Annotated in this window: 57 protein-coding genes and 3 tRNA genes (2 of these 60 only partly in view); 39 read left to right on the top strand and 21 right to left on the bottom strand. The window is 32.8% G+C overall.

The window, feature by feature from the left end; all coding sequences use genetic code 11:
• Window positions 1–322, bottom strand: the beginning of a protein-coding gene (locus V6624_RS05990) for a L,D-transpeptidase family protein (RefSeq protein ID WP_338841276.1). The gene continues 1,262 nt to the left of window position 1, outside the view; only the first 322 of its 1,584 coding nucleotides appear in the window; its start codon is at window positions 320–322; its stop codon lies beyond the left edge, outside the window.
• A 1-nt stretch (window position 323) separates the two neighbouring features.
• On the bottom strand, window positions 324–761 hold the full coding sequence (locus V6624_RS05985) for a GNAT family N-acetyltransferase (protein ID WP_111284606.1): 438 nt from the start codon (window positions 759–761) through the stop codon (window positions 324–326).
• Between the two features lie 135 nt (window positions 762–896).
• Between V6624_RS05985 and V6624_RS05980 the strand changes: the two genes are divergently transcribed.
• Together V6624_RS05980 and V6624_RS05975 are read left to right on the top strand one after the other, a co-directional pair.
• Window positions 897–969, top strand: a tRNA-Gly gene (locus V6624_RS05980).
• A 98-nt stretch (window positions 970–1,067) separates the two neighbouring features.
• Window positions 1,068–1,140: transfer RNA gene (locus V6624_RS05975), tRNA-Gly, on the top strand.
• A gap of 168 nt (window positions 1,141–1,308) precedes the next feature.
• On the opposite strand, the gene pepE is transcribed toward V6624_RS05975, so the two are convergent.
• The gene (gene pepE / locus V6624_RS05970) at window positions 1,309–2,016 is read right to left on the bottom strand and encodes a dipeptidase PepE (RefSeq protein ID WP_338841275.1); all 708 of its coding nucleotides are present in this window, start codon (window positions 2,014–2,016) and stop codon (window positions 1,309–1,311) included.
• A 166-nt stretch (window positions 2,017–2,182) separates the two neighbouring features.
• Here pepE and V6624_RS05965 point away from each other — a divergent pair, with 166 nt between their 5' ends.
• The 8 genes from V6624_RS05965 to V6624_RS05930 all read left to right on the top strand — a co-directional run bounded on the left by V6624_RS05965 (window position 2,183) and on the right by V6624_RS05930 (window position 9,039).
• Window positions 2,183–2,950 carry a carboxypeptidase-like regulatory domain-containing protein gene (locus tag V6624_RS05965; RefSeq protein ID WP_111284610.1) on the top strand — a complete coding sequence of 256 codons (768 nt, stop codon included), beginning with the start codon at window positions 2,183–2,185 and terminating at the stop codon, window positions 2,948–2,950.
• Entirely contained in the window at window positions 2,937–3,704 is a 768-nt protein-coding gene (locus V6624_RS05960) for a carboxypeptidase-like regulatory domain-containing protein (protein WP_239455587.1), read from the top strand. Before V6624_RS05965 ends, V6624_RS05960 begins: the two co-directional genes overlap by 14 nt.
• An 85-nt stretch (window positions 3,705–3,789) precedes the next feature.
• Window positions 3,790–4,419, top strand: a complete 630-nt coding sequence (locus V6624_RS05955) for a carboxypeptidase-like regulatory domain-containing protein (RefSeq protein WP_239455589.1) — start codon at window positions 3,790–3,792, stop codon at window positions 4,417–4,419.
• Window positions 4,409–5,164, top strand: coding sequence for a hypothetical protein (locus V6624_RS05950; protein WP_111284614.1), 756 nt, complete (start codon window positions 4,409–4,411; stop codon window positions 5,162–5,164). Before V6624_RS05955 ends, V6624_RS05950 begins: the two co-directional genes overlap by 11 nt.
• Window positions 5,161–5,667: a DUF6702 family protein gene (locus V6624_RS05945; RefSeq protein WP_111284616.1), complete on the top strand. Its 507-nt coding sequence runs from the start codon at window positions 5,161–5,163 to the stop codon at window positions 5,665–5,667. Before V6624_RS05950 ends, V6624_RS05945 begins: the two co-directional genes overlap by 4 nt.
• A 65-nt stretch (window positions 5,668–5,732) precedes the next feature.
• Window positions 5,733–7,976, top strand: coding sequence for a M1 family metallopeptidase (locus tag V6624_RS05940; protein WP_338841274.1), 2,244 nt, complete (start codon window positions 5,733–5,735; stop codon window positions 7,974–7,976).
• A gap of 152 nt (window positions 7,977–8,128) precedes the next feature.
• Window positions 8,129–8,476, top strand: coding sequence for a Sec-independent protein translocase subunit TatA/TatB (locus V6624_RS05935; protein WP_338841273.1), 348 nt, complete (start codon window positions 8,129–8,131; stop codon window positions 8,474–8,476).
• The gene (locus tag V6624_RS05930) at window positions 8,476–9,039 is read left to right on the top strand and encodes a phosphatase PAP2 family protein (RefSeq protein ID WP_338841272.1); all 564 of its coding nucleotides are present in this window, start codon (window positions 8,476–8,478) and stop codon (window positions 9,037–9,039) included. The genes V6624_RS05935 and V6624_RS05930 overlap by 1 nt, the downstream gene beginning before the upstream one ends.
• A gap of 251 nt (window positions 9,040–9,290) precedes the next feature.
• On the opposite strand, the gene V6624_RS05925 is transcribed toward V6624_RS05930, so the two are convergent.
• The 6 genes from V6624_RS05925 to V6624_RS05900 all read right to left on the bottom strand — a co-directional run bounded on the left by V6624_RS05925 (window position 9,291) and on the right by V6624_RS05900 (window position 14,046).
• A complete protein-coding gene (locus V6624_RS05925; RefSeq protein WP_338841271.1) occupies window positions 9,291–9,932 on the bottom strand; it encodes an O-methyltransferase in 642 nt (213 codons plus the stop codon).
• Window positions 9,933–10,045: 113 nt separating this feature from the next.
• On the bottom strand, window positions 10,046–10,411 hold the full coding sequence (locus V6624_RS05920; protein ID WP_263524348.1) for a hypothetical protein: 366 nt from the start codon (window positions 10,409–10,411) through the stop codon (window positions 10,046–10,048).
• A 180-nt stretch (window positions 10,412–10,591) separates the two neighbouring features.
• Window positions 10,592–11,143, bottom strand: a complete 552-nt coding sequence (locus V6624_RS05915) for a hypothetical protein (protein WP_111284627.1) — start codon at window positions 11,141–11,143, stop codon at window positions 10,592–10,594.
• Between the two features lie 10 nt (window positions 11,144–11,153).
• A complete protein-coding gene (locus tag V6624_RS05910; RefSeq protein ID WP_338841270.1) occupies window positions 11,154–12,605 on the bottom strand; it encodes a hypothetical protein in 1,452 nt (483 codons plus the stop codon).
• A 5-nt stretch (window positions 12,606–12,610) separates the two neighbouring features.
• Window positions 12,611–13,180 (bottom strand): YceI family protein, encoded by a 570-nt coding sequence (locus V6624_RS05905; RefSeq protein ID WP_338841269.1) that lies wholly within the window; start codon window positions 13,178–13,180, stop codon window positions 12,611–12,613.
• A gap of 305 nt (window positions 13,181–13,485) precedes the next feature.
• Entirely contained in the window at window positions 13,486–14,046 is a 561-nt protein-coding gene (locus V6624_RS05900; protein WP_338841268.1) for a YceI family protein, read from the bottom strand.
• A gap of 373 nt (window positions 14,047–14,419) precedes the next feature.
• Between V6624_RS05900 and rlmN the strand changes: the two genes are divergently transcribed.
• Window positions 14,420–15,463, top strand: a complete 1,044-nt coding sequence (gene rlmN, locus V6624_RS05895) for a 23S rRNA (adenine(2503)-C(2))-methyltransferase RlmN (RefSeq protein ID WP_111377264.1) — start codon at window positions 14,420–14,422, stop codon at window positions 15,461–15,463.
• A gap of 159 nt (window positions 15,464–15,622) precedes the next feature.
• Here the strand turns inward: rlmN and V6624_RS05890 are convergent, their stop codons facing one another.
• The gene (locus tag V6624_RS05890) at window positions 15,623–16,483 is read right to left on the bottom strand and encodes a hypothetical protein (RefSeq protein ID WP_338841267.1); all 861 of its coding nucleotides are present in this window, start codon (window positions 16,481–16,483) and stop codon (window positions 15,623–15,625) included.
• Between the two features lie 163 nt (window positions 16,484–16,646).
• On the opposite strand from V6624_RS05890, the gene V6624_RS05885 reads away from it, so the two are divergent.
• A complete protein-coding gene (locus V6624_RS05885; protein ID WP_338841266.1) occupies window positions 16,647–17,624 on the top strand; it encodes a polyprenyl synthetase family protein in 978 nt (325 codons plus the stop codon).
• A gap of 4 nt (window positions 17,625–17,628) precedes the next feature.
• Here V6624_RS05885 and V6624_RS05880 read toward each other — a convergent pair whose 3' ends face one another.
• Window positions 17,629–18,186 (bottom strand): hypothetical protein, encoded by a 558-nt coding sequence (locus V6624_RS05880; protein ID WP_338841265.1) that lies wholly within the window; start codon window positions 18,184–18,186, stop codon window positions 17,629–17,631.
• A 331-nt stretch (window positions 18,187–18,517) separates the two neighbouring features.
• Here V6624_RS05880 and V6624_RS05875 point away from each other — a divergent pair, with 331 nt between their 5' ends.
• The 4 genes from V6624_RS05875 to dnaG all read left to right on the top strand — a co-directional run bounded on the left by V6624_RS05875 (window position 18,518) and on the right by dnaG (window position 23,072).
• Entirely contained in the window at window positions 18,518–19,078 is a 561-nt protein-coding gene (locus V6624_RS05875; RefSeq protein ID WP_338841263.1) for an RNA polymerase sigma factor, read from the top strand.
• Window positions 19,065–19,787, top strand: a complete 723-nt coding sequence (locus V6624_RS05870; protein WP_338841261.1) for a hypothetical protein — start codon at window positions 19,065–19,067, stop codon at window positions 19,785–19,787. Before V6624_RS05875 ends, V6624_RS05870 begins: the two co-directional genes overlap by 14 nt.
• 54 nt (window positions 19,788–19,841) lie before the next feature.
• The gene (locus V6624_RS05865) at window positions 19,842–20,870 is read left to right on the top strand and encodes a hypothetical protein (RefSeq protein ID WP_338841260.1); all 1,029 of its coding nucleotides are present in this window, start codon (window positions 19,842–19,844) and stop codon (window positions 20,868–20,870) included.
• Between the two features lie 129 nt (window positions 20,871–20,999).
• Window positions 21,000–23,072, top strand: coding sequence for a DNA primase (gene dnaG, locus V6624_RS05860; RefSeq protein ID WP_338841259.1), 2,073 nt, complete (start codon window positions 21,000–21,002; stop codon window positions 23,070–23,072).
• A gap of 96 nt (window positions 23,073–23,168) precedes the next feature.
• On the opposite strand, the gene V6624_RS05855 is transcribed toward dnaG, so the two are convergent.
• The gene (locus V6624_RS05855) at window positions 23,169–23,798 is read right to left on the bottom strand and encodes a response regulator transcription factor (RefSeq protein ID WP_008467169.1); all 630 of its coding nucleotides are present in this window, start codon (window positions 23,796–23,798) and stop codon (window positions 23,169–23,171) included.
• Window positions 23,799–23,890: 92 nt separating this feature from the next.
• Entirely contained in the window at window positions 23,891–24,697 is an 807-nt protein-coding gene (nadE, locus tag V6624_RS05850) for an NAD(+) synthase (protein WP_338841258.1), read from the bottom strand.
• A 99-nt stretch (window positions 24,698–24,796) separates the two neighbouring features.
• Between nadE and gldB the strand changes: the two genes are divergently transcribed.
• Window positions 24,797–25,753, top strand: coding sequence for a gliding motility lipoprotein GldB (gene gldB / locus V6624_RS05845; RefSeq protein ID WP_111284653.1), 957 nt, complete (start codon window positions 24,797–24,799; stop codon window positions 25,751–25,753).
• Complete coding sequence (gene gldC, locus V6624_RS05840) at window positions 25,753–26,085, top strand: gliding motility protein GldC (protein WP_162614920.1); 333 nt, start codon at window positions 25,753–25,755, stop codon at window positions 26,083–26,085. The genes gldB and gldC overlap by 1 nt, the downstream gene beginning before the upstream one ends.
• Window positions 26,086–26,994: 909 nt before the next feature.
• Here gldC and yihA read toward each other — a convergent pair.
• Both yihA and V6624_RS05830 read right to left on the bottom strand, forming a co-directional pair.
• Window positions 26,995–27,615, bottom strand: a complete 621-nt coding sequence (gene yihA / locus V6624_RS05835; RefSeq protein WP_111284658.1) for a ribosome biogenesis GTP-binding protein YihA/YsxC — start codon at window positions 27,613–27,615, stop codon at window positions 26,995–26,997.
• A gap of 43 nt (window positions 27,616–27,658) precedes the next feature.
• Window positions 27,659–28,423, bottom strand: a complete 765-nt coding sequence (locus V6624_RS05830) for an alpha/beta fold hydrolase (protein WP_111284660.1) — start codon at window positions 28,421–28,423, stop codon at window positions 27,659–27,661.
• A gap of 378 nt (window positions 28,424–28,801) precedes the next feature.
• On the opposite strand from V6624_RS05830, the gene V6624_RS05825 reads away from it, so the two are divergent.
• The 15 genes from V6624_RS05825 to V6624_RS05755 all read left to right on the top strand — a co-directional run bounded on the left by V6624_RS05825 (window position 28,802) and on the right by V6624_RS05755 (window position 45,701).
• Window positions 28,802–29,275, top strand: coding sequence for a division/cell wall cluster transcriptional repressor MraZ (locus V6624_RS05825; RefSeq protein ID WP_111284662.1), 474 nt, complete (start codon window positions 28,802–28,804; stop codon window positions 29,273–29,275).
• Window positions 29,250–30,158, top strand: a complete 909-nt coding sequence (gene rsmH / locus V6624_RS05820) for a 16S rRNA (cytosine(1402)-N(4))-methyltransferase RsmH (protein WP_204251663.1) — start codon at window positions 29,250–29,252, stop codon at window positions 30,156–30,158. Before V6624_RS05825 ends, rsmH begins: the two co-directional genes overlap by 26 nt.
• 21 nt (window positions 30,159–30,179) lie before the next feature.
• Entirely contained in the window at window positions 30,180–30,527 is a 348-nt protein-coding gene (locus V6624_RS05815; RefSeq protein WP_008467159.1) for an FtsL-like putative cell division protein, read from the top strand.
• Entirely contained in the window at window positions 30,518–32,524 is a 2,007-nt protein-coding gene (locus tag V6624_RS05810) for a penicillin-binding protein (protein WP_111284664.1), read from the top strand. The genes V6624_RS05815 and V6624_RS05810 overlap by 10 nt, the downstream gene beginning before the upstream one ends.
• Window positions 32,521–33,984, top strand: coding sequence for a UDP-N-acetylmuramoyl-L-alanyl-D-glutamate--2,6-diaminopimelate ligase (locus V6624_RS05805; RefSeq protein ID WP_111284666.1), 1,464 nt, complete (start codon window positions 32,521–32,523; stop codon window positions 33,982–33,984). The genes V6624_RS05810 and V6624_RS05805 overlap by 4 nt, the downstream gene beginning before the upstream one ends.
• Before the next feature lie 76 nt (window positions 33,985–34,060).
• Window positions 34,061–35,293, top strand: coding sequence for a phospho-N-acetylmuramoyl-pentapeptide-transferase (mraY, locus tag V6624_RS05800; RefSeq protein WP_111284668.1), 1,233 nt, complete (start codon window positions 34,061–34,063; stop codon window positions 35,291–35,293).
• Entirely contained in the window at window positions 35,294–36,625 is a 1,332-nt protein-coding gene (gene murD, locus V6624_RS05795; protein WP_111284670.1) for a UDP-N-acetylmuramoyl-L-alanine--D-glutamate ligase, read from the top strand.
• Window positions 36,626–36,700: 75 nt separating this feature from the next.
• Complete coding sequence (locus V6624_RS05790; RefSeq protein ID WP_338841253.1) at window positions 36,701–38,011, top strand: FtsW/RodA/SpoVE family cell cycle protein; 1,311 nt, start codon at window positions 36,701–36,703, stop codon at window positions 38,009–38,011.
• 37 nt (window positions 38,012–38,048) lie between these two features.
• Window positions 38,049–39,137, top strand: coding sequence for an undecaprenyldiphospho-muramoylpentapeptide beta-N-acetylglucosaminyltransferase (gene murG, locus V6624_RS05785; RefSeq protein ID WP_111284674.1), 1,089 nt, complete (start codon window positions 38,049–38,051; stop codon window positions 39,135–39,137).
• Window positions 39,138–39,281: 144 nt separating this feature from the next.
• Window positions 39,282–40,631, top strand: coding sequence for a UDP-N-acetylmuramate--L-alanine ligase (murC, locus tag V6624_RS05780; RefSeq protein ID WP_111284676.1), 1,350 nt, complete (start codon window positions 39,282–39,284; stop codon window positions 40,629–40,631).
• The gene (locus V6624_RS05775) at window positions 40,618–41,340 is read left to right on the top strand and encodes a cell division protein FtsQ/DivIB (RefSeq protein WP_111284678.1); all 723 of its coding nucleotides are present in this window, start codon (window positions 40,618–40,620) and stop codon (window positions 41,338–41,340) included. The genes murC and V6624_RS05775 overlap by 14 nt, the downstream gene beginning before the upstream one ends.
• A gap of 6 nt (window positions 41,341–41,346) precedes the next feature.
• Window positions 41,347–42,756 (top strand): cell division protein FtsA, encoded by a 1,410-nt coding sequence (gene ftsA / locus V6624_RS05770; protein WP_111284680.1) that lies wholly within the window; start codon window positions 41,347–41,349, stop codon window positions 42,754–42,756.
• Between the two features lie 90 nt (window positions 42,757–42,846).
• Window positions 42,847–44,823, top strand: a complete 1,977-nt coding sequence (gene ftsZ, locus V6624_RS05765) for a cell division protein FtsZ (RefSeq protein WP_338841252.1) — start codon at window positions 42,847–42,849, stop codon at window positions 44,821–44,823.
• 258 nt (window positions 44,824–45,081) lie between these two features.
• Window positions 45,082–45,531: a GatB/YqeY domain-containing protein gene (locus V6624_RS05760; protein WP_111284684.1), complete on the top strand. Its 450-nt coding sequence runs from the start codon at window positions 45,082–45,084 to the stop codon at window positions 45,529–45,531.
• A 96-nt stretch (window positions 45,532–45,627) separates the two neighbouring features.
• A tRNA-Arg gene (locus V6624_RS05755) sits at window positions 45,628–45,701 on the top strand.
• Here the strand turns inward: V6624_RS05755 and V6624_RS05750 are convergent.
• From V6624_RS05750 to V6624_RS05730, 5 genes are all read right to left on the bottom strand, one after another.
• Window positions 45,655–47,217 (bottom strand): recombinase family protein, encoded by a 1,563-nt coding sequence (locus V6624_RS05750; protein WP_338841908.1) that lies wholly within the window; start codon window positions 47,215–47,217, stop codon window positions 45,655–45,657. The two genes, V6624_RS05755 and V6624_RS05750, sit on opposite strands and share 47 nt — an antisense overlap.
• Complete coding sequence (locus V6624_RS05745; RefSeq protein WP_338841251.1) at window positions 47,114–47,386, bottom strand: hypothetical protein; 273 nt, start codon at window positions 47,384–47,386, stop codon at window positions 47,114–47,116. Before V6624_RS05745 ends, V6624_RS05750 begins: the two co-directional genes overlap by 104 nt.
• A 291-nt stretch (window positions 47,387–47,677) precedes the next feature.
• Complete coding sequence (locus V6624_RS05740; protein ID WP_338841249.1) at window positions 47,678–47,995, bottom strand: hypothetical protein; 318 nt, start codon at window positions 47,993–47,995, stop codon at window positions 47,678–47,680.
• 28 nt (window positions 47,996–48,023) lie between these two features.
• Window positions 48,024–48,362 carry a hypothetical protein gene (locus V6624_RS05735; RefSeq protein WP_338841247.1) on the bottom strand — a complete coding sequence of 113 codons (339 nt, stop codon included), beginning with the start codon at window positions 48,360–48,362 and terminating at the stop codon, window positions 48,024–48,026.
• A gap of 12 nt (window positions 48,363–48,374) precedes the next feature.
• Window positions 48,375–49,229: a hypothetical protein gene (locus tag V6624_RS05730; RefSeq protein ID WP_338841245.1), complete on the bottom strand. Its 855-nt coding sequence runs from the start codon at window positions 49,227–49,229 to the stop codon at window positions 48,375–48,377.
• A 173-nt stretch (window positions 49,230–49,402) separates the two neighbouring features.
• On the opposite strand from V6624_RS05730, the gene V6624_RS05725 reads away from it, so the two are divergent.
• Window positions 49,403–49,795, top strand: a complete 393-nt coding sequence (locus tag V6624_RS05725; protein WP_338841243.1) for a helix-turn-helix transcriptional regulator — start codon at window positions 49,403–49,405, stop codon at window positions 49,793–49,795.
• Between the two features lie 359 nt (window positions 49,796–50,154).
• On the opposite strand, the gene V6624_RS05720 is transcribed toward V6624_RS05725, so the two are convergent.
• On the bottom strand, window positions 50,155–51,714 hold the full coding sequence (locus tag V6624_RS05720; protein ID WP_338841242.1) for a hypothetical protein: 1,560 nt from the start codon (window positions 51,712–51,714) through the stop codon (window positions 50,155–50,157).
• Between the two features lie 508 nt (window positions 51,715–52,222).
• Here V6624_RS05720 and V6624_RS05715 point away from each other — a divergent pair.
• The 5 genes from V6624_RS05715 to V6624_RS05695 all read left to right on the top strand — a co-directional run.
• Complete coding sequence (locus V6624_RS05715; RefSeq protein ID WP_338841241.1) at window positions 52,223–52,615, top strand: plasmid mobilization protein; 393 nt, start codon at window positions 52,223–52,225, stop codon at window positions 52,613–52,615.
• Window positions 52,600–53,847 carry a relaxase/mobilization nuclease domain-containing protein gene (locus tag V6624_RS05710; protein WP_338841240.1) on the top strand — a complete coding sequence of 416 codons (1,248 nt, stop codon included), beginning with the start codon at window positions 52,600–52,602 and terminating at the stop codon, window positions 53,845–53,847. Before V6624_RS05715 ends, V6624_RS05710 begins: the two co-directional genes overlap by 16 nt.
• Before the next feature lie 222 nt (window positions 53,848–54,069).
• On the top strand, window positions 54,070–54,963 hold the full coding sequence (locus tag V6624_RS05705; protein ID WP_338841239.1) for a hypothetical protein: 894 nt from the start codon (window positions 54,070–54,072) through the stop codon (window positions 54,961–54,963).
• A gap of 178 nt (window positions 54,964–55,141) precedes the next feature.
• Window positions 55,142–55,927 (top strand): hypothetical protein, encoded by a 786-nt coding sequence (locus V6624_RS05700; protein WP_338841237.1) that lies wholly within the window; start codon window positions 55,142–55,144, stop codon window positions 55,925–55,927.
• Between the two features lie 387 nt (window positions 55,928–56,314).
• Window positions 56,315–57,671, top strand: partial view of a KAP family P-loop NTPase fold protein gene (locus V6624_RS05695; protein ID WP_338841236.1) — the 5' portion only. Its footprint extends 458 nt past the window's final position; the window shows 1,357 of its 1,815 coding nt (coding positions 1–1,357); the start codon lies at window positions 56,315–56,317; the stop codon falls past the right edge of the window.

The following is a 57,671-nucleotide window of genomic DNA, read 5'->3' as shown; positions in this document are numbered from 1 at the left end:
TTTTACTTTCAAATTTTTTCAGCTGAGAAGTTTTGTAATCTTCTGGTTCTAAGCCTAAGTTGCTTGAATTTTCTAATTGAGATAAAACGAATTTTCTTTTTTTAAGATTTCCCCAAACAGTTTGGTTTTCAGATGCGATATAAAATTCTTTTAATGTTTCGCTCTTAAAAGTGCTTATTGTGGCAGTGTCTATTTCAACTTTTCTTTCATCGGTAAGTATAATTTCTGGCACCTTCTTTTTGGCAACAGGAATAGGTTTGGGAATGTCTTTTTTACAGCCCACAAGAATGCATATTACTACTAAATAGTAGAGGTTTTTCATATTATAATTTTTTAAACATCAAATAATGTTCGCCAACATCTTTAATATCAAATGCTTCACCTTGGGGTTGGTAATTCATTTTTTGATAAAAGCCTACAGCGGCTGTTCTGGCGTTAAACCAAATCAAATCAACTTGATTATCATTGCAGTAGGTTTCGCAATGTCTAACTAAAGCTTCTCCAAATCCCTTTTTTTGATGCGTTTCTAAAACAGCCATCCCTCGAATTTGGGCTTGATTTTTTTCGGCAAATATAGTGTTGATTTTATCAAATAACGAAATAATTCCTATTAAATCTTCATTTTCAAATAACCCAAAATGATGAGTTGTTTCTAAATCATCGCCTTCAAAGATGCAGCTTTCTATAGGTTTTCCTTTTCTTAAAACCGGTTGGCGAACTGCATAAGTCTCTTTTGACGTAATTTCTTTAATTGTGATCATAATTTTTTTTAAAAATATTGCATTTATAACTTTTTAATTTTAAATCAGTTATAAATTATTGTTGTTTTTTATTAATTTTTTTTGCCGAAAAGCTTGTTTTTAACTGAACTTTCTTTCTATATTTGCACAACCAATGCGAAAGTAGCTCAGTTGGTAGAGCTCCAGCCTTCCAAGCTGGTTGTCGCGAGTTCGAGCCTCGTCTTTCGCTCTAGAAAACAAACTTTTTAGTTTTGTTTTTGTGAAAATAAAATTTTTAATTTTTATTTGTTTTTAAAATTAAAAATTTTAAATTTGCACCCGGTTAATGCGAAAGTAGCTCAGTTGGTAGAGCTCCAGCCTTCCAAGCTGGTTGTCGCGAGTTCGAGCCTCGTCTTTCGCTCTTCAAAAGCCTCAAACATTGTTTGAGGCTTTTTTGTTTTTTATTCTAAAATGTAATTTCCAATTTTTAAATTGCTTCGCCTTTTCACTATCGTTAGGGGCTAAATTCCAGTTCTGCATTCATTTATTGTTTTAATCTTGGAATTTGGAATTTAAAATATTGAATTTTTTATTTCAAATCGCTCAAATCGCTTTCTGTTTCTAATTCCATTGGATCTTGATTTTGTCTGAACAAACGAGCTTTCAAATCTCCTTTTAAGGTAATTTTTTCACCTTTAACTTCCAGCCAGCTTCCTTCTCTTAAGCCTAAAACCGGAATTGAATTGAATGCATGAAATTCTTTAATTCTAGTTTCGCGAGTTTCTCCCATGTGTTTAGATTGCAAATCAGCATCCAAATAGTGTGGATTTAAATTGAAAGGAATTAATCCTAAAGTTTGAAAGCTTGGAGGGTAAACAATAGGCATGTCGTTTGTAGTTTGCATTGACAAACCGCAAATATTACTTCCTGCGCTTGATCCAAAATAGGGAGTGCCGTTTTTTACAGTTTCAGAAAGCAACTGCATAACGTTGTTTTTATAAAGTTGGGTTACTAGCAAAAAGGTGTTTCCTCCGCCAGTAAATATTCCTTCTGCATTTTTTACAGCGTCTTGCGGATTTTCAAATTCATGAATTCCCTTAACATCAATATTAATCGTTGCAAATGCTTCTGCTGCCTTTTGTGTGTATTCATCGTGCGAAATTCCGCTTGGGCGTGCATAAGGAATAAATAGGATTGTTTTGCAGTTTTTAAAATGCGATTCTAAAGTAGGTAAAAGATATTCTAAATAGTTGCCTCCGTGTAATGTAGAAGTGCTTGCAATAATAACGCTTTTCATGATTTTTTTAACTCAAAATTTTGTTTGTTAAAGGTATTAAAAACTCTCTCTTTTGTCTAAAAATTTATCATTTTAATTAACATATTTTTACCAACTCGTTAATACTTAATTTGGATCATATTAGGATATTTTTACCCTTTTAAGAATATTTTTAATTTATTTCATTTTGTTTCAGAAAATTACTTGTTTTTTAATTGTTTTAGCGGGACAGACTTGTTTGTCTCAAACTCAGGATCGTGCTATTTTAAGTGGTAAAGTAGTTTCGAATACCTCAGATTTAGAAGGTGTTTATGTGATTAACGCACAAACGGAAGAAACAGTAACGACTGATGCTTCAGGATCTTTTTCGATTTTGGCAAAAGCAGATGATATCCTGGTTTTTTCTTCGATTAGTTTTAAGGAAAAAAGAATTTTGCTGAAATCTGAAGATTTTTCAAACCTTAATTTCATGGTAAATCTTAGTATGGTCATGTATCAATTGCAAGAAGTTGTGGTGAAAAAATATGATAATATTAATGCCGAAAAATTAGGGATAATTCCAGCTGGGCAAAAGAAATATAGTGCTGCAGAACGAAAATTGGAAACTGCAACGGCTCTTAATGCAACGGCTAATGGAGGTGGTATGGTTGGTGGTTCTATTTCTGCAGATCCTTTACTGAATTTCTTCTCAGGAAGAACGGCAATGCTTAAAAAAGAAGTTGCAGTCGAAAAGAAAGAGTTTTTTATGAGGCTGTTGGAGAATATGTTTAGTCTGGATCATTTTATTGACCGATTGAAAATTCCAGCAGAATATGTAAAAGGATTTGAGTATTATGCAATCGAAAATGAAAAATTTACTATTATTTTAAATTCAAAAAATAAAACTTCAACAGAATTTCTTTTAGGAGAACTGGCGGTGAAGTATAAAGAGATGCTTTCGGGTGAAAACAAGTAAAACCATATCAGCTGTTTTTTTTCTGTTTTTTGCTCAAAATAATTTTGGGCAAACAGAAGCTAAACGATTGTATGGTAGGGTGATGGAAATGTCTAATCCAGTTGAAGGTGTTAATATTGTTAACAGTATTACGGAAATTGCTGTAATTTCAGATGCAGAAGGTAATTTTGCTATTGATGTAAAAGAAGGTGAAGTTTTGCTTTTTTCTTCTGTAGGTTTGAATCCTGTTAAAAGAATAATTACATCTGATGATATGCATTCTGAGTCGCTGATGATTAAAATGAATGCAGAAGAAGTAGCGTTAAAAGAAGTCATTGTAAATGATAATACAGCTATCACTGCAGAAAATTTAGGAATTATTCCGCGAGGGCAAAAAAAATATACGCAGGCAGAAAGGCAATTGGCAACAGCTGGAGATTTCAAACCTGTCATGTTGCTTGGACTTTTGGGAGGTTCAATGCAACTTGATCCTCTGATAAATAAAATAAATGGGAGAACGAAGCGGTTAAAAGCAAATGTTGAAATCGAGAAAAAGGAAAAGAATTTTGAGAGATTAGGTTATTTGTTTGATGAGGTTTATTTTGTTGAGCGCTTAAGTATACCCAAAGAAAATATAAATGAATTTAAGTTTTATGCAGTTGAAAATGAAAGTTTCTGTGCAACTATGAATTCAAAAAATAAAACTTCAACAGAATTTCTTTTAGGGGAATTGGCTGTAAAGTATAAAGAAATAATTGCAGGTGAAAATAAGTAAAGTAATATCAATTATTGTTTTTTTGATTTTTGTTCAACTTAGTTTTGGACAAAAAAGCGACTACAAGCATTTAGTTGGAAAGGTTATGGAGCAATCCACTCCAATTGAAGGGGTGAATATTATTAATAACAACACTCAAGCAGCAACTGTTTCTGATTCTGATGGTGGCTTTTCAATTGCTGTAAAAGAAGGAGATGTTTTAGTTTTTTCTGCTGTAAACTTAGAACCAGTTAAACGAAGAATTGCTTTAGAAGATATTTCTCCAAATGTGCTGGTTGTTAAAATGACGGCAAAAGAAGTCGAATTAAAAGAAGTGGTTGTTAATGAAAATGCTAACATAACTGCAGAAAATTTAGGAATTATTCCGTACGGACAAAAAAAATATACGCCAGCAGAACGAAAAGTTTATACTGCAACTTCAACCTCTGTTGATAAGCTGTTAAATGCTATTTCGGGAAGAACTGCCATGTTGAAGAAAGAAGTAAATGTCGAGAAAAAGGAGGCTCTTTTTAGAAAGTTGGAATATCTTTTTGAAGAGAATTATTACACGCAAAGATTAAGAATTCCTGTTGATGATATAAAAGGATTTCAATTATTTTGTGTAGATGATGCTGATTTTGCTGTATCTTTGAATACTAAAAACAAAACAATGAGTATGTTTTTGATCACAGATTTAGCAAGAAAATATTTAACAATTCTCGAAAATGAAAAATAAATTAGGAGTACTCGTTGTCTGCTTATTTTGTCAAATTGTATTAGGACAAAACGGTTCAAGAAAGCCATTGCACGGTCAGGTTTTAAATGATTTTTTAGCCATAGAAAGTGGTTATGTAATGAATATTAATGCAAATGTCAGAACATTTATCGGTTCAGGCGGTTTATTTGATATCATGGCTCGGCCAAAAGATACTTTGCTGTTTTCTGGTTTAGCATTTCAATCAAAAAAAATTGTTTTAACGGAGAAAGACTGCGCTGAAATTTTGTTTAAAATAAAATTGGATTTAGTAAATAATCAGTTAAAAGAGGTTGTTGTTCAAAAAGAATTAAAAGTTAAGGCGCTGGGAGGCGGATCGCAAGGAATTGTAGATATGCAGTTTGAAGATGATAAACTGTCTTCTCCTGAAAATAAAGCAATGCTCTCAGATCAAACTATTAAATACGGAATGGACTTTGTTCGTATTTTTAAAGATGTCAAAAAACTGCTGAGCAAGAAAGAAGATGTGAAAGAAGAAGAAGTTACAGATATTGCTTTTGTAGAATATGCTAAAGACAATTTTACAAAAGATTTTTATACCAAAACATTGAATCTTAAAGACGATGAAATTGAATTGTTTTTAATGTACTGTTCAAATGATCCGCATTCAAAACTTTTGGTCGATCCTGATCAAAAATTTCAGTTAATAGATTTTATGGTTAACAAGAATAAAGAATTTAAGAAAGCTCCTGCTATTCAAAAATGAAAAATAAATTAATTTACTGTTTGCTGGCAGTTTTGTTTGTATTGTCTTCAGCATTTACTTTTCATAAATTTTATGTTGGGGTTTTTCAGGTCAATTATGCAGCGGAGAAAAAGATGCTACAAATTACTTCCCGCATTTTTATTGATGATTTGAATAATGCAATGGAGAAAAAGTATCACAAAAAAGCATTTGTGGGTACAAGCAAAGAAACTCCAGCAGATGTTGAATTATTGAAAAAATACTTGTCGGAACATTTTTTAATCAAAGTAAACGGACAGTCAAAAGCCATAACTTTTTTGTCTAAAGAAGTAGAGGCAGGTGACGTTTTGGTTTGTTACTCAAGAATTAAGGATATAGATAAATTTAAGACGCTTGAAATTTCGAATACTATTTTAGTGGATTGGAATGCAGAACAGCAAAACATTACACATATTTCAGCATTTGATACCAAAAGAAGCGTGCTTTTTACAGAATCTTCAAGGAAAGAATTGTTAAAGTATTAACGAATCCGCAAAATTAGTGTTTAAATTACTATTTTCACGCCCTGAGAAATTACCATTAGATTTTTATGAAAAAACTTTCATTATTATTACTTTTTCCTGCAATGTTAATCGCGCAGGAGAAAGCAGCAACCACGCCTACAAGACAGCAGGGAAAATACGATACCAATAAGTTTAGCCAGATGTATGATTTGCTGGCAACTCCAAATATGTTTCGTACAGCTTCTGGAGCACCAGGTCCAGCTTATTACCAACAACAAGCAGATTATAAAATTGATGTTGAATTGGATGATAAAAATTCAAAACTAAGCGGATCTGAAACGATTACTTATACGAATAATTCGCCAGATAGTTTAGAATATTTATGGGTACAATTGGATCAAAATCAGGCAAAAGCAAATACACAAACTTCATTAGCAGAAAGTGACAAGATTAGTCAGGTTTTGCCACTTGATGGGTTTTCTTCTAAATATTTGAAAAAAGACTTAGAGCGAGGTTTTAATATTGAACAAGTAAAAGATGCTAAAGGAAATGCATTGTCTTATACGATCAACGAAACAATGATGCGTATTAACTTGACTTCGCCATTAAAACCAAAAGAGAAAATTTCTTTTTCAATCAAATGGTGGTATAATATCAATAATTACAGAAAAGAAGGCGGTCGTTCTGGATATGAATTATTCGAGAAAGACGGCAATAAATTATATGTAATTGCGCAATTCTATCCAAGAATGGCGGTTTACAATGATGTTGAAGGATGGCAAAATATGCAGTTTTGGGGAAGCGGAGAGTTTGCTCTTCCTTTCGGAAACTTTGATGTAAATATTACAGTTCCTGCAGATCACGTAATTGATGCTACGGGAGAATTAATGAACAGAAGCGAAGTGTTTACAGCTGAACAAGTAAAAAGATATCAAGAGGCTCAAAAATCTTTTGATAAACCTGTTGTAATTGTAACACAAGCAGAAGCAGAAGCAGCGGAAAAAGGTTTCTCTGAAAAGAAAAAAACTTGGAAATTCAGTGCTAAAAATGTTCGTGACTTTGGAATTGCTTCTTCAAGAAAATTCATTTATGATGCAATGGCTGTGAAAATTGGAGACAGAACAGTTATGGCAGAATCTGTTTATCCAAAAGAATCAAATCCGCTTTGGGGTGAAACTTCTACAATGGTTGTAGCGCATACTTTAAAAAGTTATTCTGCTCATACTTTTGATTATCCTTATCCAAAAGCAGTTTCAGTTTCAGCTGAAGATCAAGGAATGGAATATCCAATGATTTGTTGGAATTATGGCCGTCCAGATGAAAATGGCGTAACAAGCAAAGAAGTTAAAAACGGAATGATCGGTGTAATTATCCACGAAGTTGGACATACTTTCTTCCCGATGATTGTAAACTCTGATGAGCGTCAATGGACTTGGATGGACGAAGGTTTAAATTCATTCTTAGAATATTTAGCTGAACAAGAATTAGATTCAAATTTCCCTTCAAGAAGAGGACCAGCAAAAAACATTGTTCCTTATATGAGCGGTGATCAAAAGTTTTTAGAGCCGATTATGTCGAATTCAGAAACGATTCACCAGTTTGGAAATAATGCTTACGGAAAACCAGCTACAGGTCTTAATATTTTGAGAGAAGTAGTTATGGGAAGAGAATTATTCGACCATGCATTCAGAACGTATGCAAACAGATGGAAGTTTAAGCATCCAACCCCAGAAGATTTCTTTAGAACAATGGAAGATGCTTCAGCAGTAGATTTGGATTGGTTCTGGAGAGGTTGGTTTTACTCAACAGATTTTGTTGATATCGGAATTAAAGATGTAAAACAATATTATGTTTCAGAAACTCCAACTGCAGATATTAAAGATGTAAAAGTAAGAAAAGGGCGTTTTGGGTATGAAAAAGGACCTTTTGTTTACTTGGTTTCTGGAGATAATGCAGAAGTAAGTGATTCTAAGAAAAAAGCCTTAAAAGTAGAAGACTTTAAAACTTTGGCAGATTATGTAGATCAGACTTTTACTGCTGATGAAAAAGCAAGTATCAAATCTCCTAAATATTTCTATGAAGTTGAGTTTAATAAACCAGGAGGTATGATTATGCCAATTTTAGTTGAGATTACTTATGAAGACGGTTCTAAAGACAGTTACAAATATCCAGCACAGATTTGGAGAAAAAGTAACGAAACGGCTAAAAAAGTTTACGCTACAACAAAAGCAATTAAGAGTATTCAAATAGATCCTCAATTGATGACGGCAGATATTGATGTAACCAATAACTCTTGGCCAAAAGTAGAAACAAAGTCAAAATTTGATTAAGAAAATAAAAAATGAATAAAAAGTTCATCAGGTTTACAAAAGCTTGATGAACTTTTTTCTTTTTATAAATGCATTTTAAAGGACTTTTTAAGTTAATTTTAAAACTCTAACCTGAAAAGTTTAATATCTTTGCGACAACAAAAATAAAAGTTATGTTTGGTATAGGAGGAGGAGAATTAGTTTTCATACTGTTTATAGTACTTATGCTTTTTGGTTCTGATAAAGTGCCAGAAATTGCTCGTACAATGGGGAAAGCTATGGCTCAATTAAAAAATGCAACTAATGATATTAAAAGTGAAATTCAGAAAGGAGCAGAGGCTAATGGTCTTGATGCGAAATCTTTGAATGATCTTACAGGAAATATCAATGCAGAAATTAATAATGCAAAATCTAATTTACTTGGAGATACAGGAAATCTTTTAGGAGATACAACTACTGAAATAGAAAAAGTAAAAGAAGATATTGACACACTCTCTGGACCTATTAAACGCCAAATGTAATGCTTGAAAAAATACAGGAATTAGATAAAGATCTTTTAATCTTTCTTAACGGATTAGGTTCTGAAACATACGATAAATTATGGCTTATTATTACCAATCAGTTGTATTGGACGCCATTTTTCTTACTTCTATTCTATCTTATTTATAAAAAAATAGGAGGAAAACAAACCCTGTATTTATTGCTTTTTATAGCGATTCTAATTGCTTTTACAGACCAGACTTGTAATTTATTCAAACATACTTTCCAGCGTTTACGTCCGTGTAATGATCCTGAAGTAAACTCAATTATCCGAGTGGTTCAGGTTAGGCAATCATATAGCTTTTTCTCAGGACATGCAGCCAATACAATGGCGGTTGCGACTTTCTTATTTTTAGTTTTAAAGCGCCACTTTAAATATTTCGGACTTTTATTCTTATGGCCTTTAGTTTTTGCTTACAGCCGTATTTATTTAGGATTACACTTTCCAGGTGATATTCTAGCAGGATATTTCTTTGGAGCTCTTTTCGGATCACTTATTTATTTAGTGTACAGAAAATTGAAACCACAGTATTTTCCAGGATAGTTCTTTTTAAGATGCTAAGGTTCTGAGATACTAAGATACTAAGGATTATATATCAATTGCCTCCAGCTTTAGCTGGAGGTTTTTTTATTGGCAAATAAAAAGGCTTTAGCCAAAACTCCTTCGAGTATTTGGCTAAAGCCCTTGATCTTAAATTATGTTCCTCCAGCTTTAGCTGGAGGAAACCCAATAGTATATTTTCAGTTTAAAAAAACTTAGAATCTTAGTATCTCAGAACCTTAGAGTCTTAAAGATTACAATACCCTCGAAACCGTCAATCCATCACGAATTGGCAATAAAACCGTCTCAACTCTAGGATCATCTTTTAAAAGTTGATTGTACTCTAAAAGCACTTTTGTACTAACATCATTTGGATGAACTGGTTCTAGAATTTTTCCACTCCAAAGGACATTATCAGATAAAATGATTCCGCCTTTATTCATTTTTGGAACAATCATTTCCCAGTAATTCAGATAGTTTTCTTTATCGGCATCAATAAAAACCAAATCAAATTTTACATCCAAATCTGGAATGATGTTTACTGCTTCGCCCAAATGCTGAAAAATTTGTTTTCCCCAAGGAGACATATCAAAATATTTTCGCTGAAAATCGACCAATTCTTCTTTGATATCTATTGTATGCAATTGTCCGTTTTCCTGCATTCCTTCGCATAAACACAAAGCAGCATAACCAGTATAAGTTCCGATTTCAAGAATATTTACTGGACGAATTAATTTAGATAACATACTTAAAACACGACCTTGAAAATGACCGCTAAGCATTCTTGGTAAAAGTATTTTTTGGTACGTTTCTTTATTGAGTTTTGCTAACAATTCTGGTTCGTTTTCAGAATGTTGTTCGATGTAATCTTCTAATTCTTGAGATATAAAATGCATGTTGTAGAATCTTGTAATTTGAATGCAAAAATACAAAAATAATTCGCTTACAATTTTGCATAAAAAAAACCATTCGTTTTGCGAATGGTTTCTGTTTCAGATTTAGATGAAATTTATTTTTTCAAAGCTTCATTTACTTCTTTGGCTGTTTTTACAGTTCCGTCTTTAGCAGCTTTAGCAGCATTTTCAACTTTTTCGGCACCTTTTTTAGTGGCATCTTTTACATCTTCAGCCGCTTTTTTAGTAGCTTCTTTTACATCATTTGCCGCTTTTTCTGTAGCATCTTTAGCTTTAGTGGCTGTAGTTTCGGCCTTGCTTACAGCACTGTCTTTTACCTCTTCGATATCAGATGTAAGAGAATCTACTTTGTTGCCAAGAGTTAATTCGTCTTCTGCAGGTTTTGGCTCTTTTTTCTCGCATGATTGAACAGCAAATGCTAATAAGGCAATAACAGCTAAACTTAAAATTTGTTTTTTCATAATTTCAATTTTTTTTAGGTTGATAAAACTTAAAGGTTAAATGGCTGAAAAATAAAATTACAACTTTTAAAATTACTGAGCTCTTTGTAAGATTATTTTTCTTTTGAGAGCAAGACAATTCTTGTGCCAAATTTTGATTTTTTTTACTTTGCTTTTTTAAATTTTTTAATGCGAAAAAAGTTAGTTTTTGTATAAGCTGAAATTGATCACAATATCATCTTTCACTTTAATTAATCCCGCCATTTTTACTGGAGCTTCCAATTCGATATCAGAAAACTTTAAATTAAGAGTTCCCTGAATTTTATCATCAGAATTATATAAGATGAAGTCTTTGTATTTCAGTGTTTTATCTGTGATGTAAAAATTTAATCTGCATTTGTAATTTTTTCCATCTTTTTTAATATCTGTAATACTTACAGTACTATTTGGAAATTGTTTCACTTTAACTGTTCCTTGTAAATCTTTCGTCATTATTTTGTTGCCACAATCAAAGTTTGACATTTTAATATCAGTATTAAAAGTGTTTTTCTTAGCTGAGTTTACATAAACAGTATCTTTTATATTAAAGGTATTAGAACAATTGTATTTACCAACAGTAGATAGTCCTGTGATTTCTATTTTAATTTTATTTATTGCCACAGCTGTATCTTCTGCAAAAAAAGTGGGTTTAGCACTTCCTAAGAAAAAGAAAATTGCTAAACCCATAATTAATATTGAAAATCTTGTTTTCATTTTTTTTATATTAGAATGCAATTGTTGCTTCGAATACTAAACCATTAAATTTACCACCATAAAAGTTGTTTAGATTTCCAGTAGCAGGATCTCCTGTAAATTGTGAGTAATTTTTATAGTTTTGATTAACGTAGTTTAATTTAGCTAAAATGTTTTTAGTCATAAACCAGCCAGCGCTTGCTTCAAATTTATCTACAGTAACCTCTTTAGCATCAGCATTAGATAATTTTCCAGATACGGTATTGTATTTTCCTCCGATATAGAATTGTTCTGTTTTTCCAAATCTGTAAATAAGCTCTGAAGCATATTGATTAGCAGTACGTTTGTCGTCAGTACCAGCTTTATCTCCTCCTGAAGCTAATTCGATAGTTCCAAAGAATTCAAGTCCTTTATATTTCACAAAAGGGTTAATCATGTACGTAGTAGCCCAATTTTTGAAATTAGGGTTGAACGTTGCCTCTGGCGTAGATGTTTTACTGAAACTAGTAGCAACATCAGTAGTATTTGTAGAAATAACGTTACCATCAGCATCGGCCTTCGTAATGGTGTTTTTATAAGCGTTATTATTCAATATACCCCAATAACCAAATCCTGATCTATTAGCAGAATAGATGTTTGCGTTGCCAAGATTTGCATTATGATAATAAGAACCAGTTAATCTTACTCTTAAATCGTCATTAAGCTGTTTGTCGTAACCAAATTTAGCTAAGATTGAAGGGCTATGTGTTGTGTTAGTGTTTGGTCCAGTAGTGTAAAAAACTTCTTCATTACTTTGATTTAAATTACCATTTGTAACACCTAACATACTTACCCATCCACTTCTGTTGTAGTAAACCTCCATACCCATTTCTGTAGTGAAAGAATACATGATGTTGTTTCCAACAAATGCATTTCTGATTGTATTACCATTATCAGAACCTCTGAAGTGAGCATCACCAAAATTGTTCTCCATTTGCCCAATTTTAATTGTAGCATATTTCATTACATCAGCCAAGAAGTCTTTTTTGATGAAATCTAACTTGTCAATTTGTAAGTATCCACCTTTTACATAAGAATCATTATGGTGTCTTGAAGCTAAATAAATATCTAAATTTACTCTTACTCCATCAAACAATTGAGCACCAATATACATATCAGCAGCAGGAAGCGTAAAATTGTTCTCAGTATTCATTAAGCGATATCCTGAAATTGTTCTAGTGGTAGTTCCAGTAGCAGTAGTAGTTGTAGTCGTAATGTTAGCAGGTTGGTCGTTAAATGAATTTGTTGCTTGGAAATCCATGTTGAAAGCAGCACCAAGATCAATACTAAGACCTTTAAATTCTCTAGTGTCTTTTTGTACGTCGAAAACGTTGATACCGTCTTTCCCTCTAGAGATTTGGTTTTGCATGTTTCCAAAGCTTACTTGTGCGTTTACAGCAAACGTACTTATTACTGTAATAAATAGGATATAAATCTTCTTCATGGCGGTTATAAATTAAAGTTTAAATTAAATTTTAGGGTTAGGTCTTGACCTGTTTTAATTGTGCCGAGCATTGCAGTTGGCGATTTCATTCCGAATTCTGTAAAAGTGATTTTGTTAGATCCTTGCAGATTTAAACCATCTTTTGTTACAGTTGTTTTTGCAGTTGTTTTGTATACTTTGCTAACTCCTGCGATGGTGTAAGTTCCAGTTAACTCCCAAGTAGTTTCGTTTACTTTTTCGGCAGATTTTAGAACGTATTTAATGTTTTTATTTTTATCTGTCTTTAAAGTCTCATAAGCTACTTTATCCATGCTTTTTTTCTCGCTTTTTATGGTTTCTGCTGGAAGGGTTATTGTTAATGCATCGATATCAGTTAATTTTCCGTTAGCAAGATTTAGTGATGCAGTTCCAGTTCCTGAAGCCGATTTCATTTCCCAATCGTGAAGTGTTGAAGTTCCCGCAACAGAGAATGTAGATTTGCTATCTAAATTGTATGATTTTTGTGCAGTAACAATTGTTGTAATTCCGAAGAAAGCGGTTACGAATGCTAAAAATTTCATTGTACTTGTTTTCATTTTTGTCATGTTTTTATTATAAAAAATAAGTTAATAAATCGGCCAGTTTCTATTTAGTACTAAGAATGTTGTTTTAACTTGTATCAAAGATCCTTCTATAAATCAGTGAAATACATGATAAAAATCATTGTTAAAATTTTATTAAATAAGTATTTAATAACTACAACGTTTTCATTTTCTGCAAAATCGATCACTAAAGCAAAAACGGGTATTGAATTTTGTTAAGTTGTCAATTTTTAACATTTAGTTAGAGGAAATAAAAACTTAAAAAGGGTATTTATTTTAACATTAGAAATTGATTTTCTTTAGCTTAAAATAATATTGAAGATCACAGTTAAATCTTTTCCAGCTTTAACAACTCCTAATGCAGCCTTTGGTGGAGTCATTTCAAAATCGCCAAAAGTAATTTGGTTAGAACCTTGCAGTGTGATTGTTCCTTTATTAGTAGTTACTTTTACTTGAGTTTGATATTCTTTACTTACTCCTGCAATAGTGTAAACTCCAGTTAGGTTCCAAGTTGTTTCATCTATTTTTTCAGCAGATTTCAAAACGTATTCAATGTTTTTATGCGTATCAGTATCTAAAGCTTCATAAGCCACCTTATCCATGCTTTCTTTGTAGCTTTTTAAACTTTCTGCTAATATTGAAATAGATAGGCTATGTATGCCAGCCAGTTTAGAATCTTTAACTGTTAGGTTTGCAGTTCCTGTTCCTTCTGTAGATTTCATTACCCAGTCATGCACGGTAGAAGTTCCTGCAACTTCGAAAGTAGAATTTGTATTTACTGTATAATTTCTTTGTGCATTTGCCTCTAATGAAAGTGTTGTAAAAATCACTGTCAGTAAAATTGATTGAATTGTTTTCATTTTGATAAAGTATAGGTTAATCATTTAAATAAGGAAGTTTCAAATTCTGTTAGTGGTTAAAGAATTAGTAGTTATCCTTATTTCTTAGACCAAAATTATCGCGCGCGCGAAGAAAACGAAATGATAAAAATCATGGCTAAAGTTTTATTAAATTGTTATAGTAAAGGGTGCGAATCCTTATTAGTGCTAGGATTTTAGCTTTTGAAGAGTAAAAAACAAAACATAAGTAATTGCTTATTAGTTTGTTGTGTTTTTAAGCGAAAGAGGAAGTATCGTTTTTTTCGATCCAATTCTTATTAGAGAAATAAAGAAAAAAAGGATGGAAAACGCTTTAAGTTGTAGAAAATACTGGAAATAAAATTAACTTTGCAGCATGCAAATGGAGAAAAAAGACATACGCGCCTTATCAAAAGACCAGCTTCGCGATTTTTTTGTTGAAAATGGAGATAAAGCTTTCCGCGGAAATCAGGTTTATGAATGGTTATGGAGTAAAGGGGCTCACAGTTTTGAGGATATGACAAATGTGGCAAAAGCTACAAGATCAATGCTTGAAAACAATTTTGTGATCAATCATATTAAGGTTGATACAATGCAGAGAAGTAGTGACGGAACAGTTAAAAATGCCGTTAGACTTCACGACGGACTTGTGGTAGAATCTGTTTTAATTCCGACAGAAACTAGAACTACTGCTTGTGTTTCTAGTCAAGTTGGGTGTAGTTTAGATTGTAATTTCTGCGCAACAGCGAGGTTAAAAAGAATGCGAAATCTAGAACCAGGCGAAATTTACGATCAAGTTCTAGCTATTGATAAAGAAAGCCGTTTATACTATAATCATCCGCTTTCAAATATTGTTTTCATGGGAATGGGAGAACCTTTAATGAATTATAATAATGTCATTAAAGCAATCGACATGATTACTTCTGAAGAAGGTTTAGGAATGTCTCCAAAACGAATTATGGTTTCTACTTCGGGAATTCCGAAAATGATCAAAAAAATGGCAGACGACGATGTGAAGTTTAAACTAGCAGTTTCATTGCATTCGGCTATAGACGAAACTCGTGCGCGCATTATGCCATTCAGTAAAAACTTCCCTTTAAAAGATTTGAGAGAAGCATTAGAATATTGGTATAGAAAAACCAAAAGTAAAATATCCTACGAATATGTAGTTTGGAAAGGAATTAACGATGATAAAGCTTCAGTTGATGCATTGGTTAAATTCTGTAAATATGTTCCATGCAAAGTCAATTTGATTGAATATAACCCAATTGATGATGGCGAATTCCAGCAAGCTTCAGAAGAATCGATTATGGCTTACATAAAAGCTTTAGAAAATATTGGAGTCGTAGTAAAAGTAAGAAGAAGCCGAGGAAAAGATATCGACGCCGCCTGCGGACAATTAGCAAACAAAGAAGCATAAAAATACTCCGTAGGAGTATATGATCGGTAGAAAAAAAATATTGACAATGATAATTATGTCCCATAGGGACATTTGATCGGTTTTAGATAATAAAAAAAGCATTAAAAACGAGAAAATAATTCTTGTTCTTAATGCTTCTTTTTTTGGGCAAAAAGGATGCTATTTTTTCAAATCTACTTCTTCTGTAACTCCGTCTTTTGTTACTGTTGCAATCGTATCGCATTCTCCGTTTCCATAATCAATAGTTGCAGCTGCACCATTTTTAGTTATAGAAACAATACCTTTTACCGCAAAACATTTTCTGCATTCTGCATTAAATTCTAAAGGTGTTGTAATTTCTGCTGAGAAAGTATCTCCGTTAGGGAAAGTTGTAGAACCGCTTCCTGTAACAACAAATACATTATCATCCCAATCGTACCAAGTATCATAGCCAGAAGTCATTTCTTTTACCAAAGTTCCTTTTCTGGTATAAACACCGCCGTCATCAAAAGTAATCGTTAAATCTATCGAAGCTGTCGAAACAGGGTGAGGTGTTACCAATAAATCAGTTTCTTTAATAGTTCTTACAATGCTTTTGCTTCCCTGAAGTTTTTTCCCATTATGATAAAATCCTTCAAAAGTGTAGCTGATAGTTTGTGTAGAAGTACTAAAATCGTTTGAAAAAGAAATAACCATTTTTCCTTTTACTGTATTTCCGTTATTTAGAGTACAGCCTTCAACGCCAAAATCTACTGTTTTTGTCCAAGTATTATTAGTTAAAACCGTAGTAATTGTGGCACAGCTAGGAAGATAATTTTTTATAGGTCCGCCTGGTTTTGCATTTACATTAATCTGAGAGCTAAATTGATCCTCGGCAATATTAGTAACATCTTCAACAGAAGCATCGATTTTAGAGTTGGTTATAATCTCTTCATTTGTAATCGCCGTTCCTGATCCATCATTTGTTTTTTCATCAGAATTACAGCTGACAAAAAAAGACATAGTAATACAAGTGCTAATTAATAAAAATTTTGTTTTCATAAATAAATAGTTTTGGGTTCTTCTTTTTTAATTAATGAATTCAAATCAGTATTAGTTAGAGCTATTTTTGGTAGTTGTTTTTAGATTAAGGCATAATTTTTTTTAAATCCTGCCTTAAAATACACAACGTATTTTTATTAAAAATAGTATATTTGAAGTCTAAATGAATATTACGTCTCAAATAAAACAGCCTATTTTTACCGAGATGGAACTTTTCGAAAAAAAGTTCCATGAGTCGATGACTTCGAAGGTTGCGTTACTAAACCGAATCACTTATTATATCGTAAACCGCAAGGGAAAACAAATGCGTCCGATGTTTGTTTTTCTTACTGCAAAAATGGTTTCTGGAGGCACTGTAAACGAAAGAACCTACCGCGGAGCTTCGGTAATTGAGTTAATTCACACCGCAACTTTGGTACACGATGATGTTGTAGATGACAGTAATCGCCGTCGCGGATTTTTCTCAATCAATGCCCTTTGGAAGAATAAAATTGCCGTTTTAGTTGGAGATTATTTATTGTCGAAAGGTCTGTTGCTTTCTATTGATAATGGCGATTTCGATTTATTGAGAATCATTTCTGTAGCCGTTCGCGAAATGAGCGAAGGAGAATTGCTTCAAATTGAAAAAGCAAGAAGACTAGATATTACTGAAGACGTTTACTACGAAATCATCAGAAAGAAAACCGCAACACTTATTGCTGCTTGTTGTGCGCTTGGCGCGAAAGCCGTAATCGAAGATGATATTCAGGTAGAAAACATGCGCAAATTCGGTGAATTGATCGGAATGGCATTTCAAATTAAAGACGATTTATTCGATTATAGCGAAGAAGCCATCGGAAAACCAACCGGAATAGATATTAAGGAGCAAAAAATGACTTTGCCTTTAATTCATGTTTTAAATACTTGTACTCCACAAGAAAAAAAGTGGCTGATAAACTCCATCAAAAACCACAACAAAGACAAAAAACGCGTAAAAGAAGTTATTGCTTTTGTAAAAGATAATAATGGTTTGGCTTACGCCGAAAACAAAATGGTCGAATTCCAACAGGAAGCACTTGCATTACTTCAAAACTTCAAAGATTCTGAGTATAAAGACGCTTTGACTTTGATGGTGAATTATGTGATTGAGAGGAAGAAGTAATCTTTTACCATCCCTCAAATTCATGAAATCGTAATCTATCATGAGAAACTGATAATTCAAATTTTTCTACATCTTCAAAAGCTTCCTTAACGATATTCTTATTCTCATACCAATAATCAGTGGCAGGATCATGTCTGACTCCGTTTGTAATTTCAGTAATTATTGCGCTGGTTAATAATACGAATCGTAATTCAAAAGTGATATCTAGATGCCAGTTAAAGTTTAAAACTTTAGTGCATTTTGATAATCTTTTCTCTGTTTCAGTTTGTTTATTGAATATTTTTTGAAACAGGTTTTTCTTAGACTGAAGATGTTTTTTCTCTTTTTGAAAATCATAATCATCAATATACAATTCAAAACCGCTCAGAAGCTCTTTGTCTTTCAAAATATCAAATTTGCTGTTTTCTAAAGTAAACTTGAATGGAAGAAAACCTGTCTGTGTTTGAAATGAAAAATCAGGATGAATTTCGACCTTCATATCAAAATCATTTAACCTTTTTAAAATTTCTGGAATTATGCTGTCTGATAAATCTTCGACAAAGACATTCATATCTAAACTCATTTTTCTTTCTTCTTTAATTGTAAATAAAAACGTACAAATAAACAAAATTAAATTTAGTTATTTTTCTTTTATTACTTTAAATCTAATTAAAGATTCTAAATTGGTAGAGTATGTTTTATTTTTATTTGAATTAACATATTAAAAAAAGGACTAAATGCTTTAGTTGTATTTTTCTATAAATCAATTGGCTGTTGTTGTCGTGTTGGGATTTGGAATTTTAAAATTGAAAAATTTTATTTATTTTTTTTCACCCTCATGCAACCATTTCAAATCGACAATCGTCTATGCTAATAGAAGTCTGTTTCTAAAACCAAAACCGAAAAGCTTATAAATGAAAATTATTCATTTACATCAAGAAGAAACCAAAATCATAAAGCTGGCTGCCGAGAACAATCGTCAGGCACAGCAGCAGATTTATAGTAAGTTTTCTTCGAAAATGTTAAGTGTATGTCGTCAATACATAAAAGACATACAATTAGCAGAAGATGTAATGATAACGGCTTTCATGAAAGTGTTTACCAATTTAAGCAAGTTTGAACACAAAGGAAGTTTTGAAGGCTGGATCCGCCGAATTATGGTTAACGAATGTATTTCGTATTTAAGAGTTCAGAAAAAGGTAAAATTTGCCGAAGATGAGTTTTTTGTTGAAGAAAGCTTTAATGAAATCGACAGTCAATTTACCGTAGAACAGATTCAGTATTTAATTGATGCTTTGCCCGACGGCTATAAAATGGTTTTCAATTTATATGCTATTGAAGGTTACAAACACAATGAAATTGCCAAGATGTTAGGAATTAATGAAGGAACATCGAAATCGCAATTATCGCACGCTAGAAAAATGCTGCAAACACAAATTACTATTTTAAAAAAACAAGATAATGGAACCGAATAATTTTGAAAAGGATTTCCGTGAAAAACTTAACGAACGCCGTATAGAACCAAGCAGCAAAGCCTGGGATCGATTGGATGCGATGTTGAGTGTAGTAGAAGAGAAAAAGCCAGAAAAAAAATCAAAAAGAAAATGGCTGTATATCGCAGCAAGTTTCATTGGGTTTTTATTGGTTGGAACGCCGTTTTTCAATCAAAATAAAAATGTGGTTAAAACGCCAGAAACGGTAGTTGTTGAAAAAGAAACTAAAAAAGAATCGGTAACAGAACCTGTTTTAAATACTGTTGATTCAGTAAAAACTGAAACTGCAATTGCCGAAAAAACTTCGAAAGAAACAGGAAACAAAAACAAAAAAAGCAATTCCGAAGCTTCGGAGCAAATTTCAAATAAAATCACTCAAAATGAATCAAATCAAATAGCGGAGTCTTCAATCATCAAAAACAATCAAGAAAAACAATCAACAAACAATCAAACCGTAATCCCAGAGAATCCTAAAAAAGAAAATGTTGATCAATTATTGCAAACAGCAGAAAATAAAGTTCTGGCAGAAAGCGGCGTTAAAAAAGCAAAAGTAAAAATCAATGCCAACGATTTATTGAATCAAGTCGACGGCGAATTAGAGCTTTCATTTAGAGAAAAAGTAATTACTAAAGTAAACAAAAACTTTCAGGAAGTAAAAGTTGCTTTGTCTAATAGAAATCAACAAGAGTAAAGCATTAATAAATAAAATCATCAATCACTAATCAATCATTTTAAAAAATCAATCATGAAAAATATTACCATTTATTTCATTCTTTTCTTTTTCCTTTTGGTAAATAAAGTAATTGGACAGGAAACCTTTGAATCTGAAACAAAAAGAATCGCTAATAAAATCGAGAAAATTACAAAAGAAGAAAAAGAAGCATTAAAAGAAGAAGTTGAAGCAGTAAACGTTCAGTTATCTGAAGGAAAAATTACTCAGGAACAGGCTGAAAAACGTAAAAAAGAATTGGCAGAGGCAAGAGCTGTAATTATGGAAGAAAAAATTACTCTGGCTCAAAATGAACTAAACGATTTAGTTCAGAAAAAAGTAGATGGGAAAATAAAAGAAGATTCTGCAAAAATCTACATGATTCGCTGGAAGTCATATAACCATCATAAAGATTCTATTCATGGTGAAAAGCGAACAACATCGCAGTTTGTATTTGCAATGGGATTAAATAATATGATGGTCGATGGAAAACTTCAGGATTCAAATTATAAATTTATGGGATCGCATTTTTACGAATGGGGTTTTACGTATAACTCAAGATTAATGAAAAATGACAATCTGCTTCATGCAAAATATGGACTTTCGTTAATGTATAATAATATACGTCCAACAAATAACAGAAGTTTTGTCGTAGATGGAGAACAGACTAATCTTGTAGAAAATCAAGTCCATTTAACTGAATCTCGTTTTAGAAATGTGTATTTGGTTGCGCCGGTACATTTAGAGTTTGATTTTACCAGACCTACAGAAAGTAACGGAAAAACGTATTTTAAAACTCATAAAAGTTTTCGTTTTGGAATTGGAGGTTATGCAGGAATTAACGTGAAATCAAAACAGATTTTAAAATTTGAAGAGGAAGATTTAAAATATAAAACCACAATAAAAGGCGATTACAATGTAAATAATTTTATTTATGGTCTGAGCTCATATATCGGATATAGAGAATTGAGTTTGTATTGTAAGTATGATTTAAATCCATTATTTCAGAATAATCTAGTAAAAGAGAATAACATATCGTTAGGACTTCGCGTAGATTTAAACTAAAAGTATTGGTCGTTTAGTTAGTGAAAAAAGCATCTCAACAGAGATGCTTTTTTTGATTTAAAAATGATTAAAATTCCAACAAGATTTACGTATTTTTGCTAGCTCTCAACTTTTAAAATTTAAAACACTTTGATTTCACAAAATACCATAGATTCTGTTTTTGAAACTGCTCGAGTAGAGGAGGTTATTGGTGATTTTGTCAATTTAAAACGCGCAGGAAGTAATTTTAAAGGGCTGAGTCCATTCTCAGATGAGCGTTCTCCTTCGTTCATGGTTTCTCCGGCAAAAGGAATCTGGAAAGATTTTAGTACAGGAAAAGGAGGAAACTCTGTTAAATTTTTAATGGAACATTCGCAATTTACCTATCCAGAAGCCATTCGTTATTTAGCCAAAAAATACAATATCGAAATTGAAGAAACGGAGCAGACTGAAGCAGAAAAAGCCAATACAGATCTTCGTGAAAGTATGTATTTGGTTTCTGAATTTGCAGCGAAATATTTTCAAGATGTTTTAATAAATTCTGAAGAAGGAAAGGCAATTGGTTTGTCTTATTTTAAAGAAAGAGGATTTACGAATGAAACTATTAAAAAATTCAATTTAGGATATTCTCCAGAAACTTGGGATGCTTTGACGAAAGAAGCCTTAGGGAAAGGTTATAAATTAGAATTTCTAGAAAGTACAGGTTTAACAATTGCGAGAGAGGACCGTCCTTTTGACCGATTTAAAGGACGCGTCATGTTCCCGATTCAAAGTATGTCGGGTCGTGTTTTAGGTTTTGGAGGACGTATTTTAACCAACGATAAAAAAGCCGCAAAATACCTGAATTCGCCAGAAAGCGATATTTACCATAAAAGTAAAGTCCTTTACGGAATTTATCATGCCAAACAATCTATTGCGAAGCAAAACAATTGTTATTTGGTTGAAGGTTATACCGATGTGATTCAGTTCAGTCAAGCTGGAATAGAAAATGTTGTGGCTTCTTCTGGAACAGCTTTAACGCCAGATCAGATTCGTTTAATAAATCGTCTGACGCGAAATATAACCGTTCTTTTTGATGGAGATGCGGCAGGTTTAAGAGCTTCTATTCGAGGAATCGATTTGATCTTGGAAGAAGGAATGAATGTAAGAGTTTGTTCTTTTCCTGACGGAGAAGATCCAGATAGTTTTGCACGAAAAAATTCGCATGACGATTTAGTTGCTTACCTAGAAAATAACAGCAAAGACTTTATACAGTTCAAGGCTTCGATTTTAATGGGCGAAGCTAAAAACGATCCAATAAAAAAAGCCGATTTGATTCGTGATATGGTTGCGAGTATTTCTAAAATACCAGACCGTATTCAGCGTGAAGTCTATATTCAGGAATGTGCTCGAATTATGGATATTTCGGAACAGGTCTTGACGAGTACTTTGGCGCAGTTGATTCAAAAAGATATAGCTGAAGCGAATAAAAAGCAGAAACAAGAGCAAAAACCTTTTGAAGTTCATAGAAACCAGCCTCCGCAAGCAGGAACTTTTTCGGGAGGAGATCCAGAAGATCCAAGAACAGGGCCGCCCGAAGGTTATGATTATCCAGGCGATCCAGGATATTATCCGCAAGAGCAAGCTCAAAAAGTAGATATTTTATATGGTTTTGAAAGGAAAATTATAGAAATTCTATTATTGTACGGAAGCGTAGTTGAAAATTTTGAAGATGTTTTCTTAAAAGCTGATGAAGAAGGAAATGTAAAAGAGGTTTCTGAGAAACGACAATATAAAGTATTTGAAAAAATTTATTTGAGTCTGCAGGAAGATGAGGTAGAACTCTCAAATGCTTTGTTTAAGAATATTTATAATAATATTATTGACTTCTATAACCAAAATGAAACTTTTAGTTTAGATAAATATTTAATGCATTTAGAGCCCGAATTTGCTCAGGAAGTAACCAATATTTTGATGGAAGACGAAAGGTTAACCATTCATAATTGGGAAGGACAGAATATTTATCCAAAACATAAAACGGAAACTATCGAGTTGAATGTTTCGGATACAATTTTTTCAATGCGATGGTATTTGGTTTCTGGAATTATTGCAGAATTAAAAAATTCGCTGCTCAATGATCCGCAGGAAGACAATTCTGAAGTTTTGAGTATGGTTGTCGATTATTCTAAACTGCTGAATAATTTTTCGAAGAAATTAGGCCGAGTAGTGGTGCCTTATCACTAAAAAGAAAAAAACTCTATCTTATTTGATGAATCAAGAAAGATAGAGTTTTTATAAAGGTTTTCGATTTGCTTAAAATTAAGGTAGTCGAGATTGTAATTAAATAATTTCTAAAGTCTTAGCTTTATTTACTAAGTCAACTAAATTAGTAACATTTAATTTAGTTAATAATCTCAGTTTGTAAGTACTGATCGTTTTTTCGTTCAGATTTAAGATTTTAGAGATTTCATTGTTTTTCTTACCATCACTTAAGTAGCGTAAAACCTCGATCTCACGATTTGAAAGTTTTCTGTACAGACGCTCGCTTTTACTTTGTTTAGCGATAAGTGCCATGTTTTTGCGTACTGTTTCGTTGATGATAATTTTTCCTTCGTGTACTTTAATAATAGAATGACCTAATGTTTCAAGTTTTTCTGTTTTGTGTACATACCCAGAAACTCCTGCTTTAATTGCGTTTGGAGCGTACATTTGCTCAGCAAGATCACTGAAAATAACAATTTTTGTTTTTGGGAAATTTTTCAGGATAGATTTAATTTCAAAGATACTCGAAAGACCTTCTAACTCTAAATCTAGAATTAGAATATCGATCTCCTTCGTCTGAAGAATATCTCTAACCATTGAAAAATTGCCTACGTTGGCAACAATTGAAATTTGATCGTGGTCTTTAAAATAAGACTTAACGCCAAAGTGCGTCACAGGATGATTGTCTGCTAGACATACTTTAATCATAATTTTTACCTTTTTTAGAATTGTTCATGTTTTTGGAGTGGTAAAATTAATAAATAAATTCTGTAATAACTCGCAGAGAATGTTAAAATCTATTATTTTAACGTTTTTGGTATCAAACAAACTGGAATTGGATCCATTTTATGCTTGTTGCTGGTGTTTAATCTTTTATAAATTTCAAAGACAGATTTTTCTCTCCCCTCGAAGTCAGATGCCGTATTTCCTGACTCCGCGGCTAACATTGCCCATTCTAATTCGTCGTAACTTGCACCTAATTGATCCTCATCTGTACGATTATCGCCAAATAATCCATCTGTAGGAGCAGCTGTTAAAATTGACTGCGGAATTTGTAAAAATGTTCCTAAAGCGTATACATCAGATTTCATTAAATCAGCAATTGGACTCAAATCGACGCCGCCATCTCCATATTTTGTGTAAAAACCTACACCAAAATCTTCTACTTTGTTTCCGGTTCCGGCAACAAGTAAACCATGAATTCCAGCTAAATAATATAAAGAAGTCATTCTGATTCGTGCACGCGTATTTGCTAAAGCTAAATTTACTTTTGCTTCGTCAGCTGTTGAAGGCACTGCGCTTTTAAATGATTCAAAAACTCCTGTCAAATCTGTCTGAACATCAGAAACATTTGGAAAACGTTTCTTAAGTTGTTCAATATGTTCTTTGGCTCTATTTACTTGACTTTCTGCCTGATGAATTGGCATTTCTACACATAAAACTTTCAGTCCTGTCTGTGCGCATAAAGTTGAAGTTACTGCAGAATCTACACCTCCAGAGATTCCGATTACAAAACCATTTACTTTTGCACTAGTAGCATAATTTTTTAACCACTCTACAATATGCGTATTTACCTTTTCTGTCTGAATTGTGCTTTTTTTAGCCATAATAGTTTAAGTTTTAAGATACAGGGATGTATATTTGCAGAATTATTTTGAGTATGCAATTACTTAAAATTCTGATAACACAAATCTAATTAAAATAAAATGAAAATTTATCGCTTTGCAGTGGTTCTATGCCTGTTTTTTTTGTCCTGTGATCAAAAAAGTAAGGTTGAAAAAGAAGTAGAAGAAATTCCAGTTGATATCAAAGTAGAACGTTTTGATAAAGTGTTTTTTGAAACCAAACCTCAAGATCTTGCAAAGATAAAAAAGCAATATCCGTTTTTCTTTCCTGGAAACGATGACAATATTTGGATTCAGAAAATGAATGATCCGATCTGGAGAGAAGTTTACGACGAAGTTCAGAAAAAATACAGCAATTTTGAACCTGTTCGTAAAGAGTTCGACGGACTTTTTCAACACATAAAATATTATTTTCCTAAAACTAAAATTCCTAAAGTAATTACAGTTATTGGAGAAATGGACTATAGTGCAAAAGCAATTTATGCAGATAGTCTTGTAGTTGTTGCTTTGGAACTTTATTTAGGAAAAGATCATAAGTTTTATGAGTTCCCGAATTATTTAAAACAAAATTTCGAAGAAAGACAGATTATGCCAGATGTGGTTTCTAGTTTTTCTTATAGAAATATTCCAAATTCATTGGATAAAAGTTTAGTTGCTCAGATGGTTTTTGAAGGGAAACAGCTTTATGCAAAAGATTTGCTTCTTCCTGAATATACAGATGCAGAAAAAATAGGATATACTCCAGAACAAATTAAATGGTGTGAAGAAAATGAAGCTTATATGTGGCGTTATTTCATAGAAAATGAAATGCTTTACAGTGATGATCCGAAATTGAGAACACGATTTATAGCTCCAGCGCCTTTCTCTAAATTCTTTTTAGAAATAGATAATGATTCTCCAGGACGAGTAGGAACTTGGATTGGATGGCAAATGGTACGTTCTTACATGAAAAATAATAGCAATGTTTCTTTGGCAGAATTATTTAAAATTGATGCAAAAGAAATCTTCGAAAAATCAAAATATAAACCTAAGAAATAATGGCAAATATAAACTCAGAGATTAAATTCAATATAGAATTAGACGAAAACCGCGTTCCAGAAAAACTAACATGGAGTGCTCAAGATGGAGGAGTGCAAGCGGAAGAAGCTAAAGCGATCATGTTGTCTATTTGGGACAGCAAAGTAAAAGAAACAATGCGTATCGATTTGTGGACGAAAGATATGCCGGTAGACGAAATGAAGATTTTCTTTCATCAGACTTTAGTTGCAATGTCAGATACTTTCAAACGTGCAACAGACGACGAAAAAATGTCTGATACTATGAAAGATTTCTGTGATTACTTCGCAGAAAAACTAGAGCTTACGAAATAGTTACATTTCAAATAAATGAAATCCCAAATTCCAATCTTATCCCGAGACTTCGGGAGGAGTTTGGGATTTTTTTATTGTTTTAAAATAAATTGGAATTCTATTTTGTAATTAAATCTTAAAAAGGTATTTTTCCAATATCGTTTTAAGAAAAAATAATATGTGGTTTCCTTTTATTGTAAGTCTTATAGGGCTGTTTTTTTTACTTGCTAATGCCATAAGGTTTTCTGCCACATGTAAAAACAGAGATGTAATGTATCGTATGATTACGATCTATTTAGGTCTTTTATTTTGCGTTGAACTCCTCTGTAATATCATTGGATTTCTCTATCCTAATTCGAATTTTTTCCTTTCCCATTATTATTTTATTTTTCAGTTTGTCACATTAAACTTATTTTTCTACAATAGTTTTTCAAATAAGATATTCAAGCAAATTATGATAATCGTGTTTGTTTCGGTGTTGCTTTTTTTAGGATGTCAATATTATAAACGACCTTCGCTTTATTGGGAATTTAATTTGATCGAAATTGCAATAACATCAATTCCGCTTTTATTTTACGCATTCTATTTTATTATATCGAATTTAAAAAATGTCAAGCATGATTATTTTTATTTCTGCAATGGATTAATTATTTATTTAACAAGCAGTGCAGGTATTTTCTTGTCTGGAAATAGTGACTCGGTAGTTTTTACTGAACCGTTTTTCCTTGATTTCTGGTTCTTTAATTCTTTATTTTATATTCTTTATCAGTTTTTAATCTATAAAGAATGGAGAGCTTTAAATTTTAGAAGAACACTTAAGAGAAACTTCGAAAGCAGAGCGTAAATTTTAAAATTTTAAAATAAAAAAAATCCCAAATTCCAAGTTTGCAATTGGAATTTGGGATTTTAATATTGTGAGTTTTTAAAAATTTAAAATTCTGAATTATTTTTAAAAACTTCCTGATTCACTTGATCGATATAAGACAGAACTTCATCTTTTCCGATTGTTTCTGTCGATGAGGTTATAAAATACTGAGGCATTTCGGCCCAGTTATTAGCAAACATTTGCTTTTTGTAAGCTGCAATATGCGAATCTATTTTTGTTTTACCGATTTTATCCGCTTTAGTAAAAATAATACAGAACGGAATTTCGCTTTCCCCCATATAAGACATAAATTCGATGTCTATATTTTGAGCTTCATGACGAATGTCAATTAAAACAAAAGCACAAACCAATTGTTCTCTATTCTCGAAATAATCGGTAATGAACTGTTGAAAAATTGATTTTGTTTTTTTTGAAACCTTAGCGTAACCATAACCAGGTAAATCAACTAAAAACCAATTATTATTGATTTTAAAGTGATTAATTAATTGTGTTTTTCCTGGTCTTGAAGATGTTTTTGCTAAACTTTTATTGTTGGTAAGCATATTTATCAAAGATGACTTACCTACATTTGATCTTCCTATAAAAGCATATTCTGGCAAAAACTCCTTTGGACATTTTGATGCATCAGAATTGCTGACAATAAATTCGGCGGTGTTAATTTTCATACTCCTTCGTTTTAAAACCTCCTTAAAAAATAAAATTTAATGGCTAGAAATTCTTTTCAGTAAGCCATTTTTCAAGAATTTCGTTAAATTCTTCTGGGTGTTCCATCATTGCTGCGTGCCCGCATTTGTCAATCCAATATAAAGTTGAATTTGGCAATAATTTATCAAATTCTTCTGCAACATTTGGTGGCGTTACAGAGTCATTTTTACCCCAAATAATGCAAGTGTCAACGTCCATTTTTGGCAAATCTTTGGCCATATTATGGCGTATTGCGCTTTTTGCAATAGTCAAAGTTTTGATTAATTTGATTCGGTCATTAGCGGTAGCGTAAACTTCATCAATCAATTCAGGAGTTGCGATTTTTGGGTCATAAAATACATCTTCAGCTTTCTTTTTGATGTATTCATAATCGCCTCTTCTTGGATAACTGTCTCCCATTGCGCTTTCGTAAAGTCCAGAACTTCCAGTGATTACAAGTCCTGCAACTTTTTCAGGATAAAGCTTTGTGTGATACAAGGCAATATGTCCTCCAAGAGAATTTCCTAAAAGAATTACTTTGTCAAAACCTTTAAAAGTGATAAAGTCTTTTACGTATTTCGCAAAACTTTTTACGTTCGTTTTTAAAATGCTTTGGGTGTATATCGGCAAATCTGGAATAACAACTTTATATCCTTTTGTCGGGAAATATTGTGCTACACCATCAAAGTTACTTAGACCTCCCATTAAACCATGAAGAATAACGATTGGAGTTCCTTCTCCAGCTTCAAAATAGCTGTATTTGCCTTCTTTTTTATAGTGTTTGTCCATCTAATCTAATGCCAATTTCAATTTCGACAAATATAGGGTTAATTCAACAAAAATGAATTTTTGATGCAATTTTTTAACTAGATAATTTGAGTAGAATTTATAAATGATTAAAAATCAGTAATTAAACCACTATTTGTTAAAATATTCAAATGTTAAGAAATGTGCATAATACTCAATTTTTTAAGAAAATTAGCGCATTATTTTTTTGAATGAATAACGTATTTAAGAATCTGTTAATTAATAGTTAACGTATTGATTGATTGTTGATTATGGAAAGTGGTAGCAAAGTGGTTAAACTTATTAACAAAGTGGTATAAAGTGGTAAAATGTGGTAATATTTTTTATATTTTTGCTGTATAACATGTTAACTAGTTTTTTTTGAACACAATTGTTGGAACATATGAATGTAAAGTTGATGCTAAAGGAAGGCTAATGATGCCTGCACCTTTAAAAAAGCAATTGACGCCTTCTCTTCAAGACGGATTTGTTTTGAAGCGTTCTGTTTTTCAGCCGTGTTTAGAGTTGTATCCTATGGTAGAATGGGATGCTATGATGAAAAAAATCAACAAGCTTAATCGCTTTGTAAAAAAGAACAACGATTTCATTAGAAGGTTTACTGCTGGTGTTAAAGTGGTTGAGGTTGATGCATTGGGGAGATTGCTTGTTCCAAAAGATTTGGTAACGTTTGCGAGTATTTCTAAAGATGTGGTTTTTTCATCTGCGGTTAATATTGTTGAGATTTGGGACAAAGATTTATACGAGAAATCAATAAGCGGCGAAGATATGGATTTTGCAGATCTAGCCGAAGAAGTAATGGGAAATATTAATGACGACGAAGATGGAATATCATAATCCGGTTTTGCTTCATCCAACAGTAGATGGTTTAAATATTAAACCTGATGGTGTGTATGTAGATGTTACGTTTGGAGGCGGTGGTCATTCAAAAGAGATTTTAAAAAGATTAGGGCCAAACGGAAGGCTATTTGCATTTGATCAAGACGAAGATGCGCTTGCTAATGCATTACCGGACGAAAGGTTCACTTTGATAAATGAGAATTTTAGGTTCATAAAAAGATTTTTACGTTTTCACGGAGTAAAATCGGTAGATGGGATCTTGGCAGATTTAGGAGTTTCATCACATCAGTTTGATGTTCCTGAAAGAGGTTTTTCAACAAGATTTGATGCCGAGTTAGATATGCGGATGAGTCAAAGAAATGATTTAAATGCTTATCGAGTGGTTAACGAATATGAAGAACAGGATTTACGTCGTGTTTTTTTTGATTATGGGGAGTTGAAAAACGCACCAGTTTTGGCAAGAACAATTGTGGAGGCGAGAAAAGATTATCCAATCAAAACGACTGAAGAATTGAAAGAAGTTCTGAAAAAGTTTTTGCCAGAGAAAGTTCGAAATAAAGTATTGGCTCAGATTTATCAAGCAATCAGAATCGAAGTTAATCAGGAAATGGATGTTCTAAAAGAATTTATTGAGCAATCATTGGAGATTTTAAAACCAGGTGGAAGGTTTTCTGTAATCTCTTATCATTCTTTAGAAGATCGATTGGTAAAAAGATTCATTAAAAACGGAATGTTTGAAGGAGAACCAGAAAGAGATTTTTACGGAAACTTTTCAGTTCCATTCAAAACGATCGGAAAACTGATTGTTCCAGACAATGAAGAAATCAAGATTAATAATAGAGCAAGAAGTGCCAAATTAAGAGTCGCAGAAAAGCTATAATATATATTAAGGTAGGAAAAAATGAAAAGTGGCGTATTTAGCATATTAAAAGCAAGATTCCTGATTCATGAAGATGCAGTAAAAAATTGGCGATTTATTGTCTTTATAATTCTGCTGGCCATTTTGATGATTGCAAATACACAGCGATATGAACAAAAGGTTTTTGAAATCGCGAAATTAAATAATGAAGTAAAAGAGCTAAGATCAGAATTTGTAGATCGACGTTCAGAATTGATGAAGTTAAAAATGGAGTCAACCATTTCGGATAAAATGTTAGAAAAACAAATTTTTCCGTCGACGGTTCCTCCAGTGAAAATAGAAGTTAAAAAAGAAGAAGAAAAAAGTTTCTTTAAAAGAATATGGCAGTAGACGATAAACATATATCCTACAGAATTTACCTCGTAGCAGTTTTCATCTTTTTGATGGCAATTGCTATTGTCGTTAAATTAACCAATATTCAGTGGGTTGATGGAGATTACTATAGAAAACTGGCAAAACAACGTACAGTTAGAAACTTTATAATTCCTGCCAACAAAGGAAATATCTATTCTGCAGACGGAAGTTTATTGGCAACATCAATCCCGAATTATGAAATTCGTTTTGACGCAAAAGCACCAAAAAAGGAAACTTTTGAGAAGTATGTAAAACAATTATCAGATTCTTTAGAAACTGTTTTGGACAGACCATCAGGTTATTACGAAAAAGAATTAAGAAAAGCGCGCGAAAATAAAAATCGATATTATTTAATCGCTCGTAAGTTGAGTTATACTGAATATGTGAAAATAAAAAGTTTTCCATTATTCAATTTAGGAGCTTTTAAAGGCGGAATTATTGTTGAGCAAGAAACAGTTAGAAAACATCCGATAGGCAAAATTGCTGAAAGAACTATTGGTTATGATAAAATCGATCCAGCTACAGGAATGGAAGTTGGAAAAGGAATTGAATGGGCTTTTAAAAGTTATTTGAACGGAAAAGACGGTAAAATTCTAAAACAAAAAATCGCAAAAGGGCAATGGAAACCTATTCGTGATGTAAACGAAGTAGATCCAATTGACGGATACGATGTAATTTCGACAATAGATGTTTTTATTCAGGATATTGCGCACCATGCTTTGTTGAAACAATTGGAAGATTACGAAGCAGATCACGGTTGTGTGGTAGTAATGGAAACGGAAACAGGTTATATAAAAGCGATTTCAAATTTAGGAAGATCAGAAGATGGTTCTTATTACGAAACGACAAATTACGCGGTTGCCGAATCTCACGAACCTGGATCGACTTTTAAATTAGTTGATTTAATGGCTATTTTAGAAGATAAAGTAGCTGATACAAGTACAGTTTACGATAGTCATGGCGGGGAAATCAGATATTATGGAAGAGCTGTTCGTGATTCGCATAAAGGTGGTTACGGAAAAGTTTCTTTAGCACGCGGATTTGAGCTTTCGTCAAATACAGTAATGGTTCAGGCAGTTTATGAGAATTACAAAAGTAATCCTTCTAAGTTTGTGAATCATATCAATGAATTAGGTTTGAATAAACCATTAGGATTGCATTTTAAAGGAGAAGGAAGACCATATATTCCGCAGCCTGGAGACAAACATTGGTCAGGAACTACGCTTCCATGGATGGCTTTTGGATATAACGTTTCGGTTACGCCAATGCAGACTTTAGCCTTGTATAATGCAGTTGCAAATAATGGCGTAATGGTAAAACCGCAATTTGTGTCGGAAATTAAAGAATGGAACAAAACCATTAAAAAGTTTGATACAGAAGTGATAAATCCTAAGATTTGTTCGCCAGAAACACTTAAAAAAGTGAAAGCAGTTTTGGCAAATGTGGTGAAAAAAGGAACAGGTTCTAAGTTGTATTCAAAAGATTTTTCGATGGCAGGAAAAACGGGAACGGCGATGGTAAATTATGGTAACGCAGGAAGAGAAGGAATGTATTATGCTTCTTCTTTCGCGGGGTATTTTCCAGCTGATCATCCAAAGTATTCATGTATTGTAGTGGTTCATAAACCAAATACAGCCAAAAACAATTATTATGGAGCAGATGTAGCAGGACCGGTTTTCAAAAGAATCGCGCAAAAGATTTTTACAGATGCGCCTTCAACAAATAAAATTAAAAAATTAGATTCTAAGATTCAAAAACAGGAAGCTAGTTATGATAAATATACTGCTGAAGCAAATAAAAAAATAAATCAGATTCCTAATTTAAAAGGAATGCCTGGAATGGACGCAATTGCTTTACTGGAGAATTTAGGTTTGAAAGTAAAAGTAAATGGAATGGGAAAAGTGAAGAATCAATCGATTCAAGCGGGAACCAGTATTAGCAAGAACGCAACAATCGTATTAGAATTATCGTGAAAGTATTAAAAGACATATTATATAAAGTAGCTATTGAATCTGTAAAAGGTTCAACAGACGTTGCTATCCAGAAAATTGAATTTGATTCACGCAAAGTAGAAGCAAATGATATTTTCGTGGCAATTCGCGGTTCACTTTCTGATGGACATGATTATATTGAAAAAGCAATTCAGTTAGGAGCAAAAGCAATTATTTGTGATACGCTTCCCGCAAATACTGTTGCTGATGTAACATATATTCAGGTAAAAGATACCAATACAGCTTTGGCTTTTATGGCTGCTAATTATTTTGAAGACCCGTCTGCAAAATTAAAATTAGTTGGAGTAACAGGTACAAACGGAAAAACAACAATTGCATCGTTATTGTTTCAGTTGTTTCAAAAAGCAGGTTTTAAAGTTGGATTATTATCAACTGTAAAAATTGTAGTTGATCAAACGGAATATCCAGCAACGCATACAACGCCAGATTCTTTAACCATAAATCATTATTTAAATGAAATGGTTGAAGCTGGAGTTACGCACTGTTTTATGGAAGTTAGTTCTCACGGAATCCATCAAAAACGTACAGAGGCTTTGCATTTTGTGGGTGGAATTTTCACGAATCTTTCTCACGATCATTTGGATTATCATCCAACTTTTGCTGAATATAGAGATGTTAAGAAATCATTTTTTGACTCACTTCCAAAATCAGCTTTTGTGTTGTCAAACATTGATGATAAAAATGGATCCGTAATGCTTCAGAATACGGTTGCAAAAAAACTTACTTATGCTTTAAAATCTTATGCTGATTATAGAGCTCAGATTTTAGAAAGCCAATTATCAGGTTTATTGTTGAAAATTAACGACAATGAAGTTTGGGTAAAACTGATTGGTACTTTCAACGCATACAATGTTTTAGCAATTTACGGAACTGCAGTAGAGTTAGGAATTGATAGCCTTGAAGCGTTACGTTTACTGTCTGATTTAGAAAGTGTTTCGGGTCGTTTTCAGTACATCGTTTCAGATGGCGGAATTACTGCTGTTGTAGATTATGCACATACGCCAGACGCATTGGAAAATGTTTTGAAAACGATAAATGATATCCGTACAAAAAATGAGCAGTTAATTACTGTTGTTGGCTGCGGAGGAAATCGTGATAAAACAAAACGTCCAATAATGGCGAAGATTGCTTCAGACTTAAGTGATAAAGCAGTTTTGACTTCGGATAATCCAAGAAATGAAGATCCAGAAGTTATTTTGGATGAAATGGAGCAGGGAGTTGAGCCTCACAATTACAAAAAAATGCTGCGAATTACAGATAGGAAACAGGCGATTAAAACAGCTTGTCAATTGGCTCAGCCTAAAGATATCATTCTAATTGCAGGAAAAGGACACGAAACATATCAGGAAATAAATGGTGTTCGTCACCATTTTGATGATATGGAAACAATAAAAGAGATTTTAGAGCAACTAAATAAATAATAATAAAATTTTAAGTTCAAATACCACAGAATTGGAATTTGAAATTTCAAAATTGGAATTTAAAAAATAGAAAAATATGCTGTACTATTTATTCGAATATTTTGATAAGACATTGGATCTTCCAGGAACAGGAGTTTTCCAATACATCACATTTAGATCAGCTTTGGCATTTATGCTTTCGTTGCTTTTGTCGACAATTTATGGTAAAAGGGTAATTAACTTTTTGCGCCGTCAGCAAGTTGGAGAAACAGTACGCGAACTTGGTCTTGCAGGTCAGAATGAGAAAGCTGGTACGCCAACAATGGGTGGACTGATTATCATTTTTGCGACTTTGATTCCAGTTTTGTTATTTGCAAGATTGCATAATATCTACATCGTTTTACTGATTGTAACAACATTGTGGATGGGAACAATTGGTTTTGTTGACGATTACATCAAAATATTCAAAAAAGATAAGCAAGGTTTAAAAGGTATTTTTAAAGTTATTGGTCAGGTTGGTCTTGGAATCATCGTTGGAGCAGTTCTTTATTTTAACCCTGCTGTTACAGTAAGAACAGATACGGGACGTACAGATGTGTTTAAAACATCTGCAAATACAACTATTGTAACGCCAGCACCTATTGAAGAAAAATCTACAGCAACGACAATTCCTTTCGTAAAAAACAACGAATTTGATTATGCTGAAGTATTGTCTTTCATGGGTGACGGTTATGAGAAATGGGCTTGGTTAATATTTATTCCGGTTGTTATTTTTATCATTACAGCAGTTTCAAACGGAGCTAATTTAACCGACGGAATCGACGGTCTCGCAGCAGGAACCTCGGCAATATCCGTCCTCGCACTCGGAATATTTACATTCGTTTCAGGGAATATCATTTTCTCAAATTATCTGAATATAATGTATATCCCTAATTCGGGAGAAATGACAGTCTTTATTTCGGCGTTTGTTGGAGCTCTTATAGGATTTCTTTGGTACAATTCTTATCCAGCTTCAGTATTTATGGGAGATACAGGAAGTTTGACCATTGGAGGGATCATTGCGGTATTAGCAATTGCAGTTAGAAAAGAAATATTGATTGTTTTATTCTGCGGAATTTTCTTAGCAGAAAGTGCCTCAGTAATTATTCAAGTAAGTTATTTTAAATATACGAAGAAGCGTTTTGGAGAAGGCCGAAGAATATTCCTGATGTCGCCTTTACATCACCATTATCAGAAAAAAGGATATCACGAAAGTAAAATTGTGACTCGTTTCTGGATTGTTGCCGTGATGTTAGCCATTTTATCAATTATCACCCTAAAATTAAGATAAATGAGGCTAGTAGTTTTAGGTGGAGGAGAAAGCGGTGTAGGAACTGCGATCCTCGGTAAGAAACAAGGATACGATGTTTTTGTATCGGATTTTGGAAAGATAAAAGAAAGCTATAAAGAAGTTCTTATCATTAATAAAATAGCCTGGGAAGAAGAGCAGCACACAGAAGATTTGATTCTAAATGCAGATGTGGTGATGAAAAGCCCAGGAATTCCAGACAAGTCTCCGATAGTAAAAAAGCTTGTTGCAGCAGGAGTAAAAGTGATTTCGGAAATTGAATTTGCGATTCCTTATACAGAAGCAATGACCATTGGGATTACGGGAAGTAATGGTAAAACCACCACAACAATGCTGACACATCACTTGCTGAAATATGCAGGATTAAATGTAGGATTGGGTGGAAATATCGGAAAGAGCTTCGCGTGGCAAGTGGCTGAGAATAAATTTGATGCCTACGTTCTTGAATTAAGCAGTTTTCAGCTAGACGGAATAATAAATTACAGACCTGATATTGCGATAATAACCAATATAAGTCCAGACCATTTAGATCGATACGAATATAAATATGAAAATTATATCAATTCGAAGTTCCGAATAACAATGAACCAGACTGAAAATGATTATCTGATTTATGATGCAGATGATGTGGCAAGTACAGAATGGTTAAAGAAGAACAAAACAAAAGCAAAATTAATTCCTTTTTCATTGACGAAAAAATTTGATGAAGGGGCTTCTATAAATAACAACAAAATGGAAATAAAGATCAACCAAGAAGAGTTTACAATGGATACAGAACACATTGCGTTAGAAGGAAAACATAATATGAAAAACGCCATGGCAGCAAGCTCTGTAGCTAAATTGATGCAAATTAGAAATGCAACGATTCGTGAAAGTCTATCTAATTTCCAAGGTGTTGAGCACCGTTTAGAAAAAGTATTAAAAATACAAAACGTTCAATATATCAACGATTCAAAAGCGACAAATGTAAACGCTACTTTCTTTGCTTTGGATAGTATGAATGCACCAACAGTATGGATTGTTGGAGGTGTTGACAAAGGAAACGATTACAACGAATTGATGTCATTAGTTCGTGAAAAAGTAAAAGCAATTATCTGCCTTGGAATCGATAACCGCAAAATTATCGACGCTTTCGGAAACGTTGTTGATATTATGGTTGAAGTAAATAATATGAATGACGCAGTAAAAACCGCTCAAAGATTAACAGAAAAAGGCGATGTAGTTTTATTGTCTCCAGCCTGCGCAAGTTTCGATTTATTTGAAAACTACGAAGACAGAGGAAAGCAATTTAAACAAGCAGTTCATAACCTATAAAATAGTTTCAAGTTTCACGTTAGGAGTAACTTGAAACTTGAAACAAAGAAAACCTGAAACAAAACTGAAAGAATTATGAAAGAGCTAGTAAACAAATTAAAAGGAGATAGGGTAATATGGTCATTTGTGGCTTTATTGGCGTTGTTTTCGTTTATGCCTGTTTTTAGTGCGAGTAGTAATCTTGCCTATATCGGGCACGGAACAGGAAATACATTAGGCTATTTGGTAAAACACTTGGCGCATATTTGTATCGGGTTTTTAATCATTTACTGGGTGCATAGAGTTCCGTATCATTATTTTAGAGCGATTTCTAAGATTGCGCTTCCTGTGGTTTGGATTTTATTAATCTATACGCTTTTAAAAGGAACAGTAATCGCAGGAGCAAATGCAAGCCGTTGGATTCAGGTTCCTTTTATCGGAATCACGTTCCAGACTTCAACATTGGCATCTATTGTATTGTTTATTTATGTAGCACGTTATTTATCTAAAACGAAAGAAGAAAATGAGCCTTTTCAAGCCTCATTAATTCAGCTTTGGGTTCCAGTATTTATCACATTAGTATTGATTTTACCAGCGAACTTTTCAACTACAGCGTTAATCTTTTCAATGGTTTTAATGCTGACATTTATTGGGAAGTATCCATTAAAATATATTGCTTTTATCATTGGTTCAGGAGTTGCGATGTTAGCATTTTTCCTTTTAGTGGCAAAAGCTTTTCCAGATTCAAGATTCTTCAGTAGGGTTTCAACTTGGGAAAGTCGTATTGCGAATTTTACAACAGACAAACCAGACGAAGATGACTATCAGATTGAGAAAGCAAAAATTGCAATTGCATCTGGAAAATTAGGAGGATTAGGACCAGGAAAAAGTGTTCAGAAAAACTTTTTACCACAATCTTCTTCCGATTTTATTTATGCCATTATTGTTGAAGAATATGGTCTAGTAGGAGGAGTTTCGATTGTAATTCTTTATTTATTGCTTTTGTTCCGATTTGTAATTGCTTCTCATAAAGCACCTACTTTATTTGGAAAATTAGTCGTCGTTGGAGTAGGATTCCCAATGATATTTCAGGCAATGATCAATATGGCGGTTGCAGTAGAATTATTGCCAGTTACAGGGCAGACACTTCCGTTGATAAGTAGTGGAGGAAGTTCGATTTGGATGACTTGCCTTGGACTAGGAATTATCATTAGTGTAACGAGAAAAGAAGAAGAAATTGCTGAGGATAAACTCGAGAGAGAAAAACGAAAAGAAGCTTTACAGCGCTTAATAGATAAAGAATTGGCAGAAGAAGATTTACCAGCAGATGAAATATATGAAGAAGAGCCAATGTATTCTATAGAAGACAATTCAAGAAATCCGATGAATGCGGTTTTAAACAAATAAGAAAGAATAAATTTTAAAACGTTGTAATTTTAGAAAGATGACAAAGTATAAATTCATACTTAGCGGAGGAGGAACAGGAGGACATATCTATCCTGCGATTGCGATTGCGAACGAATTAAAATTACAATTTCCTGATGCAGAATTTCTTTTTGTAGGTGCCAAAGATAAAATGGAAATGCAAAAAGTGCCTCAGGCAGGTTACGAAATAAAAGGTCTTTGGATTGCTGGTTTACAGCGAAAATTGACATTACAAAACTTAATGTTCCCGCTTAAATTGGCTAGCAGTTTATTGGAATCAAAAAGAATAATTAAAAAGTTCAAGCCAAATGTAGTAATTGGTACGGGTGGTTTTGCCAGCGGACCTTTGTTGCAAGCAGCAGGATCGGCAGGAATTCCGACGGTTGTTCAAGAACAGAATTCTTATCCAGGAATAACAAATAAATTGCTGAGCAAAAAGGCAAATGCAATTTGTGTAGCGTATCAAAATTTAGAGCGTTTTTTTCCTGAAGAGAAAATTGTTTTAACTGGAAACCCAGTTCGTCAGGATTTAATTGATATTGAAAGCAAACGTGACGAAGCAATTGCTTTTTACGGTTTAGATTCAAACAAAAAAACATTGTTGGTTTTGGGAGGAAGTTTAGGAGCTAGAAGAATCAATCAGTTAATTGAAAAAGAATTGCAAAATTTTCTTTCTCAAGATGTACAGGTAATCTGGCAATGCGGGAAATTATATTTTGAAGAATATAAAAAATACAATCAGCCCAATGTAAAAGTGGTTGATTTTATTGAAAGAATGGATTTTGTTTACGCAGCATCAGATGTCATAATTTCACGTGCAGGTGCTTCATCAGTGTCAGAATTGTGCATTGTGGGTAAACCAGTGATTTTTATTCCGTCTCCAAATGTTGCTGAGGATCACCAAACTAAAAATGCGCAAGCAATTGTTGATGCTAAAGGAGCTATTTTGTTGAAAGAATCTGAGCTTGACAGTCAGTTTAGCATTGTTTTTGAAGCGCTGCTGAAAGATTCTGGAAAACAGAAACAATTAAGTGATAACATTAAAAAATTGGCAAAACCAAGAGCTACACAAGATATTGTTGCGGAAATTATCAAGCTAATTAAATAGGCTGTAAGCTATAGGCAATAAGCTTTAAGCTTGAGAATGCTATCTAAAGCGTAATAAAGATTAAAAGGATAAAAGAGGATTAGAAAATAAAGACAAAAGTTATAGGCTTACTGCCTAAAGCTTACGGCATAAAGCAAGAAAAAAATGAATTTAAATCAAATACAAAACGTTTATTTTATTGGTATCGGAGGAATCGGAATGAGTGCTCTGGCTCGTTATTTCAAGTTTATTGGAAAACAAGTTTCAGGTTACGATAAAACGCCCTCTATGTTGACTAGTGAATTGATTGAAAGTGGTATTGATATTCATTTTGAAGATGATATAAACTTAATTCCAAAAGATTATTATGTAGAGAATACGTTGGTTATCTACACACCAGCAGTTCCTAAAACACATTCAGAATGGAATTATTTTATAGAAAGACACTACGAGGTTAAAAAACGTGCAGAAGTTCTTGGAATTATAAGTAAAGACACTTTTTGTTTTGCAGTGGCAGGAACGCACGGAAAAACAACAACATCTAGTATTTTGGGACATATTTTGTTTCAAAGTGGAGCAGATGTTACAGCTTTCATTGGAGGAATTGTAGAAAACTATAATTCAAACTTAATCGGAAGCGGGAAAACAGTAACGGTTGTTGAAGCGGACGAGTTTGATAGATCGTTTTTGCATTTGCGTCCAGATATCGCTTGTGTGACTTCTATGGATGCTGATCACTTAGATATTTATGGAACAAGTGATGCAATTGAAGCTTCTTTTAGAGAATTTGCTTCAAAAGTTGAGGATAAAAATAATCTCTTCATTACAAAAGAATTGCCTTTAGAAGGTGTTCAATGTGCTGTAAATGAAGATGCTGTTTATAAGGCTTTTAATGTTCGCATTGAGGATGGGGCTTATGTTTTTGATGTGCAGACGCCATCAGAAATTATGAAGGATTTGCGTTTCGGATTGCCTGGAAGACACAATTTAATGAATGGATTGATGGCTATTGCAATGGCTAAGACATTCGGCACCCCGACCGACTCTATTGCAAAAGCCATTGCTTCATTCAACGGAATTAGAAGACGTTTTTCATATCAAATTAAGACTGAAAATTTAGTATATATTGATGATTATGCACATCATCCAACAGAAATAAATGCTGTTCATCAGGCAGTTAGAGAGTTGTATCCAGGGCGTAAAGTTTTGGCAATTTTCCAACCGCATTTATTCAGCAGAACAAGAGATTTCGTTGACGGATTTGCAGAAAGCTTATCGCAGTTTGATGAAGTGTTTTTGATGGATATTTACCCTGCAAGAGAGCTTCCGATGGAAGGAGTGACTTCTGAGTGGCTTTTGGGTAAAATGACAAATTCGAACAAAAAAATTGTTGCAAAAGAAGATTTATTAGGTGAAATAAAAGCCAGCGATGCACCTATTATTGTAACAATTGGAGCTGGTGATCTGGGAGAAATGGTTCCGTCAATTAAAAAGATTTTAAATGAAAATATTTAATTGGACAAACATAAGATTAGTACTTATTTTCGGACTGGTTTTGTTTCTATATTCCTTCGCTCAGCATCGAAATGGCGATCGAAAATTGAAAAAATCGATGGTCGTTTTTGTAGGAGAAAATACGCTATTTGTGAAGCCAGAAACGGTTAATAAATTGTTGATAGAAAATAAAAGAGACGCTTCCAGTATTAGAAAAGATGAACTAGATTTGAATAAGATAGAGAAAACTCTCGATACGCAAGACATGATTGAGAAGTCAAATGTTTTTGTAAGTATCGACGGAGTTCTAAAAGCAGTAGTAAAACAGAAGACGCCCATAGCAAGAGTTTATGACGGCGCAGCTTCTTTTTATATTGACTATGAGGGTAATAAAATGCCCTTATCGGACAATTTCACTGCGAGAGTTCCTCTTGTTTCAGGGGCAATAAGTGAAAAAAATAACGAAGATTTAGCAGCTTTATTTCGCACAATTTATGACGATGCGTTTTTGAAAAAAAACATCATTGCTATAGAGATTATGCCGAATGGAAGCTTAAAAATGTTTAACCGTAACTATGATTACTTCATAGATTTTGGAAGAACGATGAATGTTGATAGAAAATTTAGAAACTATAAAGCGTTTTTTCAAAAAGCAGTTTTAGATAGTTCGTTATACAAATACAAAAAAATTGACCTTAGGTTTACGGAACAAGTAGTTTGCACTAAATAATAGAAAATGGAAAAAGATAATATTGCAGTAGGTCTAGATATTGGAACAACCAAAATCGTTGCCATGATCGGCAAGAAAAATGAATATGGTAAGTTGGAGATTTTGGGCATTGGTAAATCCAAAAGTTTGGGTGTTGCCAGAGGAGTAGTAAACAACATTACGCAGACGATTCAATCGATACAACAGGCGATAATCGAAGCAGAAAATAATTCAGGATACAAAATTAAAGATGTGGTTGTGGGTATTGCCGGACAGCACATCAGAAGTATTCAGCACACGGATTACATTAGCAGAAATAATCCAGAAGAAGTAATTGGCGAAAAAGATATTCAGCTTCTAATCGATCAGGTAAATAAACTGGCGATGTTACCAGGAGAAGAAATTATTCACGTTTTGCCACAAGAATTTAAAATCGACGGACAATCTGAAATTAAAGAGCCAATTGGGATGTACGGCGGAAGATTAGAATCTAGTTTTCACGTTGTAGTTGGACAGGCATCATCAATCAGAAATGTTGGAAGATGTATTCAGAGTTCAGGAATTGAATTGTCTGGTTTGACATTAGAACCATTAGCTTCTGCTGATGCTGTTTTAAGTCAGGAAGAAAAAGAAGCTGGTGTTGCACTTATCGATATTGGTGGTGGAACAACAGATTTAGCTATTTTCAAAGATGGTATTATTCGTCACACAGCGGTAATTCCTTTCGGTGGAAATGTAATTACAGACGATATCAAAGAAGGATGTTCGATTATCGAAAAACAAGCTGAGCTTTTAAAAATAAAATTTGGATCTGCTTGGCCAGGTGAAAATAAAGATAACGAGATTGTTTCGATTCCTGGTTTAAGAGGAAGAGAACCAAAAGAAATTTCGCTTAAAAACTTATCTAAAATTATCCACGCAAGAGTTGTGGAAATTGTAGAACAGGTTTTTGCAGAAATTAAGGCATACGGTCACGAAGATCCCCGTAAAAAGCTAATCGCTGGAATTGTATTAACAGGTGGAGGTGCACAATTAAAGCATATAAAACAACTTGTAGAATACATCACAGGAATGGATACGAGAATTGGATATCCAAATGAGCATTTAGCAGGAAACTCTGGAGAAGAAATCTCTAGTCCATTGTTTGCAACGGCTGTTGGATTGGTGATGAACAGTATCGAAAATAGTTCGCAAAGTGCTGTGAGAATGGAATTGGTTAATGAGCAACCAAAAGTGGTTTATAGAAATGCCCCAACTCAGCCAATACAGCGATACGAAGTAGAAGAAAACTACGTTGAGAAAGTAGAAACTATCGATGAACCTAGAGAAACCGTAAGTCAAAAGGCAAAAGACGAATCTACTGAAACTAAAATAAGAAGATCATTTTTTGATCGATATGTCGACAAAATCAAAGAATTTTTAGACAACGCAGAATAATTAGAATAAACAAGAAGAAGGAAATTACTTTCTGGCCCCAAGTCAAGAAGTAAAAAATGTACTTAATAAGAATTTCAAAAAACCAAAAAGATGATGAGCAACTCAGAATTTGGAAGTATTTCATTTGATTTACCAAAAAATCAATCAAATGTAATCAAAGTAATAGGTGTAGGTGGAGGCGGAAGTAACGCAATCAACCATATGTTCAAACAAGGTATTAAAGGCGTAGATTTTATCGTTTGTAATACCGATTCGCAAGCGCTTCAAAATAGTTCAGTACCAAATAAAATCCAGTTAGGAGTTAATTTGACTGAAGGATTAGGAGCAGGAGCAAATCCAGACGTTGGACAGCAGTCGGCTATCGAAAGTATTTCGGATATTGAAAAAATGTTAGATAGAAATACTAAGATGGTATTTATCACTGCTGGTATGGGTGGAGGAACTGGAACTGGTGCAGCTCCGGTAATTGCTCAATTAGCAAAAGAAAGAGAAATATTAACAGTTGGTATCGTGACGATTCCGTTTCAGTTTGAAGGGAAAGTTCGTCAGGAGCAAGCTATTATTGGAATCGAGAAATTGCGTAAGCAAGTCGATTCTTTAATTGTAATCAACAACAACAAATTAAGAGAAGTATACGGAAATCTTGGTTTTAAAGCAGGATTTTCTAAAGCGGATGAAGTTTTGGCAACAGCCTCTAGAGGTATTGCTGAAGTAATTACGCACCACTATACTCAAAATATCGATTTACGTGATGCGAAAACTGTTTTGGCTAACAGTGGAACTGCTATCATGGGATCTTCTGTGGCAACAGGTGAAAATAGAGCAAAAGATGCTATCGTTTCTGCTTTAGATTCTCCATTGTTAAACGACAACAAAATTACAGGTGCCAAAAACGTATTGTTGCTTATCGTTTCTGGAACTAATGAGATTACTCTAGACGAAATTGGAGAAATCAATGATCACATTCAAGATGAAGCTGGTTACAATGCAAATATCATTATGGGGGTTGGTGAAGACGAAACTCTTGGTGAAGCAATTGCTGTAACGATTATTGCTACAGGTTTTGATGTAGAACAACAAAATGAAATTGTAAATACAGAGCCAAAGAAAATCATTCATACGTTAGAAGACGAGCAAAGAAGTGTTCATAATTTAACAAATAAACCTATTTCTTCTTTTGACTTAACTGTTGATACACCAACAGCAAAAGTTGAAGATAAAGTTGTTTTTGATTTAGTTGACGATGATGAAACATTTACTCCAACTGCTAAAGCTGTTGCTCCAGCAATCAATCAGGAAGAGTTAGTAGTTATGTCTGAGTTTATCAAAAATTTAGATGTGACTTTCGAAATCGTTTCGCCAATTACAGATATCGATTTTACAATTTCTGCTCCTGAAACACCAACAGCAAAAGAAGTGCAACAGCCGCCAGTTCAGCAGCAAAGAGTATTTGAAAAAGAAGAACAGACAACTTTCTCTTTTGATCTTCCTTTGTTTAAACAAGAGCCAGTAAAAAGAGAGCCAGTTGTTGAAGATAATAGAGTTTTGTTTGAATTGACTAATGAAACTCGTGATATTAAAGTAAACGATCCAGTTCAATTTGTTCCGGTAACTGAAGTTTCAGACAACGGAATTATTAAATATTCTCTAGAAGAATACATGGAAGTTGAAAACGATTTATTGGCTTCTAAGCCAGTTGAAAAAGTGGTTGAAGATACAATTCCAGAGGAATTAAACATTACGTTGAAACCAAGAGTTGATTTCGCTAGCCAACCAGATTTATCTACAACTTCTGAAGTTTCTCCATTAGAATTAACTATTGAAGAAACATTACGTTTAAGAGCTGAAGAAAGAAGAAAGAAACTAAAAGAGTTTAACTATAAATTCCATAATAATGTTTCTAGAATTGACGAGTTGGAAAAAGAACCAGCTTACAAAAGATTAGGAATAGATTTGTCTAATTCTCAATCTAATAATACAAATTCTAGAATTTCTGTTGGAACAGATAGTAACAACGATTTACAATTACGTTCAAACAATTCATTTTTGCACGATAACGTAGATTAATTTTAGAATCATAATATTTGGTAACCCGAAAATTGGATTTAATTTTCGGGTTATTTTTTTTATCTTCGCACAGAATTTCAAAATTTGACTTTTAAAATAGTATTTTAAAAACAATATTGTCACCCTGAGCGAAGTCGAAGGGCTTTTTGTCGGAAAGGGCTTCGACTTCGCTCAACCTGACAAACTATGATATTAGTTGAAAAAACAAATTAATATATCAATTAATAGGCATTGGCTTATTTTAAATAAAACATAAACATGAGTTTACAAACACAGATCATGGACGAAATCAAAACGGCCATGAAAGCAAAAGATACAGTAGCTTTAGAAGCTTTAAGAGCTGTTAAATCAGAATTATTATTAGCATCAACAGCTTCAGGATCTAAAGAAGATTTATCTGAAGATGAAGAAATAAAATTGCTTCAAAGATTGGTTAAAACTCGTAAAGAAAGCGCAAGAATCTTTACAGAACAAAACCGTCCAGATTTAGCAGAACCAGAATTGGCTCAAGTTGCTGTAATCGAGAAGTTTTTACCGACTCAATTAAGCGAAGAAGAAGTAGAAGCTGTAGTAGCAAAAATCATTGCTGAAACAGGAGCTTCTGGAATTGCTTCAATGGGTAAAGTAATGGGATTAGCATCTGCTCAATTAGGCGGAACTGCTGAAGGAAAAACCATTTCTACAATTGTGAAAAAATTACTTTCGTAAATAATAATTTTAGATTTTAGAGTGTAGATTTTAGATTTTAGATTATTTATTGAAATCTAAAATCTATATTCTGAAATCATAAATCTAAAATAAACTGACCTCGTAGTTCAACTGGATAGAATATCAGATTTCGGCTCTGAGGGTTGGGGGTTCGAACCCCTCCGGGGTCACTTGACGGGACAAAGAAGATTTTTTCTTCTTTGTCCCGTTATTCTTTGGGGCTAATTCCTCGTTAATTAAGTAAACTAGCTGAACGACCTCATTTATTCTTGCGGTTCGAAACTGCTTTTCTTCGATTGTGAATTTTTCAGGATATATTGAACCGATAATATTTCTAAAATGAGTTAAATCCGCTTCGCTACAGCATTCATTAAGCTTCATCAAATTTTTAATTCCTGTTTTTAATAAATCCGAAAGACTAATATTCTCTCCAGCTAAATCTGCTAATTTAATTTCAAGGCGATGAATTTTATTGTCATAATCCGTTTTCATCTCAGTGTAATCTTTCACTTCAATCTTTCTTGAAGCGAGCAAATCTCTGATATAAGAAATCTTCTTTTCAAATTCTTTCAGCTGAGAAATTACTCTGTTCTTTTCTGCAATTGATTCCTTATTGAAATCATTAAAATATTCTTTAACAGCTGTTATGTAAATCTTTTCTGTTTCAGGTTTTGGAATATACTTTTGTAACTGTTCATAGAAAATGCGGTTAACCTCACACGATCTGATTCTGTAATTACAGCCCTTATAGCAATGATAATATGAATAATGGTTGTTTCTTCCTTTAGATATGCTTGCAGTTAAAATTTTATTACATAGAGGGCACTTAAATAAGCCTTTAAGAGGAAATGGTTCGGAGATTGCAGATTTAGTTCTGAAATTCTTTCTTCGTCCTTCTAAAACATCTTGAACAAGATAAAATAGCGCCTCAGAAATTAATGGCTCGTGTGAGCCCATTACGTATTTTGCTTCCTCGTCTTTGAATTTCGGAATTAAAATTTTTCCACAATAAAGAGGATTGCGGATCTGTCTCCAGAAATTATTTTTACTTGTTTTAAGTCCTTTTCTTTTTGCCTGAAGAAAAATCTGCTCCGTATTAAAAATATCTTTTGCAATTTCTTCAAAACACCATTTTAAGATGGATGCTTCAGGCTGATCAAAAGTTATATATTTCTTACCATCCTCGGTTATTTTATTTATGTAACCAGAAGGAGCCAGTCCCATATATCGCCCCTCTTTTCTGGCTCTTCTCATACCGTGAAAAGTATTTAATGCCCGTCTGTCATTTTCTACTTCAGGAGCTGCTAGATAAAAAGCAAGCATCATTTTGTTTTCTGGAATAGACAAATCTAAAGGCTGTTCTATTGCTTGTGGCTCAACACCAAGTCTTCTAAGAGTATTAATCATCTGGTATGCATCGCCAGCATTTCTGCTGAACCTGTCCCATTTGGTAAATAAGACCAAATCCGTTTTATTTTTGTACCTTTTAATTGTTGCTAGATAAAGTTTCCATTTGGGTCTATTAAACGTTTTTGCAGAATGATCTTCATAAATAACATCCCTTACAGCAATAGAATTTATCTCACAGTACTTTCTTAGCATTTCCTCTTGATTTCTTTGTGAGTAACCTTTTTCCGCCTGCTCGTCTGTACTCACTCTCACATATAAATCTGCTGTCTTTTTCATCCCTCTTCTTCTTTAAATAATTCAAAACTGTTACTTTAGCAAGCAGTCGTAAAAAATCTAATACTTTACCTGCCTGTTCAAGCGTTACATCAACATTTTCATCTTTCAGCATTTTCATGGCTTGCTCTGCCGTCATTTTTCCTCTTTCATTCTCATCTTCATTTCTCATTTCACAATTCCTCTTCATTAAAAAAAGACCGAGGCACGGTCTTTTTGTTCCACAATCATTCATCGCTATAAAGTTATAACACTTTTTTCATTTTATCCTAATCAAAATATGGTGGGGATAATACAAATATAAAACCTAATTCACTGAGGATGATAAGTAAAATTTACTTATCATCACTCAATAATTTTTTAGATTATTATAAAGATAAGTCACTTTTCTGTCAATGTCATGGACATAATATGTACATAAAAATGGTTTTATCATTATTGATAGACTTATTTAGGATAGGGTTCATTTATCTTCACTCTTCTCATTCAGCATTCTGTATATTTCGTCCAGAACCTCTATCTCGGCACTTGGAATTAACTGAAGAGCAAGTTCCAGAACTGAACCTATGTAAATATCCCTGTTATCAAGTTCATCCGAGTAAACTACATTCAGGCACATTCTAATAAGATTCACTCCCAGACATGTCATATCTGTATAACCATAAAATCTTATCTCACGTATTGACTCCCCGCCTTTGTCCCCAGAAGGTTTCAGCAGTTTAAAATGATAGGATGCAAAATCTTTAAATTCTCCCAGTGTTTTTATTTTATGAGTTTCCATAATTTTAAATATTAAAACTTAATGTTGGCTATTCTGTTTCTTCTATATTTTCTGAAAACAGATCGGTAATCTCATTTAAAAGCTCAAACTCGTCAACTGGAAATAACTGAAGAGCAATTCCCAGTATAAGTCCAACATCAATATATTTGCTTTCAATCGTAGGCGGAACCTCTGCGCTGTCCTGATCTAAAGCGATAATGCAGAGTTTCATCAGGTTTCTTATAATAGAAGCAAGCTCATAATAGTCATAAACTCTTATCTCTGCATTATACATTCCTCTTTTATCGTCAGCTGGTTTCAAAGCAGTACGAAGTCTTGTGCTTAATTCTTTGATAGTTTCCAGTTTTTTGATTTCATCGGTTTCCATAACTTCATTTTTTTATGCTGATAAAGTCAGATCCTGATGAATTTCCGCAAGTCTCGCAAGTTCCTTCTCAATCATAGCTTCTGCCTCTTTCATAAAATCACGGCATCGGTCTTCCATGAGCTGATAGTACAGATAATCAGAGCTTTTTGTTCTGCTAAATCGAAGAGTGTTTGGATTCTTTTTCAGAAGTCTGAACATATTTTTTTCATCCCTGCTGTTTCGAGGGAAGTAATCAGAAGTTATGCACGTAAAGTATTCGCATAGTTCAAATAAGTAGCCCATAGAAAAATGGTTAGGTGTGTACCCCAGAAATACCCTTATAAGTGAAAGACATGTCTGCTCTACGATCTGATGAAGGGAGCTCATTCTGACTTCATAGGAAAAATACTGATCATTATTGTAAATAAGATCCCAGATCGATGCAGTAACATTACTTCGATCTCCAGCATATAATGTGGTACTTTTTACATGGCGTATCCCAGAATTAACTCCAAGTTTGGGATGTTTTTCGGGATCAATAAACAGAGCCTGCGAGTTCTTAATAATATTGCATAAGAATAACTGCTGGTCGCCGTATAATTTCACAATATTTCGCAGGCTGTGCATGAGAATAGTTACCGTTATTAGACCTTTTGATCTGCTCTTTATCTTATCGGTAAGGTCATTTCCTATGTTATCCTCGAACTCTTCCGCTATGACCAGCAGATAAAGGTGGACATGTTTCTCTTTTTTAACGGGCTTTTGAAAAGGCTCATTAAAAGTATAACTGCTTTTCTTCTCTGCAAAACAGTAAATGCCTATCGGATCGATGTTTTGGGAAATAACTCGATAAATTAAATCTGATTTGGTGTTTTGAATTGCTTTCATAATTTTACTACTTTTAGTTAATACTTGTCTGAAAAATTGTATTTTTGTTTAACACACAGGCAAGTAAGCAATTACTTGTGCGGTACGGTATCAAATTTTACCGTACCGTACATGAGATTTTTTGTATCATACATGAATCCCGCTTTTTTATTCTTAATTATTATCTTTGAGCTATGAGCACATTAACAAAACCAAACCACATGGGGCGCAAAATCAGCCGTATCCGTGAACTGAAAGACATGAAGCAGGAAGCACTGGCGCAGGCTATGGGAACAAACCAACAGACTGTTTCAATATTAGAAAATAGTGAAGATATCGATGATGAAAAATTAGCAGAAGTGGCAAAAGCCTTAGGAGTAAGCGTGGAAGCAATTAAAAATTTTTCTGATGAAGGTGTAATTAATTATTTCAACACTTTTAATGAAGCTGTTGCAAATAATAATTTTGGGCGACAAGATACCATTAACTTTAATCCATTAGATAAGGTTGTTGAGCTTTATGAACGATTAGTTCAAGCAGAAAAAGACAAAGTTGAATATTTGGAAAAATTACTGAAAGCTAAGTAAGCTTTTATAAAAGATATATTAATTCAAAAAAAAAAGAGACGTATTAGTCTCTTTTTTTTGCCCCATAAATAAGCTTGGGGATCTAGTTTCGCTTTTTACTCTTTATTCTAATCTTAATAAAGACAATTTTTAGTGCAAGTCTTCTAAAATACATCATAAGAAAGTGATTTATATTTATACGTTAATTACTAGATAAAAACTATAAACAGTGAATGTTTAAAGCTTTTTTATTTGTTACCGTTTCCGAAGAAATTAATAATGGATTTTCCATAGTTCATATTTACACTACAAACTTCTGAAATAGATTCGATGGATAAAAAATGGAAAAGGTGGAAAAAAAGTGGAAAAGGTGGACACCATTATTTACGTGGTCTCTCGGTCATATATTTATATAAATTTGATTTCTGGAAATTACCATTTTCTACAATTTCATTCTCAAATTTATCAATATTTTTAGCAAATAAAATATAATCTATCGAAAGAGGTTTTGATTTAAGTTCTTTAAAAAGACAACTTAACCCCCACCCAATTTTTTTTTTATTAATTCTAATTGTATTTATTTTAGAAATAAATTTAGGAAAACTATTATTGAGAAAATACTCCAGTAAATTGCTTTTAATTATTTCATAAGAATTTCCAGTGAAATAACCCTCTGGTAAATGATCTTCAATTGCTTCTATTATTTTTCTCTCTTGTTCACTTAAGTCAAGATTGGTGATTGGCTGTTGTAAAACGTTTATAACATTAACTTCTAAATCGTCTTTTAACCATATAGTTTCTTCGTTACCTTTATATGAAAGTTCTGGAATTTCAAATGTATTTATGAAGTTAATTAGAGAATAACAATAACCAATCAATTCGTCGTTAAAGACTTGATAATTAAAATTACGAACAGTAAATACAGTATTTTGATCATTAGAATTACTATCATATCCGAAAAGAATATTCTGTACTCGATAGTCTACAACTAAAACTATCATCGTTCGAAAAGCTATGTCTTCACTCAGTAATTTTGGATTATCCTGATAAGAATCAAATAAATCTTTGACCAACGGATTGCTATAAGTAAGAGTTTCATCATACATCTTTTTGATAACTAACGCCGTTCGATAAATTTCTATCAATTCATTTTTTACTAATACATTTGTGTTTGCATTCTCAAACCTTTCCGTGTAGTGTTGTTTGTATTCCTCTAGAGATATTAGTTCCCGATCAGATCTAAGATTAATTATCCTGCAAAACCTACCATCTTCATTAATTATATTATCGACATCGTTTTTTTTTGTGAGTGATTGCGAAATTATAACCCAATGAATCGTATTTAGTTCTCTTTTTATTCTTTCAAAAACTGTGATATTCTTTTTTGGATTTATTTTTTCATGATATTTTAGATCTTCCTTATGCCTATCAACAATATTAACTTGCTTCTTTGGCGTTAACACTCCTATCTGTTCTTGAAGCCATTTCTTATAAAGAAAGTACTTTCCATAAACAAATTCCGCATCTGCAGAGAAAAAATCGTAGTCATTGAATTCTAAGTTTTCGTAATAACCGTACTTCCATTTTAAATATTCGTAATGATTCCTTTTTACGGAAGAGCCACTTTTATTAGTAAAAGCATCAACTGTTGATAGTTCTTCAGCTTCGACAATAAAAGCATCTAGTGTTTTCAACTCATCACTGAGTGTTCTTAAATTTATTGGAAATCTCTGTCTAAATGCTTTAACATACGAATCTAGATGAATTATCCCCGTATACATTTTTAACCTTTCAAAAGCTTCTTGTTTTGTGGAAGGAGGAGGGAATATTGTATATTCTGAACCTACAGGAATTTTCAGTCTTTCTGACGTTTCATTGTCAGCAATTTGCGTTACTCTTTTAGAGTTCTCATAAGCTTCATATTGACTTTTAAAATCCATTCGCAACAATTTGGTTTAGAATGACTAATTTACAGAAAAATTTCAATCAAATGATAGATGATTTCGAAACTGTCTTTAATTGATTTTAAGTAATAAATTTATTATTGAATAAAATAAAAAAGCAAGCTAAGTTATTGGAAATCGGCAACGGAAATGCGCATAATAGCAAGCTTCGTTCCTCAACTTGCTACCCTTCGGGACTTATAGCATTTCCATTGCTGATTATCCAATTAAAGACTGCTTTCTTTTTTCCCTTTTTCTTTTGTTAAGTTATTTCTCCATCGTAACAGCCTACAGCCATCATGACCATATTTTACGCATGATACATTCAAATATTTTCCCTAAATTAGAAGCCTGCTTTTAAAAATCTCCAAAGATTGCCACGTTTCTGCAATCAGCAAGATGTACGGTTGTCTGACAACCGCCTATCTTGCCACCTTCTGCCTCGGAACTCGGCGGTGGAGAATCTTAAAAGAAAAGAGTTTGAAAACAATGAAAAGGAAAAATGATGGAAAGAGAAAATTCAAACAGATCACGCAGAATTACCCTGCGCCTGACAGAGAAAGAGTATGCAAAAATTGAAAGCCAGTTCAAGTCTAGCACCTGCAGAAAACTAAGCGATTACATTCGAAAACACTTATTCAGCAGACCGATCATAAGCACTTACCGCAACCAGTCACTAGATGATTTAATGGAAGAAACCGTAGTGCTTTCTTCAGAACTCCGTGCAATTGGAAAAAATATCAACCAAATTGCCCGAAAAATAAATACGCTGAAAATGATTTCTGAGTTTAAGACACAGCTATTTTTATTTGATCTGGAAAGAAAAGCACTTTCCAATAAATTAGAAGCAATCAACAGTCACACACAGAAAATATCGGAACATTGGTTGCAGTCATAAAAACCAGCCGTTCGATAAACAGCATTCTGAATTATAACGAAAATAAAGTTAAGGAAGGAGTGGCTGAATGTATTAGTGCCGTGAACTATCCTCTTGAATTAGAGAAATTAAACTTTACCCAGAAGCTGAACCGTTTTTTAAAACTGTCTTCGCTTAATGAAAACACAAAGAGGAACAGCGTTCACATCTCGCTTAATTTTGACCCATCGGAAAATCATTCTACAGAAAAACTGATTGAAATTGCAGACACTTATATGGAGAAGATAGGTTTTGGGAAACAGCCATATTTAGTATATCAGCATCATGATGCTGGACATCCTCATTTGCATCTGGTCACAAATAATATTCAGAGAGATGGGAAAAGAATTGATCTGCATCTGATAGGAGTTAAAAAATCAGAGCCTGCAAGAAAAGAAATTGAAGATATATTTGGACTGGTAAAAGCGGAAGGAAGAAAACAAAAAGAAGTTTTAACTTTAAAACCAATAAGTGTCGGCAGAGTTGAATACGGAAAAGCAGAATCCCGAAAGGCGATCAATTCAGTATTAAACAAAGTTTTGTTTGACTATAAATATTCAAGCCTGCCCGAACTTAATGCAGTTTTAAATCTCTATAATGTCCATGCGGACAGAGGAAGTGAGGAATCGAGAGTTTTTAAAAATAACGGACTGCTTTACAAGATACTTGACCAGAATTCAAAACCGATAGGTGTGCCTATAAAAGCAAGCGAATTCTACAGCAAACCTACTTTAAAATTTCTGGAAGGAAAATTTAAAACTAATGAAGCAGAGAAAGAGTCTTGTAAAAAATATATGAGAAATGCCATAACACTGGCTTTCCTTCGTGAGAATATAGTTTCTCCCGAGAAATTATCTAAAGTACTGGAAGGAGAAAGCATTCATATGATATTAAGAAAAAGCAGTGAAGGACAGCTTTATGGAATAACTTACGTTGACCACAAAACCAGATCTGTTTTCAACGGAAGCTGTCTGGGAAAGGAATTCAGTGCAAAAGGAATTCAGGAAAGCTGTGCGTTGAACATTCTTGCACTTGAAAGAAAGCATCAAAACTCTATTTCAACAAATTCAGAGAACTTTCGAGATCTTGAATCAAGAGATTATGTAAAAGAAAATCTTGCCGATATTCTGCTTCGTGGTGAAAGAATTGACGATTATATTTCTAAGAAGTTTAAACGTATTAAAAATAAGAGGAGGGTTAGAAGAGATATTTAAATTTTATCAACTTAGATTTACCTTTATTTTTTTAAAATATTTTTATTCTACACATACTACGCAAAATCTTTGCGTAGTATGTTTTTATTTTTGATTAAAATATGAAAAAGGAAGAACATTACAATAGGGTAAACTTCACATTTTGAAAATATTTTATAAAATAGAAAAGTTTTAAAACAATCAATTAAAAATACAATTTATTAAATCCACACTGCTTAACTTATGAAATATAATAATGAAGAATATATCATAATTTCAGAAAAAAGTCAATTAGATGAATGGGTACAAAAATTTGCTCAAGGACAGATGTTTGCAAAGCAATTTAAGTTTTCTGAAAGAAATCTATTTATCTCCTTACTTGAATCATTAGAAATTGACTACGAAGAATTTATGAAAAGGTTTTATTTTTTCGACGCTAAACGTAACTTACATATTGCTGAAAGTGAATTTGGGTATTTTTGGATTAGTACATTTGGTTTGATTGCAAAAAGTAAAGCTACTAATAATAGCGCAGTTAATGCCTGCCTCACTCAATATACCGTACTTTCATTGTTGATGAAAAAATCTATCGAAACAATGAATAGTGAAAATATTTATGATATAGATAGATACTCTTTTGGATATCTTAGTGAATTAACACCTGCTTTGTTTCAAAATATATTATTCTATATAGAAGTATTTTGTAAAGCATACCTATCACTGAATGGTATAAAAACTCCACGTACTCATAAACTTTCAGTAATTTATCAAAAAGCAGTGGAAACTATGAAAATAAGAAAACATTACAACTCTCTTTTTCAAGTTAGAATTCTAGAACCTCTTTACAAATATGTTGAGCATACTAGCAGTATACCAGGAAACTTTAAAGAACAGTTTGTTAAATATGATGACAATTTAGAAGATGATACTGTTATAATTTTTCAACCTGAATTTTTTCTAATTAACCAAGGTATATTTGAATTATCAATTGATTTCATTACTGACTTTTATCATGTTGGTGAAAAGACACATTATCTCGAAGCAAACCTATATCAAAGAATGTTAGATATGGCAGACACTGAGGAAAAAAAGCAAAAAGTGAGATCTGAGTATAGGTATTTAGAGACCAATAATTAGTTACTATTGTATTTGAAATTTATTATATTTCAAATACATAGCCCTAGTGCACCTCATACTCAATTAATTAATTGCAAATTGTTACGACAACAATGGCTGAGAATTAATTGTAAGCTCTAAATTACTATTTTATTTGTATTTTTAATTCGATTTTAATTATCAATCTAGCAAAAATAAAATGAGAGATGATTTTTCCAAACCAGCTAAAGAAATACTTGCAAAAAGGGTAAGCTATAAATGTTCAAATCCAAAATGCAAGAAAATAACTATTGGCGCTCATACATTAATTGACAAAACAATAAATTTGGGCGTTGCAGCACATATTCACGCTGCATCTATTGGAGGGCCACGGTATTGTGAAGAAATGAAATCTGAAGATCGAAAAAGTATTCAAAATGGGATATGGCTCTGTCAAAATTGTGCAAAATTAATAGATACGGATATTTGTAGATATTCCCCTAAAGAATTATTGAAGTGGAAATCACAAGCAGAAAATGAGTCTCTTTCAATTATTAACAATGATTTCAATCAACATTATAACAGCTCTCTTTTTGAAAGTAGAATAAAAGTAAATGAAAAATTATTCAATGAAGTTTCAGAAGCGAACTCATTGATTAATGAACTCATCAATTTAACTGGAATTTCGAACAAAGAAAGACATAATATCGGTTACTATATAGGATTGCAAGTTGCCCAATTTATTCAAGATAATGATTTTTATATCCAAGATGAAATTGGTCTGCAATGTATAGGAACATTTGTAGCAGTGTCAGATATTTTTGACTCAAAAAACACTACTAGAGAAGAAACTTTAGATAACTTTAGAAGAAATGTAAGAGCCTCTTTAAAGTTGCTAAAATCCATTAACTCCGACGGAATTATTGATACAACAAAAAAAACTCCCTTAATGGCTCGCTATAATGAACTACTTGAAGAAAATTCAAAAGATGATTTTCTGAACTAAAAAGAGTAAAAAAAATTACATATTCAGAGTTCTTAGAATAGTAAGCGATATTAATATTAAACTAAATACTGCATTGAGTCATTAATGCTCAAAATGTTAAAGTTTATGTTTCAAATTCTTCTATTTTATTTCATTATTAGTTTCTACATTTTTATTACATCAAATTTTTAAAACTAGTTTGTTGCATTCTTTCTTTTCCTATAATTAATTCAGGTATTTATACCCGTTAATTAATACAACTTAATTGATATTTTTGAGAAGTACCATTATAAATTAATTGCTTTATGGTTTTCCGTAAGTAAAGTATTAATTAAAGTTAAATATTTGTTGATGACTAAAAAATATTATAAAAACAAAATATTATATAATCCAATTTCAAAATAAATTATGTGGAAAGATAGTGAAACTGATATTGATCTGTTAGATTTTGATTATCTAATAGGAATAACAAAAGATATTATTGAAAATGAGTCTTTATCACCTTGCACTATTGGTGTTTATGGGGATTGGGGAAGTGGTAAGTCGAGTTTGGTTGAAATGCTGTTGAAAGATTATGAAAAAAAAGAAGGTTATCTGTGTCTTAAATTCAATGGATGGCTTTTTGAAGATTATGAAGATGCTAAAACAGCCTTGTTGGGTAGTATTTTAGACAAAATAAATGAAAACAAAAAGCTTACTGCCAAAGCAAAATCTACTTTAAAAAAGCTTTTTAATAATCTTAATTATCTTGATGTTGCAAGTAAAGGATTAAAATATGGTGCTGATATATTATTAACAGGTGGAATTGGAACTATTGCAGATATAACTGTTCAAACTGTTCTTAATAAGACAAAATCTTTAACAGAAGATGTAAAAAGTGAAGATATAAAGAAAATTTTGGAAAAGGCATCTAAAAAAGATGAGGTTAGAAAGAATTTGAGAGAATTTAGAAATGATTTCGAAAAATTACTTAAAGAAACCAGTATAAAAAAATTGGTTGTATTTATTGATGAATTAGATAGATGTAATCATGATACTATATTGGAAACCTTAGAAGCTATTAGATTGTTTCTTTTTATTAAAGGTACATCATTTATAATAGGTGCAGATGAAAGACAAGTAATGTATGCCGTAAGAACAAAATTTCCTGAGGTAAAGGGTAATCAAATCGATATCGGAAAGGAATATTTAGAAAAAATGATTCAATATCCAATTAAAATTCCTCAATTAGGGATTAATGAAGTGAAATTCTATATTACCTGTTTGTTTTTCCAAAATGAGTTTAGAGACGACTATAGTGAGATACTTCAATTTATCAAAAAAGGGAGACAAGATAATTTTTTAGATTTTGAAATTACATATGAATTAATAAAAGAAAAATTTGTTAGTCTTGACGAAAATAAAATTAAAGAAACTATTTCATTATCAAAACAATTGTCGTCAGTTCTTTCAAGTAGTTTAAATGGTAATCCACGACATTGTAAAAGGTTTTTAAACTCTCTGTCAATGCGTTTAAAAATGGCAGAGTTAAAGAAAATCAATTTAGATAAAAAGGCATTAGCAAAAATAATGTTGATCGAATATTTTAAAGACGATGTATTTAAAAAGATTGGGCAATTACAATCAAATGAAAAAGGCAAACCTAAAGAGCTTAAATTAATAGAAAACAATGATTGGAATGATGTCGATGTGTTAAAATTGTGGAGAGAAGATGAATGGTTTCAAAATTGGTTAAATATAGAACCTAAATTGGCTGATTTTGATT

The organism is Flavobacterium ginsenosidimutans (genome assembly GCF_037478105.1).
In the GTDB taxonomy this organism is placed as follows: domain Bacteria; phylum Bacteroidota; class Bacteroidia; order Flavobacteriales; family Flavobacteriaceae; genus Flavobacterium; species Flavobacterium ginsenosidimutans.
This window is presented reverse-complemented; position numbering and strand designations above follow the sequence as displayed.

Coding starts and splice junctions, on each gene's coding strand:
- V6624_RS05725 (WP_338841243.1), top strand. CDS start 49,403: ATGAGCACATTAACAAAACCAAACCACATGGGGCGCAAAATCAGCCGT.
- V6624_RS05810 (WP_111284664.1), top strand. CDS start 30,518: ATGGCAGTAGACGATAAACATATATCCTACAGAATTTACCTCGTAGCA.
- V6624_RS05815 (WP_008467159.1), top strand. CDS start 30,180: ATGAAAAGTGGCGTATTTAGCATATTAAAAGCAAGATTCCTGATTCAT.
- V6624_RS05745 (WP_338841251.1), bottom strand. CDS start 47,386: ATGAGAAATGAAGATGAGAATGAAAGAGGAAAAATGACGGCAGAGCAA.
- V6624_RS05865 (WP_338841260.1), top strand. CDS start 19,842: ATGAAAAATATTACCATTTATTTCATTCTTTTCTTTTTCCTTTTGGTA.
- V6624_RS05915 (WP_111284627.1), bottom strand. CDS start 11,143: ATGAAAACAAGATTTTCAATATTAATTATGGGTTTAGCAATTTTCTTT.
- murC (WP_111284676.1), top strand. CDS start 39,282: ATGAATTTAAATCAAATACAAAACGTTTATTTTATTGGTATCGGAGGA.
- V6624_RS05870 (WP_338841261.1), top strand. CDS start 19,065: ATGGAACCGAATAATTTTGAAAAGGATTTCCGTGAAAAACTTAACGAA.
- V6624_RS05750 (WP_338841908.1), bottom strand. CDS start 47,217: ATGAAAAAGACAGCAGATTTATATGTGAGAGTGAGTACAGACGAGCAG.
- V6624_RS05740 (WP_338841249.1), bottom strand. CDS start 47,995: ATGGAAACTCATAAAATAAAAACACTGGGAGAATTTAAAGATTTTGCA.
- V6624_RS05720 (WP_338841242.1), bottom strand. CDS start 51,714: ATGGATTTTAAAAGTCAATATGAAGCTTATGAGAACTCTAAAAGAGTA.
- V6624_RS05790 (WP_338841253.1), top strand. CDS start 36,701: ATGAAAGAGCTAGTAAACAAATTAAAAGGAGATAGGGTAATATGGTCA.
- pepE (WP_338841275.1), bottom strand. CDS start 2,016: ATGAAAAGCGTTATTATTGCAAGCACTTCTACATTACACGGAGGCAAC.
- V6624_RS05775 (WP_111284678.1), top strand. CDS start 40,618: ATGAAAATATTTAATTGGACAAACATAAGATTAGTACTTATTTTCGGA.
- yihA (WP_111284658.1), bottom strand. CDS start 27,615: ATGAAAATTAACACCGCCGAATTTATTGTCAGCAATTCTGATGCATCA.
- V6624_RS05985 (WP_111284606.1), bottom strand. CDS start 761: ATGATCACAATTAAAGAAATTACGTCAAAAGAGACTTATGCAGTTCGC.
- mraY (WP_111284668.1), top strand. CDS start 34,061: ATGCTGTACTATTTATTCGAATATTTTGATAAGACATTGGATCTTCCA.
- murD (WP_111284670.1), top strand. CDS start 35,294: ATGAGGCTAGTAGTTTTAGGTGGAGGAGAAAGCGGTGTAGGAACTGCG.
- gldC (WP_162614920.1), top strand. CDS start 25,753: ATGGCAAATATAAACTCAGAGATTAAATTCAATATAGAATTAGACGAA.
- V6624_RS05940 (WP_338841274.1), top strand. CDS start 5,733: ATGAAAAAACTTTCATTATTATTACTTTTTCCTGCAATGTTAATCGCG.
- murG (WP_111284674.1), top strand. CDS start 38,049: ATGACAAAGTATAAATTCATACTTAGCGGAGGAGGAACAGGAGGACAT.
- ftsZ (WP_338841252.1), top strand. CDS start 42,847: ATGATGAGCAACTCAGAATTTGGAAGTATTTCATTTGATTTACCAAAA.
- V6624_RS05760 (WP_111284684.1), top strand. CDS start 45,082: ATGAGTTTACAAACACAGATCATGGACGAAATCAAAACGGCCATGAAA.
- V6624_RS05705 (WP_338841239.1), top strand. CDS start 54,070: ATGAAATATAATAATGAAGAATATATCATAATTTCAGAAAAAAGTCAA.
- V6624_RS05700 (WP_338841237.1), top strand. CDS start 55,142: ATGAGAGATGATTTTTCCAAACCAGCTAAAGAAATACTTGCAAAAAGG.
- V6624_RS05945 (WP_111284616.1), top strand. CDS start 5,161: ATGAAAAATAAATTAATTTACTGTTTGCTGGCAGTTTTGTTTGTATTG.
- V6624_RS05715 (WP_338841241.1), top strand. CDS start 52,223: ATGGAAAGAGAAAATTCAAACAGATCACGCAGAATTACCCTGCGCCTG.
- V6624_RS05890 (WP_338841267.1), bottom strand. CDS start 16,483: ATGAAAACAAAATTTTTATTAATTAGCACTTGTATTACTATGTCTTTT.
- V6624_RS05900 (WP_338841268.1), bottom strand. CDS start 14,046: ATGAAAACAATTCAATCAATTTTACTGACAGTGATTTTTACAACACTT.
- V6624_RS05935 (WP_338841273.1), top strand. CDS start 8,129: ATGTTTGGTATAGGAGGAGGAGAATTAGTTTTCATACTGTTTATAGTA.
- rlmN (WP_111377264.1), top strand. CDS start 14,420: ATGCAAATGGAGAAAAAAGACATACGCGCCTTATCAAAAGACCAGCTT.
- V6624_RS05925 (WP_338841271.1), bottom strand. CDS start 9,932: ATGCATTTTATATCTCAAGAATTAGAAGATTACATCGAACAACATTCT.
- V6624_RS05730 (WP_338841245.1), bottom strand. CDS start 49,229: ATGAAAGCAATTCAAAACACCAAATCAGATTTAATTTATCGAGTTATT.
- nadE (WP_338841258.1), bottom strand. CDS start 24,697: ATGGCTAAAAAAAGCACAATTCAGACAGAAAAGGTAAATACGCATATT.
- V6624_RS05875 (WP_338841263.1), top strand. CDS start 18,518: ATGAAAATTATTCATTTACATCAAGAAGAAACCAAAATCATAAAGCTG.
- V6624_RS05855 (WP_008467169.1), bottom strand. CDS start 23,798: ATGATTAAAGTATGTCTAGCAGACAATCATCCTGTGACGCACTTTGGC.
- V6624_RS05735 (WP_338841247.1), bottom strand. CDS start 48,362: ATGGAAACCGATGAAATCAAAAAACTGGAAACTATCAAAGAATTAAGC.
- V6624_RS05950 (WP_111284614.1), top strand. CDS start 4,409: ATGAAAAATAAATTAGGAGTACTCGTTGTCTGCTTATTTTGTCAAATT.
- V6624_RS05830 (WP_111284660.1), bottom strand. CDS start 28,423: ATGGACAAACACTATAAAAAAGAAGGCAAATACAGCTATTTTGAAGCT.
- V6624_RS05905 (WP_338841269.1), bottom strand. CDS start 13,180: ATGAAAACAAGTACAATGAAATTTTTAGCATTCGTAACCGCTTTCTTC.
- gldB (WP_111284653.1), top strand. CDS start 24,797: ATGAAAATTTATCGCTTTGCAGTGGTTCTATGCCTGTTTTTTTTGTCC.
- ftsA (WP_111284680.1), top strand. CDS start 41,347: ATGGAAAAAGATAATATTGCAGTAGGTCTAGATATTGGAACAACCAAA.
- V6624_RS05910 (WP_338841270.1), bottom strand. CDS start 12,605: ATGAAGAAGATTTATATCCTATTTATTACAGTAATAAGTACGTTTGCT.
- V6624_RS05885 (WP_338841266.1), top strand. CDS start 16,647: ATGAATATTACGTCTCAAATAAAACAGCCTATTTTTACCGAGATGGAA.
- V6624_RS05880 (WP_338841265.1), bottom strand. CDS start 18,186: ATGAGTTTAGATATGAATGTCTTTGTCGAAGATTTATCAGACAGCATA.
- rsmH (WP_204251663.1), top strand. CDS start 29,250: ATGACGACGAAGATGGAATATCATAATCCGGTTTTGCTTCATCCAACA.
- V6624_RS05930 (WP_338841272.1), top strand. CDS start 8,476: ATGCTTGAAAAAATACAGGAATTAGATAAAGATCTTTTAATCTTTCTT.
- V6624_RS05920 (WP_263524348.1), bottom strand. CDS start 10,411: ATGAAAAAACAAATTTTAAGTTTAGCTGTTATTGCCTTATTAGCATTT.
- V6624_RS05955 (WP_239455589.1), top strand. CDS start 3,790: ATGGAGCAATCCACTCCAATTGAAGGGGTGAATATTATTAATAACAAC.